The following is a 47,955-nucleotide window of genomic DNA, read 5'->3' as shown; positions in this document are numbered from 1 at the left end:
GGCGCCTGAGCCCGGGCGCGCACTTCTCGCCCTGGGCGCCTGAGCCCGGGCGCGCACTTCTCGCCCTGGGCGCCTGAGCCCGGGCGCGCGAGGTCCACCTCGGGGGCAGGGCCGGTAGAGTCGGGGCATGACCCAGTCCCCCAGCGTGACCCTGGCCGGCGGCGTCGACATGCCCCGGCTCGGCTTCGGACTGTACAAGGTGCCGCCAGAAGACGCCGCCCGGCTAGCCGGGGAGGCCCTTGCCGCAGGCTACCGCAGCCTCGATACCGCGGCGATGTACGGCAACGAGGCGGGGGTTGGACGGGCCGTCGCCGAGGCGGCCGACGGCGGTCTTCCGCGCGAAGACGTCTTTGTCACCACCAAGGTGTGGAACAGTGACCACGGCTACGATGCGACCCTGCGCGCTTTCGAGCGCTCGCTCTCCGCCCTCAGGCTCGACTACGTGGACCTCTACCTCATCCACTGGCCGTGCCCTGCGCGGGGACTCTTCGTCGAGACCTACCGCGCACTCGAGCGTCTTCTGGAGGAGGGGCGCGTCCGCGCCATCGGAGTCAGCAACTTCCAGCCCGAGCACCTCCGCCGCATCGCCGCGGAGTGCACCGTGATGCCGGCCGTGAATCAAGTGGAGCTCCACCCATGGCTCCAGCAGGACCTCCTCAAGACCGTCCACGCCGAGCTCGGGATCCGCACGGAGGCGTGGTCTCCGCTCGGCCGCGGCCGCGTCCTCGAGGATCCGGTGATCGGCGAGATCGCCGCAGCCCACGGGGTCACGCCCGCCCAAGCAGTGATCCGCTGGCATCTGGAGTGCGGACACATCGTCATCCCGAAGGCCAGCAGCGCCGAGCGCATCCGTGAGAACGCAGACGTCTTCGGCTTCGACCTGACTGCCGACGATGTCGACCGCATCACCGGGCTAGATCGCGGCCAGCGAACGGGCTCCAACCCGGATGAGGTGAACTGATGGCGGCTACGGCCGAGGCCGGCTTCCTCTCCCCGGCCATCGAAGCGCGTGAGCAGCAGACCACCCTCGAGGTGCTCGGCTCGAAGACGGCCGTCTTCACCTACGAGCCGGCCGGCAGCGGACGATCCGACGGCTCCCGAGGGGTCGAGATCCTCCCGACGATCCTGGCTATCCACGGCTTCCGGGGGACGCATCACGGCCTCCTCCGCATCGTCGACCTGCTGCCGGACGTTCGCGTCGTCATGCCCGACCTCCCCGGGTTCGGGGCGTCGTCGCCGCTTCGCGGCCGCCCACACGACATCGAAGGCTACGCAGGCTGGGTGACTGCCCTCGCCGACGAACTCGGGCTGGGGCCGGACACGGTGCTCCTCGGGCACTCGTTCGGTTCGATCGTCGCCGCACGGGTCTGTGCCGAGCACCCCGGCCGGTTCTCCCGCCTCGTGCTCGTGAATCCCATCTCGTCCCCCGCGCTTGACGGACCGCAGGGCGTCCTCAGCCGCCTCGCCGTCGGCTACTACCGCGCTGGGGCTGGCCTGCCTGAGTCGATGGGATCTGCCCTCCTGAGGCACCCGGGTATCGTCCGGGTCATGAGCGAAGCGATGGCCAAGACGCGCGACCCGGACCTCAGGCGATTCGTCCACGGCCAGCACGCACAGCATTTCTCGAGCTTCGCGAGCCGCGACGTGCTCCTCGAATCATTCCGCGCCTCGGTCTCCCATACCGCGGCGGAGGTTGCCGGCGAGCTCTCGCTGCCGGTGCTCCTCATCGCCGGCGATCGGGACGAGGTGGCACCGCTCGCAGCTGTACGGGACTTCCACTCACGGCTCGGGGACTCCCGCCTCACGGTGATTCCCGGCGTCGGGCACCTCATCCATTACGAAACGCCTCAGCCGGCCGCTGACGCGATTCACGCCTTCTTGGGCGAGCTCGAACCGAGGGCCGGCGAATGAGGCTCCTGATTGACGCCCGCTTCACCCGGACGGACCACCACGACGGGATCAGCCGGTACGGCGCGAGCCTCATCGAGGCCGTGGCGTCCCGCACCGAGACGGCAATGCTGATCAGCGACGAGCGCCAGCTTGCCCTCCTGCCCGACGTGCCCCATGTCAGAGTATCGAGCCCGCTCTCCCCCGCCGAGCTCTTCATCGCAGCCCGAGTCAACGGACTCGAGCCCGACGTCGTGTTCTGCCCCATGCAGACCATGGGGTCGTGGGGGCGCCGCTACCCGCTCATCCTCACCCTCCACGACCTCATCTACTACGAGCACCCGGACCCGCCAGGCTTCCTCCCCGCGCCCGTCCGCGTGCTGTGGCGTCTCTACCACAAGGCCTACTGGCCGCAGCGGATGCTCCTCAACCGGGCCGACGTCGTCGCGACCGTCAGCCGCACGACCAAGTGGCTCATGGCCGAGAAACAGCTCACCAAACGTCCGGTGCGCATCGTCGGCAACGCGCCCCAGGGGGGCCTGGTGCCTCGGGACCCTGAGGCCCAGCCGAGCCGAAGCCTGCTCTACATGGGTTCGTTCATGCCGTACAAGAACGTCGAGACGGTACTTGCCGCGATGGCCGCGCTGCCCGACTACACCCTGCACCTCCTCAGCCGCGTGAGCCCGGCCCGCAGAGCAGAACTCGAGGCGGCCATTCCGCCGGGCGCCTCGGTCGAGTTCCACGGTGGCGTGAGCGAAGCCCAGTACGAGGACCTCCTGCGGAGCGCGACGGCACTCGTGAGCCTGTCCCGGTCAGAGGGCTACGGGCTGCCGCTCGTCGAGGCGATGTCGGTCGGGACACCCGTCATTGCGAGCGAGATTCCCATCTTCCGGGAAGTCGGCGGCGAGGCTGCCCGGTTCGTCGATCCCGACTCCCCCGAAGCCTTCGCCGCTGCCGTGCGCGAACTCGAGGTGCCGCATACCTGGAGCGAGGCGTCCCGCGCCTCCGCGCGGCAAGCCGAGAAGTTCAGCTGGGACCATTCGGCGCAGGCTCTGCTCGAGGCTGCCGAGGAGGCCATCGAACGGTTCCGGCTCCGGCGTGACGGCGCTGCCTCGAGGTGACGGCGCTGCCTTGACGCTGCCCTAGATGAGGTCCGCGGCGTCGAGCCTGAGCTGCACCGGTTCTGAGCCGCGACGGGCAGCCTGAGCGATGCGCGTGGCTCTCAGCCCGCGCGAGACCTCCGGGCCATCCGCGATCGGGAAGAACGCGAGCAGTCGCCACGAGGCGTCTTCGGCTGCACCCTGCGAAGGGGGCGAAACGGGGACGGGACCCGCAGTGCGTACTCCCGGCAGGGCAAGCAGGGTCGCCGCGGCGCCCGCGAACGCGTCGACCGCCGCCCGCGTCCCGGTAACCGCCGCAATGCGCACCGCGGGGGGCAGTCCCAGGCTCCTTCGCAACGCGAGCTCGCGCTCCGCGAAGCCAGCGGGGTCCCACCGAACGAGGGCCGCTACGGCCTCGTGCTCGGCCGCCGTCACGACCACCCGACCGCCGCCGTCCGCCGGCCGAACGAGCGCCGCGGCGTTGAGCCAACGCCGCAGCGCCTCTTCGCCGGCCTTCAGGGTCTCCCGTGCGAGGAGGGAGTCGCCGTCGAGGAGGAGCGCAGCGGCGTATCCCGACGGCGCGACGGGTTCGGCGCCCACGGTGGCGACGACGAGGGCCGGGCTGTCGGGTACCTCGGATTTCACCTGATCGCCGGACGAGGTGATGACGACGGCGCCGGGAAAGGCGCGCCCGAGCTCCTCGGCAGTACGCAGCGCGCCGACCGCAGCCCGGCGGAACGAGCGCGCACCGCAGTGCGGGCAGGCCCACGCTCCGGCCGGCGTCCCGCACCAGCGGCACGCGACCGTGCGGCTCCCCCGGCTGACGGACTCGGCGAGCGGCCCCGAGCAGTGCTCACAGCGGGCGGGCTCCCGGCAGCGCTCGCAGGCGAGGGATGGTGCGTACCCAGCCCGCGCCACCTGGACCAGGACTGGCCCCTCGGCAAGCGCCTCGCGCGCTAGCTGCCACGCCGCGTGCGGAAGGCGCGCGATGCGCGCATACGGATCGCGAGCGGTCTCGAAGCTGTCCGCGGTGCTGACGACGCGCGGAAGCCGGCGGCGCACGAGAGACCGCGCCGGAGCAACGCTCTGGAGCCAGCCCGAATCGACGAGCCGCTGCGCCTCGACCGAAACCGTGTGGCCCGCGAGGAGGAGTGCGCACCCCTCGATCTCGGCGCGCAGGAGGCAGACCTCGCGCGCATGGAAGTAGGGCGCGCGCGGTTCGGCGTGGAGGTCGTCGCCGTCGTCCCAGCACACGACGAGACCCAGGTCCCGCACCGGAGCGAGGACGGCACCCCTCGTCCCCACCGCGACGCGGGCGCGGCCGCTCAGGAGGTCGAGGAAGCCGCGGTACCGCTGGCTCGGGCCGTCCTCGGCGGCGAGGCGGACGACGGGCTCATCGGGGAGCGCCGCCTCGAGCGCGGCCCGTACCCGCTCGAGGTCGCGGCGATCGGGCACGACGACGAGGGCTCCCCGCCCCGAAAGGCGTGCCGTGCGGACGGCCTCGGCGACGAGCTGGGGCCATCCCTGCGGGCCGTAGCCCTCGAGAGCCTGCACTGAGGCACGGGGACTGCCGCCCGCGCCGAGATGTCGAAGAAACGCGGGTCCCCGTTGAAGCTCGGCCCACACACCCGGTCCCGTGGCGAGATCTGGGATGCCGTCCGCTTGCGCGACGTCGGCCCCGCGGACCTCAGCAGCGGCGGTGGGTTCCGGGGCGGCGACGTCGGGAAGGTACTCCGCCTCGACGCGCGCCGCGCGGGGCGGAACGGCGAACCGCAGGACGTCCCCGAGGGCTCCGGCCCAGCGCTCCGCGACGGCCAGAGACACCCTCAGGACCTCGGGGGTCAGGACGACGGCGGGAGAGACCACCTTCGCGAGCGGCTGGAGGGCCACACCCGCGTCCGAGGACTCGACGCGGTCGAGGATGAAGCCGCTGTGCTCCTGTCCTGCGACTCGGACCCGCACCCGGACTCCGGGCTGGGCCGCCTCAGAGAGATCCTCGCTCACGAGGTAGTCGAACGTGCGGTCCAGCTGCGGGAGCGGCGACTCGACGCACACGCGGGCGACGGGAAGCTCGCGGGCCGCCGGGGGCGTCGCCGGAGCGAGTGTCGGCTCCGGAAAACCCAGCAGGAGCGAAGGCTGCGCAACCCGCGGAGCCGCTGAGCCCGATCCTTGCCCACTACTGGGCGTCGGTGCCGCCATCAGCCGTTGAAGTAGTCCTTGAGGGCCTGGACGCGATCGAGGCGCTCCCACGTGAAGTCCGGCTCGTCGCGGCCGAAGTGCCCGTGGGCAGCGGTCTTGGCGTAGATCGGCCGCTTGAGGTCGAGGGCATCGATGACTGCCTTCGGGCGCAGGTCGAAGATCTCGTTGATCGCTGCGCTGATCCGCAGCGGGTCGACGCTCTCGGTGCCGAACGTCTCGACATAGATCCCTACGGGACGCGCCTGACCGATCGCGTAGGCGATCTGGATCTCGGCACGGCGCGCGAGGCCCGCCGCGACGACGTTCTTCGCGACCCAGCGCATGGCGTAGGCCCCGGAGCGATCGACCTTCGACGGGTCCTTGCCCGAGAACGCGCCGCCCCCGTGGCGCGCGAACCCGCCGTAGGTGTCGACGATGATCTTGCGGCCCGTGAGGCCCGCGTCGCCGACGGGCCCGCCGATGATGAACGGGCCGGCAGGATTGAGAATGCTGCGGACGTGGGTGCTCTCGAGCTGGCTCGCGGCGAGCACAGGCGCGATCACGTGATCCGCCAGATCCGCCCGGAGCTGGGAGAGCTGAGTGCCCTCGGCATGCTGGCTCGAGATGACCACCGTCTCCACGGTCACGGGCTCGTCGCCGTCGTAGCCGACGGTCACCTGGGTCTTCCCGTCCGGCCGAAGATACGCGAGCTCGCCGCTCTTCCGCACCTCGGTGAGCCGCTCGGAGAGGCGGTGGGCGAGCCAGATCGGCGTCGGCATGAACGACGGCGTCTCGTCGCTCGCGTAGCCGAACATGATGCCCTGGTCGCCGGCCCCCTGGCGGTCGTACTCGTCCTCGAGCATGCCTTCGCGCGACTCGAGCGAGTTGAAGACGCCGTCGAAGATGTCCGAGGACTGCTGGCCGATCGACACGGACACGCCACAACGCGCGCCGTCGAAGCCATTCGCGGACGAGTCATAGCCGATGCTGAGGATCGTGTTGCGGACGATCTGGGGGATCTCGACGTACGCGTCGGTGGTGACCTCGCCGGCGACGTGGACGAGTCCCGTCGTCGCCATCGTTTCCACGGCAACCTTCGACTCGGGGTCGGCGGCCAAGAGGGCGTCCAGGATCGCGTCGCTGATCTGGTCGCAGATCTTGTCGGGATGACCCTCGGTGACGGATTCGGAGGTGAAGAGCCGGAGGGCGGTCGTGTCGGCCGGGAATCCGGCGCCATGGGGAGCGTGGGTCACTGCTCTACTCTACTTCCTGCCCCGCGACGAACCGGGGCGTGTGTTGCGCTGGGAGAAGCCGGCTCGAGCCCGTCTGTCAGCGGGCGTCGAGCTCACGGGCGAGGCGGACGACGACGGCGCGCGCCACCTCGTCCTTGCTGCCTGCCACATGCTCGGGGGCCGCTCCGTCCTTCGAGAGAATCGTCACACTGTTCTCGTCGAGGCCGAACACACGGTCGGTCCCCACCTCGTTGACGACGAGCAGGTCGCAGCCCTTTCGCTCCAGCTTGGCGCGGCCGTAGGAGAGCACGTCACCGGCCTCGTCGCCCGTTTCTGCCGCGAATCCGACGACCACTTGAGGCGATCCTGCCGCGTCCCGCTGCCGGACGAGTTCGACGAGCACGTCGGGGTTGCGGAGGAGCTCGATCGGCTCGTCCGGGGCGTCGTCACGCTTCTTGATCTTCGCGTTGCTGCGGCGTGCCGGGCGGAAGTCCGCCACGGCTGCCGCCATGACGATCGCATCTGCCGCCGCGGCGCGCTCCACCATCGCATCGCGCAGCTGGAGGGCTGACTCGACCCTGACGAGTTCGACGCCGTCGGGCGGCGCGACCTCGAGGTGCGCCGCAACCAGCGTCACCGCTGCTCCCGCCGCAAGCGCCGCGCGTGCGACGGCGACGCCCTGCTTCCCTGACGAGCGGTTGCCGAGGAATCGGACGGGGTCGATCGCCTCGCGGGTTCCCCCCGCGGAGACGACGACCCTGCGCCCGGCGAGCAGGCCGTCTTCAGGGGCGCGGGCGGCGTCGTGCGTTGCGTTCCGGCTCCGTTCCCCGGCGAAGCCGAGGGCGGCAGCGAAGATCTCCTCGGGGTCGGGCAGCCGCCCCGGGCCACTGTCCTTGCCGGTGAGCCGGCCCTCTGCCGGGTCCAGCACGTGAATGCCCCGCTCCCGAAGCACTGCCACGTTCGCCTGGGTGGCCGGATGCCGCCACATCTCGGTGTGCATGGCTGGCGCCATGACGACCGGGCACCGGGCCATGAGCAGGGTGTTGGTCAGAAGGTCGTCAGCGTGGCCGCCCGCCGCCCGCGCGAGCAGATCGGCCGTGGCCGGTGCCACGACGACGAGGTCCGCCTCGTGCCCGAGGCGGACATGGTTGACCGTCTCGACGGCCTCGAACACCCCCGTATGGACAGGCTTTCCGGAGAGGGCCTCCCACGTGGCCTTGCCGACGAAGCGCAGCGCCGCTTCCGTGGGGACGGCGGTCACGTCGTGCCCGGCCTCCGTGAAGAGGCGCAGGAGCGAAGCCACCTTGTAGGCGGCGATCCCGCCCCCGACACCCAGGACGACGCGCACGCGGCCCCGGCCTCAGTCCTGGGACTCGGCGTCGCCCTCGGCGCGCTTGGCCACGAGCAGGCCATCGTTGATCTCACGCAGCGCGATCGACAGCGGCTTCTCGTTGAGCTTCGTGTCGACGAGCGGGCCGACGTACTCGAAGAGGCCCTCGTGGAGCTGAGCGTAGTAGGCGTTGATCTGACGGGCGCGCTTGGCCCCGAAGATCACGAGCCCGTACTTGGAGTCCGACTTCGTCAGCAGATCGTCGATCGGCGGGTTGATGATTCCTTCGGGATTCGAAGTCACGACTTTCTCCAATGCACTGTGCGGTTGGCCTGAACAGCCCTCTAGCGCGCCGACTGGCGCGCGTGGGGGGTCAGGCCCATGAGTGAAACAAGCTCGTCTGCCGCGCGCCGCACGTCGTCATTGACGACAGTGAAATCGAACTCCGGCTCGGCAGCGAGTTCTATTTTAGCCGTTTCCAGCCTCGCCTGCTGTTCCTCGGGCGATTCCGTGCCGCGGCCCACGAGCCGGCGCACCATCTCGTCCCAGCTCGGCGGGGCCAGGAACACGAATCGTGCCTCGGGCATGGCGGCCTTGACCTGCCGTGCGCCCTGAAGGTCGATCTCCAGGAGCACGGCCTTTCCTTTGGCGATGGCGTCCTCGACCGAGGCCCGCAGAGTGCCGTAGCGGTTCCTCCCGTGGACGACCGCCCACTCGAGGAACGCCCCCTCCTCGACGAGCCGATCGAATTCCTCGGGGGTCTTGAAGAAGTAGTGGACGCCCTCGTGCTCCCCTGGGCGGGCAGGCCGCGTTGTCGCGGACACCGAGAGCCAGACCTCGGGGTAGTTGTCGCGGATGTACGTCGAGACTGTTCCCTTGCCGACGGCAGTGGGACCCGCGAGCACCGTGAGCCCGGTGTGCTTCGCGGCGCCCGACGAACGGCCTCCGCCGGTGGGTGCGCTCGTTGTACTGTCCACGCCTTTTCCCTAGCTCCCTCCGCCGGCCTGCGGCAATTCGTTCGGTTTGCGGCGTCAGTCCGCTCCTAGAAAATCTATCAGCGCGCGGCGCTGGTGGATGCCGAGTCCGCGCAGACGCCGGCTCGCGGCGATGCCGAGCTGGTCGAGGATTGCGAGCGAGCGCACGGGCCCGATGCCGTGGAACGACTCGAGCAGCTCTGTGACCTTGAGGCGCGCAAGGGCCTCGTCCTCGTCAGCCTGCCGAAAGAGCTCCTCGAGGCTCAGGTCTCCCGCCCTGATCGCAGACTTCGCTTCGGCCCGGCGTGCACGCGCCGCCGTCGCCTTCGACACTGCCCGGTTCCGTTCTTCAGCGGTCAAGGGGTTGAGTCCCAATGCTCGCCTCCCACGTAGATTGTCACGCGCACCCCCGCACGGATGACTCCGAACCTAGTCCGCGAGCTCTAGCGTGGCAATGCCGTGCGCCGCCCCACCGGGCTCACACCAGGTCCGCGAGCGTGCGCTCTGCCCTCTCCCGAAGACCCGAGCGCCCCGGTCCTCCCGCGAGGATCTCCCTGCTCGAGGTGCCGAGAACGCGGGATGCGGCTCGCCCGAACGTCGCCCGGAGAGCGGCGCCGTTCGCCCCCTGAGCGCCGATCCCCGGTGCGAGGATGGGGCCGCCCATCGCTGCTAGGTCCAGACCAAGACGCACGACGGCGTCCCCCACCGTCGCGCCGACGACGAGCCCGACGCTGCCGAGCGGTTCTCCGGCATAGCGCGCGTTCTCCGCACTCGCCGCCTCGCACACGGTCCTGGCGACCGAGTGGGCGCCCCCCACGTGCTGGACGGACGGCCCTTCTGGATTGGACGTGAGGGCGAGGACGAACACTCCACGCCCGGTCTCCGCCGCCGTCTCGAGGGCCGGGCGCAGCGACCCGAAGCCGAGGTAGGGGCTCAGCGTGACGGCGTCCGCAGCGAGCGGGGAACCGTCCCCGAGCCACGCGTCGGCGTACGCAGCCATGGTCGAGCCGATGTCGCCGCGTTTCGCGTCGGCGATCGAGAGCACGCCGGCGGCGCCGCAGGCGGCGAGCACCTCCTCGAGTACGGCCAGCCCGGCCGACCCGTGACGCTCGTACAGTGCGACCTGGGGCTTGAGGGCTGCCGCCAGGTCGGCGACCGCGTCGACGGTGGCGAGGGAGAAGCGGCGCAGACCGTCGACGTCGTCCGTGAGGCCCCATGAGGCGAGGAGCGACGGGTGGGGATCGATGCCCACGCACAGGGGTCCCCGCTCCCGCATCGCGGCGGCGAGCCGCGCGCCGAACGGCGCGCGGCTCGGCCCCCGGCTCGCCGCCTGGCGCGCTCGGGGACTCTGCTCAGACACTCGCCGGCTCCGCCGCCGTCGCGTCCGTTCCGGTGGTCTCCGCATCCCGGAGCTGTGCGGCGTGCTCCTGGAGGCTCGTGACCGTCCACTCGAACTGCCGCATCGCCTCGATCGCGAGGACTGCGAAGTTGAACTCGGCAACCGTGGTGATGCACGGCTTCCCGTTGGAGGTCGCCGCCGCCCGGATCTCGTAGCCGTCACCGCGCGCCTCGCCCCCGGACGGCGTGTTGAACACCATGTCGATCTGGCCGTCGTTGATGAGGTCGACGATCGTGCCCTGCCCGCCATCGACACCGGCGGGGCCGGGACCCTCGCCCACCTTGCGCACCACCGTCGCCTGGATCCCATTGCGCCGGAGCACCGCGGCGGTCCCGCCGGTCGAGTAGATCTCGAAGCCGAGGTCGGCGAGCTTCTTGACGCCGAGGATCACCGAACGCTTGTCACGGTTCGCGACCGAGACGAAGGCGCGCCCGGACGTAGGAAGGGCGTTGTTGGCCGCGGCCTGGCTCTTCGCGAACGCGGTGTCGAAGTGCCTGTCGATGCCCATGACCTCGCCGGTCGAGCGCATCTCGGGTCCGAGCAGGCTGTCGACGACCGTGCCCTCGGGAGTGCGGAAGCGGCTGAAGGGCAGCACGGCTTCCTTGACGGCGACGGCCGCGTTCGGGTTGATCCCGGCGCCGTCGCCCGTCTCCGGAAGCATGTGGTACGCAGACCGGAGCTGGTGGATGGACACGCCCGTTCCGATGAGCGCGGCGGCCTTCGCGAGCTGGACGCCCGTCGCCTTGGAGACGAACGGGACGGTCCTGGACGCCCTTGGATTGGCCTCGAGCACGTAGAGCACGTCGGCCGCGAGGGCGAACTGGATGTTGATGAGGCCGCGGACTCCCACGCCCTCGGCGATGGCGGCAGTCGCCTCCCGCACCCGCTCGAGGACATCCTCGCCGAGAGTGACCGGCGGCAGGACGCACGCAGAGTCGCCCGAGTGGATTCCGGCCTCCTCGATGTGTTCCATGATCCCGCCGAGGTACAGCTCCCGGCCGTCGTAGAGCGCGTCGACGTCAATCTCGATGGCGTCCTCGAGGAAGCGGTCGATCAGGACCGGGTGGTCGGGCGTGATTTCCGTGGCGTTCTCGATGTAGCGGTGGAGGTTGGGCTCGTCGTAGACGATCTCCATGCCGCGGCCGCCGAGCACGTAGGACGGACGAACGAGGACGGGGTAGCCGATCTCATCGGCGATCCGCTTGGCCTCGTCGAACGAGACTGCGGTCCCGTTCTTGGGCGAGACGAGGCCCGCGTCGTCGAGCACCTTGGCGAACGCGCCGCGGTGCTCGGCGAGGTCGATCGCCTCGGGCGACGTGCCGAGGATCGGCACGCCCGCATCGGCGAGCTGCTGGGCGAGCTTGAGCGGGGTCTGGCCGCCGAGCTGGACGAAGACGCCCATGACGCCGCCCGTGCGGTCCTCCGCCGCGATCACCTCGAGGACGTCCTCGAGCGTGAGCGGCTCGAAGTAGAGGCGCGTCGAGATGTCGTAGTCGGTCGAGACGGTCTCGGGGTTGCAGTTCACCATGACGGTCTCGTAGCCCGCCTTGCGCAGTGCCATCGAGGCGTGGACACACGAGTAGTCGAACTCGATGCCCTGTCCGATCCGGTTCGGGCCGGAACCGAGGATCACGATCGACGGCTTGGAGTGGAGCTCGACCTCGTCCTCCTCGTCATAGGACGAGTAGTGGTACGGAGTGTAGGCCGCGAATTCGGCGGCGCACGTGTCGACGGTCTTGTAGACCGGGCGTACGCCGAGCGCCTGGCGAACGCCGCGGACGACGTCCTCGGAGTGGTGCGTGAGGGCACCGATCTGCTCGTCGGAGAAGCCATGGCGCTTCGCGAGCCGCAGGATGTCCTCGGTGAGGGCGGGGGCGGCCTTGATCTCGGCGGCCACCTCGTTGAGGAGCTGCAGCTGGTCCAGGAACCACGGGTCGATGGCCGTCGCTGCGTGCAGTTCGTCGATCGTCGCGCCCCCCAGGAGGGCCCGCTGGACCTGCTTGAGCCGGTCCGTCGTCGGCCGTTTCGCCTGCTCGACGAGCTGGGGCACCTCGTATTCGGGCACGGGGGTGAAGTCGAGCTGCGCGCCGCGCTGCTCGAGCGAGCGCAGCGCCTTCTGGAGCGCTTCGGTGAAGTTGCGGCCCAGCGCCATGGCCTCCCCCACGCTCTTCATCGTGGTCGTGAGCGTCGGATCGGCGGCAGGGAACTTCTCGAACGCGAAGCGCGGCACCTTCACGACGACGTAGTCGAGCGTCGGCTCGAAGCTCGCCGGCGTCTTCTGGGTGATGTCGTTCGGGATCTCGTCGAGCGTGTAGCCGAGCGAGAGCTTGGTGGCGATCTTGGCGATCGCGAAGCCCGTCGCCTTCGAGGCGAGCGCCGACGAACGGGAGACGCGAGGGTTCATCTCGATGACGATGACGCGCCCTGTCTTCGGGTCCACGGCGAACTGGATGTTGCAGCCGCCCGTGTCCACACCGACCTCGCGGATGACGGCGATCGCGACGTCCCGGAGCTTCTGGTACTCGCGATCGGTCAGCGTGAGCGCCGGCGCGACGGTGATCGAGTCGCCCGTGTGCACGCCGACCGGATCGAAGTTCTCGATCGAGCACACCACCACGACGTTGTCGTTCTTGTCGCGCATCATCTCGAGCTCGTACTCCTTCCAGCCGAGGATGCTCTCCTCGAGGAGCACCTCGGTGGTCGGGCTGTACAGCAGGCCCTGGCCGACGATCCGGCGCAGGTCCTCCTCGGTGTAGGCGAAGCCCGAGCCGAGGCCGCCCATCGTGAAGGATGGGCGGACCACGAGCGGGTAGCCGAGCCACTCCGCGGCTGAGAGCGCCTCGTCGATGGTGTGCACGATCTGGCTCCGGGCAGACTCGGCACCGCAGCGCTCGACGACGCCCTTGAACTTCTCGCGGTCCTCGCCGAGCTCGATCGCGGCGATGTTGGCGCCGATGAGCTCGACGCCGTACTTCGTGAGCACGCCGTTCTTGTCGAGCGCGATCGCGGTGTTGAGGGCGGTCTGCCCGCCAAGCGTCGGGAGAATGGCGTCCGGACGTTCCTTGGCGATGATCTTCTCGACCACCTCGGGAGTGATCGGCTCGACGTAGGTCGCGTCGGCGAACTCGGGGTCCGTCATGATGGTCGCCGGGTTCGAGTTGACGAGGATCACGCGGAGGCCCTCGTCCTTGAGCACGCGAAGCGCCTGGGTGCCGGAGTAGTCGAACTCGGCTGCCTGCCCGATGACGATCGGACCGGAACCGATGACGAGGACGCTCTTGAGGTCTGTACGCTTCGGCATTACTTCGCTTCCTCGCTCTGGGTGGCTTCCAGCCCGGGCTGGCTTTCCAGTCGGCGTTGGTCTTCCATAAGGTCAATGAACCGGTCGAAGAGGTAGGCCGCGTCGTGGGGACCGGCCGCCGCTTCGGGGTGGTACTGGACCGAGAAGGCAGGGATGTCGAGGCACGCGAGGCCCTCCACGACCTGATCGTTGAGGCTCACGTGGCTCACCTCGACCCGCCCGTAGCGCTCCTCGGGGGCTGGCGTCGGGCCGTCCAGCGGGGCGTCGACGGCGAAGCCGTGATTCTGGGACGTGATCTCGACCTTGCCCGTGCGGCGGTCCATCACCGGCTGGTTGATCCCACGGTGACCGTACCGGAGCTTGTAGGTGCCGAAGCCGAGGGCCCGGCCGAGGATCTGGTTGCCGAAGCAGATGCCGAAGTATGGGATCTTCTCATCGAGCACCGAGCGGAGCAGTGCTACCTGACCGTCCGCTGTCGCCGGGTCGCCGGGGCCGTTCGACATGAAGAAGCCGTCGGGCTGGACCGCCTTGACGTCCTCAAGGGACGAGCTCGCCGGAAGAACGTGCACCCGCACCCCACGTTCGGCGAAGCGATGCGGAGTCATCGACTTGATGCCGAGGTCGACGGCGGCGATCGTGAAGCGCGGCTCGCCTTCCCAGCCGTGGTCAGCGGGCTCGACGGTGTACGTCTCGTCGACGCTCACCTCTTCGGCGAGACGCGCACCCTCCATCGGGGCGCTCGCGAGCACCTCGTCGAGGAGCTCCTTGTCGGTGCGCTGCGCGGCCTCGCCCGAGAAGATCCCGGCGCGCATCGTCCGGTGCTCCCGGAGGTGCCGGGTGATGGCGCGCGTGTCGACGCCTTGGATGCCGACGACGCCCTGCCGCGCGAGCTCGTCGTCGAGGCTTCCCTCCGAGCGCCAGTTCGAGGGGCGGCGCGCAGGGTCTCGGACGACATACCCCGCAACCCAGATGCGGCGGGATTCGGGATCTTCGCTGTTGACCCCGGTGTTTCCGATGTGGGGAGCCGTCTGGACGACGATCTGCCGGTCGTACGAGGGATCCGTGAGCGTCTCCTGGTATCCCGTCATGCCCGTTGCGAAGACCGCTTCCCCGAGCGTCGTGCCGACGGCGCCGTAGCTGCGCCCCCGGAAGACCCTCCCGTCTTCAAGCATCAGCACAGCGGGCGTGCTGTGGTTGGCCGCCCCGTTCGTCACATCAGTCACTGTTCACTCTTCTTCCTGGTCTGCTGGCGCGCTGCCGTCCTGGCGCCCCGCACTCATGAGGTCTTCTATCGCTGCCACGAGGGCAGTCTTGTCTTCTGGCCGTCGGGTCCGGAACCCGGTGTCAACGGCCCTCTCCCCGAGCCGCCACTCGAGCACCACCAGACCGTCCCGCTCGACGAACTTGCCCGCCATGCCGCTGCCGAGTCGGACCTCGACGAGATCCGGGGCCGGGACCCACAGGGGGCCCGAGCCCGCCCGGTCGAAGAGGACGCCGGCGTCGCACACCACTGCGTCTGCCCGTGTCCGGATCCCAAGCCCGTGCACGGCGATCCGGTCGAGCCAGTCGCCCGCCGACGTTGTCGTGACGTACTGGCCCTGCGCCCGGAACCGTTCGCTTCCGGGATCGTCCGGGAAGGTGCTCGGGGCGGGAACATCGGCCTGTCGTCGCTTGCGCGCCCGCCAGCCCGCCGCAGCGAGCAGGACGAGAAGCGCGGCGAAGATGAGCGACGTGACAAAGGTCAGGAGGTGATCGCTCACTGCGCCCCCACGGCCGCCGAATCGGGGTGTGGGGCATTGAGCGCGCCATCGAGGACCGTCGGATGCCCCCGGAAGAACGTCGCCACGACGCGGCCCGGGAGCTCGCGGCCCGCAAACGGCGAGTTCCGGCCTTTGGTCGCCTGTCTGGCGGGATCGACGGTCCACCGCGCGGCGGGATCGACGAGGACGAGGTTGGCGGGCTCGCCCTCCGCGATCGCCCTACCCTGGTCTGGGAGCCGGCCGATGGCCGAAGGAATGACGGACATTGCGTCGGCGACCCGCCGCCAGTCCATCAGTCCGCTCTCGACCATCGTCTGCTGCACGACCGAGAGGGCCGTCTCGAGCCCCGTCATGCCCATCGCGGCCTGGGCCCACTCGCATTCCTTGTGCTCGCTCGGATGCGGGGCATGGTCGGTCCCGACGACGTCGATCGTGCCGTCCGCGAGGGCCGCGCGGAGAGCGTCGACGTCCTCCTGGGTGCGGAGCGGCGGGTTCACCTTGTAGACCGGGTCATAGCTGCGCACTAGCTCGTCGGTGAGCCACAGGTGGTGCGGCGTGACCTCGGCCGTCACCGCGATGCCGCGGGACTTGGCCCAGCGGACGATCTCGACCGAGCCCGCGGTGGAGACGTGACAGACGTGCAGGCGCGAACCCACATGCTGCGCGAGCAGGACGTCGCGGGCGATGATGCTCTCCTCGGCGACGGCGGGCCACCCGGGCAGGCCGAGCACGGCCGAGACGATGCCCTCGTTCATCTGTGCCCCCGCGGTGAGCCGCGGCTCCTGCGCGTGCTGGGCCACCACGCCGTCGAACGCTTTGACGTACTCGAGCGCGCGCCGCATGAGCACCGGGTCGTGCACGCACATGCCATCATCAGAGAAGATGCGGACGTGCGCGGCCGAGTCGGCCATCGCACCGATCTCGGCCAGCCGCTCTCCTCCGAGCCCGACTGTGACCGCGCCGACGGGACGGACATCGACCCACCCGGCGCGGCGGCCGAGGCTGTGGACCTGTTCGACGACTCCGGCTGTGTCGGCCACCGGGCTGCTGTTGGCCATGGCATGGACCGCCGTATAGCCCCCGAGTGCGGCCGCCCGCGATCCGGTCTCGACCGTCTCGGCGTCCTCGCGCCCCGGCTCCCGCAGGTGGGTGTGCACGTCGACGAGGCCTGGAAGGGCGACGAGCCCGTCCGCGTCGACCACGGTGGCTCCTGCCGCGTCAGCAATGGAGCCGACGCGGGCGATCCGTCCGTCCTCGATCAGGAGGTCAGCCCGCTCGCCGCCGTAGAGCGATGCCCCCCGCACGAGGTAGGCGCCGGCCCGGGCGGCCGAGGCCTCTGGGGTGGACGCAGCCGGGGCAGACCCGTCTGGTACCGGGCTCGGAGTGGTCATCGGGTGGACTCCTTCGCAGACATGAGCAGGTAGAGGACGGCCATTCGCACCGACACGCCATTGGCGACCTGGCGGAGCACCTGGGAGCGGTCAGAGTCCGCGGCCGTCGAGGAGATCTCGAGCCCCCGCACCATGGGGCCGGGGTGGAGGATCACTGCATCCTTGAACGCCGGCGTGGCGAAGCGTTCGAACCTCTCGTCGCCAAGGCCCCACAGCCGCGAGTATTCGGCAGTAGACGGGAAATACGAGGCGTTCATGCGCTCCGCCTGGACGCGGAGCATCATGACGGCGTCGGGAGCCTCGTCCAGTGCGGCGTCGAGGTCGTAGCTCACCTCGCACGGCCAGTGCTCGACGCCGATGGGCAGGAGGGTGGGAGGTGCGACAAGCGTGACGCGAGCGCCGAGGGTCGTGAGCAGCCAGACGTTGGATCGGGCAACGCGCGAGTGGAGGATGTCCCCCACGATGACCACCCGCGCGCCCGCGAGGTCGGCGCCGGCGGACGGCGTCCCCGCAACGCGCGCAAGGTGCCGCCTCAGCGTGAAGGCGTCGAGCAGGGCCTGGGTCGGATGCTCGTGGGTGCCGTCTCCCGCGTTGACGACGGCGGCCTGGATCCAGTCGGTCATGGCGAGCCGGTGCGGAGCGCCGGCCGCGGAGTGGCGGATGACGACGGCGTCGGCCCCGATCGCTTCGAGCGTCTGGGCCGTGTCCTTGAGCGACTCCCCCTTCGAGACGGAGGAGCCCTTGGCCGCGAAATTGATGACGTCGGCCGAAAGCCGCTTGGCTGCAGCCTCGAACGAGATCCGGGTCCGCGTCGAGTCCTCGAAGAAGAGGTTGACGACGGTCCGTCCGCGCAGGGCGGGGAGCTTTCGCACCTCCCGGTCGTTGACGGCGGCCATCTCCTCAGCGGTGTCGAGGATGCCAATGGCGTCGCCGGGAGTGAGGTCTCGGGTCGAGAGGAGGTGCTTCATCGTGCTGTCTCCTCGGCGTCCGTACCTGCTGGCGACTCGATCGCGACATGGTCTTCAAGGAAGCCTGCGTCCCGGGGCCCGTCCGTTTCGGCGAGTCGCACCCGGACCTTCTCCACGGCCGACGTCGGAAGGTTCTTCCCCACGTGGTCGGCTCGGATCGGCAGCTCGCGGTGCCCGCGGTCCACGAGGACGGCGAGGCGGACGATCCTCGGCCGTCCGAGGTCCACGAGCGCGTCGAGTGCGGCGCGGATGGTGCGACCCGAGTAGAGCACGTCGTCGACGAGGACGACGACCTTGTCGTCGATCCCCTGCGCCGGGAGTTTCGTCGGCGACGGGGGCCGCGTGGGCTGTCGTGACAGGTCGTCGCGGAACATCGTGATGTCGAGCTGGCCGACAATCTGCTCTGCGATGATGCTCGGATCCGCGGCGGCAAGCTTGCGGGCCAGCCGGACGGCCAGCGGGTAGCCGCGGCGAGGAATGCCGAGCAGGACCAAGTCTTGAGGCCCCTTGTTGGCCTCGAGGATTTCGTGCGCAATGCGCGTCAGTGCGCGGTCGATATCCGCTGCGCTCAGGACGACGCGGCCCGAGGGCGCATGCTGCGCCGGGGCTGCGGTCCGTGACGCTCCGTTGTCTGCTGCAGCAGGTGCCAAGGCAGACCCCTTTCCCCGCCTCACAGGACGGAATTAAAAGGAAGTGAAGGCTGAACCGCCTTCAAAACTATCACAGGCTGTGGCTCCCTTCGGGTGGGTGTGGGCCACAGAACATTTCCGCGCTCACGCTGTCCGGCACGGCCCCAAGCTAGCCTTGGGGTCATGACGAGCAACGCGCCGTGGCCACCGCCAGCCGGGCGCCCCGGACTCCCGCCGCAGATCCTCTGGGACGTGCCCACGCCGCCGGCGCCCCGCCGCTCCCAGACGCCTGGTCTCACCGCGCTCCTGTTGGCGGGCGGAGTCCTCGTCCTCGCAGGTCTCGCCCTCGTGGTGCCGTTCCTGCTCGCGTCGACGGGAACGGGGGGCTTGGCTGTCGGCTTCGTGCTCTCGCTCGTGCCGCTCGCCATTGTTCTCGGAACGGTCGCGTTCGTTGACCGGTGGGAGCCCGAGCCGAAGCGTCTCCTCGCGTTCGCGCTCGCATGGGGGTCCGTGGTCGCCGTCGCAACGACGACCCTCGCCCAGCCGGTCTTCATGGCGACCTTCGCACCGCTCAACGCCGATCGCGACGCGACCCTGTCCTTCCTCGCGACGGTCGAGGCGCCGTTTGTCGAAGAGCTCTCGAAAGGATTAGGCCTCCTCGTGCTGTTCTTCGTGGCTCGCAAGTACTTCGACGGCCCAGTGGACGGCGTCGTCTACGGCATGACGATCGCAGCGGGATTCGCGTTCACCGAGAACATCCTGTACTTCGGGCGTGCCTTCGCCAGCGGAGAGGGCACGGCGACGGGCCTCGTCGTCGTCTTCATGCTCCGCGGGATTCTTTCTCCGTTCACGCATGCGATGTTCACCGGGACGCTGGGCGCCGTTCTGGGCTTCGCTGCTCGCCGGTGGAATGCGGGTCTTGGAATCGTGGCCTTCGTCGTCGGGTTGGTCCCCGCGATGCTCCTCCACCATTTGTGGAACAGCTCGGGCGAGAGCTTCTTCTTCCTGTACGTGGCCGTCCAGGTGCCGCTGTTCTGCGTGGCGATTGCGGGGATCTACCTCCTCCGCCGGGCCGACGCCCGACTGACCCACAAGCGGCTCACCGAATACGCCGTCGCCGGCTGGTTCACCCCGCTCGAGGTCGACATGCTGGCGACGCCGCGGGGCCGCCGTGCTGGTATCCGCTGGGCCGCCTCCCGGGGGCGTGCACCTGCCATGCGAGCGTTCATCCGCATCGCCACCGAGCTGGCCTACACGCGCCAGCGCGCGGTGAGCGGCAGGGACCTGGCGGGCTATGCCCTCGCCGAGAAGGGGTATCTCGACGAGGCGGGCCGGCTCAGGGAACTGATCGTCGCTCCCTGAACCGGCCCACCCGGCGTCGCCGAACCCTGGTGTCCCTGTTGCCTCAGGCGAGCAGCGTCGGCTTGAGCGACTGGAGCCGACCGAGGAGGCCGTTGACGAACGTCGGGGAGTCATCGGTCGACATCGTGCGCGCGAGGGCTACGGCCTCGCTCACCGCGACGCCGTCGGGCACCTCGTCGTTGAACAGCAGCTCCCAGGTGCCGATCCGCAGGATCACGCGGTCGACGGCGGGCATCCGCTCGAGCGTCCAGCCTTGCGCGTAAGTGCGCAGGATTTCGTCGATCTGGCCCTGCTTCGCGACCACGCCCGAGACGATCTCCTCGGTATAGGGGTTGATCTGCTGGTCGGTGCGCTCGAGGCGCCGCTGGATGACTTCAGACGGCGCGACCGAGCGCTGCTCAGCCTCGAAGAGGATGTCGAGGGCCCGGCTTCGGGCCTTGCCGCGGGCGCTCACTAGTCGTTGACACGTCCCAGGTAGCTGCCGTCGCGCGTGTCGACCTTGACCTTGGTGCCAGTCTCGAGGAACAGCGGAACCTGGATCTCGTAGCCGGTCTCCAGGGTCGCGGGCTTGGTGCCTGCCGACGAGCGGTCGCCCTGCAGGCCCGGCTCCGTGTAGGTGATCTCGAGGGTCACGCTCGGAGGGAGCTCGATGTAGAGGGGAGAACCCTCATTGAGCGCGATGAGCACCGACTGGTTCTCGAGCATGAAGTTCGCGGCGTCGCCGACTGCTTCGGCGGGGATGTGGATCTGGTCGTAGTCCTCCGTGTCCATGAACACGAAGTCCGTTCCGTCCTTGTAGAGGTACTGGTAGTCGCGGCGGTCGACCGTAGCGGTGTCGATCTTCGCGCCGGCGTTGAACGTGCGGTCGACGACCTTGCCCGAAGTGATGTTGCGCATCTTCGTGCGCACGAACGCGCCGCCCTTGCCCGGCTTGACGTGCTGGAACTCGATGACGTTCCAGAGCTGGCCGTCAATCTTCAGCACGGTGCCGTTCTTGATGTCGTTGGTCGTTGCCACGTATCCCTCTCATGTCTGCGTGCTGACGCCGCCGAGGCAGCGCCAGTCGCACGCGCGGAAATCCGGGGTCCATTCTACCCGCGGCCGAGCTGCGCCTTCCCGAGGGTCTCTTCCCCGCCCCTGGCCAGCTCTACGCGGTCGAACTGAACCGCTCTTCGCGGGCCCGGCCGAGCGCGACGGTGCTCGTGTAGATGAGGCTCGCGTCCGCCGCAGCTGCGACGCGCAGCTCAAGGGCCTTTGCAAAGGCGTCCTCGGCGGCTGCGAACTGGCCCCGCGTGAACTGGATCTTGCCGAGATACTGCTGAACGGTCGCCTCACGCGGCGTGCCCTTGACCTCGGCGAGGATCTGGCGCGCACGTTCGAGCGCCCGGTCGTTCCGGTTGCCAAGGCGCAGGACGTCGAGCTCGAGCACCTTGAGCTGGAAGGATTCGGGGTCGTGGTAGCGCGCCTCGACGATGAGCTCGGCGGCCCGGCTGACGTGGCCCCGGGCGAGCTCGACGACGGCGCGGTCCTGGACCGATCCACTTGCCTCGAGCGCGGCTTCGCAGCGTTCTTCGTCCACGACCACTGCATTGAGCGTGTCAGGGTCGACAGCGACGCCGGGGAAGCCCGCGTCGGGCCACTCGCGCCGGTCGATCATCATGCCGTGATTCCTTCGGAGATTTCCTGGTAGGCGGCAAACAGGAGCGAGGCATCGGGGACGTCGAGGATCCCGGGCCTTGCGACGTCGTCGAGCACGACGAAGCGCAGAAGGTCGCCGCGGGCCTTCTTGTCCCGGCGCATGCCGTCGAGGAGCGCCTGCCAGCGGTCCCCGCGATACGACGTCGGCAAGCCCAGCCCCTCGAGGATGCTGCGGTGCCGGTCCGCCACGCTGTCGTCCAGTCGGCCGACGCTCCGGGCGAGTTCGGCAGCGAAGATCATTCCCACGCTCACCGCCGCGCCGTGCCGCCATTGGTAGCGTTCTGCAAGCTCGATCGCGTGACCCAGGGTGTGGCCGTAGTTGAGGATCTCCCGCCGTCCGCTCTCCTTGAGGTCTGACGAGACGACGTCCGCCTTGACGGCGATGGCGCGCTCGACGAGCTCCCGGAGCGTAGCGGAACCGGGATCCGTGCTTCCCGAGGGATCGCCCTCGACGAGGTCGAGAATCGCGGGATCGGCGATGAAACCGCACTTCACGACCTCGGCGAGCCCCGAGACGAGTTCGTTCCGCGGCAACGTCGCCAAGGCGTCGAGGTCGGCGAGCACGGCGGCGGGCGGGTGGAACGCGCCCACGAGGTTCTTGCCTTCGGCGGTGTTGATGCCGGTCTTGCCGCCGACCGCCGCGTCGACCATGCCGAGGAGGCTCGTCGGGAGGTGGACCACGCGGACACCGCGCAGCCACGTCGCCGCGACGAACCCCCCGAGGTCGGTCACCGCCCCGCCGCCGACCGCGACAATCGCGTCGGAGCGGGTGAAGTCGTTCTGCCCCAGCACCTGCCAGCAGAACGCGGCGACCTGGATGTGCTTGCCCTCCTCTGCGTCGGGGATCTCCGCAGTGAGGGCCGTGAAGCCGTCGGACTCGAGCGACTCGCGGACCGCGTCGCCGGTTGCGCGGAGAGCGCGCGGGTGGATGACGAGGACTCGCTTGACGCGCTCGCCGAGAATCGGCGCGAGCCGGCCGAGGAGCCCGTGTCCGACGACGACGTCGTAGTTCTCGTGAGGCTGCGAGCCGGTGACTTTGATGACGGTGTGGTCGCTGCTGATATCAGTGTCGGCGCTCACGCGTCAGCTCCTTTTGGAGGGGAATCAACTGGTCCGCGACTGTCTGTGCCACCTCGTCGGCCGTTCCGCCGGCGGCGTGGACCCTGAGGGTCGCTACTGCTTCGTACAGGGGGCGCCGCTGTTCCATGAGTTCGCGCCAGCTCGCCTCCGCCTGCCCGTGGAGGAGCGGCCGGTCCTCGCTTCCCACGAGCCGCGGCGCGACGTCTTCCCACGCGACCTCGAGGTACACGACGTGGTGGCCCGCAACGCGCTTACGCGTCTCGGGACGCAGGATTGCTCCTCCCCCGAGCGCCACGACAATGCCGTTCGGGTGCTCCTCGGCGAGCACATCTGCGACAGCCTGGGCCTCGAGAGCGCGGAACTCTTCCTCACCGTGGGCGGCGAAGATCTCCGGGATCGGCCCGTGCTCCTTGACGATCCGCACGTCGGTATCCGCGAAGTCGGCACCGAGGATCCGGGCGAGCGCGAAGCCGACCGAGGACTTGCCGGAGGCCATGGGTCCCATGAGGAACACCGTGCGTCGGACCGCCGAGTGCGTTGCGGCAGGGGTCATCGCGTGATCGAGTCCATCTCGGTGGGAATGTGCTCGAGGAAGGACTCGAGATTGCGCTTCGTCTCCTCGACCGAGTCACCGCCGAACTTCTCGAGCACGGCCTGTGCGAGCACGAGCGCGACCATGGCCTCGGCGACGACGCCTGCCGCGGGCACGGCACACACGTCGGAGCGCTGATGATGGGCCTTGGCGGCCTCGCCCGTGGCGATGTCGATCGTGCCGAGCGCGCGCGGGACTGTCGCAATGGGCTTCATCGCCGCACGGACGCGCAGCACATCGCCGATGCTCATTCCACCCTCGATGCCGCCCGCGCGGTTCGAGGAACGCACGATCTTGCCGGACGCGTCGCGCACGATCTCATCGTGGGCCTGGGAACCCCGGCGGGCCGCGGTGCGGAAGCCATCGCCGACTTCGACGCCCTTGATGGCCTGAATGCCCATGAGCGCACCGGCGAGCCGCGCGTCGAGACGGCGGTCCCAATGGACGTAGCTCCCGAGCCCAGGCGGCAGGCCGTAGGCGAGCACCTCGACGACGCCGCCGAGCGTCTCCCCCTCCTTGTGCGCGGCGTCCACCTCGGCGACCATCGCCGTCGAGGTCTCGGCGTGGAAGCACCGCAGCGGGTCGGCGTCGAGGGTATCGACGTCGGAGGGAAGCGGAAGCGGTGCGTCCTCGGGGGCGGCAATGCCCGCGATCTGCGTCGTGTGGCTCACGAGCTCGATCCCGAGCTGACGGAGGAGGTTCGCCGCGACCGTGCCGAGGGCGACCCGGGCCGCAGTCTCGCGCGCGGAGGCCCGCTCCAGCACCGGACGCGCCTCGTCGAAGCCGTACTTCTGCATGCCGGTGAAGTCTGCGTGGCCAGGGCGCGGCCGTGTGAGGGGCGCGTTCCGCGCGACGCCCTCGAGGGCCTCCGGGGCGATGGGGTCGGCCGCCATGACCTGCTCCCACTTGGGCCACTCCGTGTTGCCCACCTGGATCGCCACCGGGCCGCCTTGGGTCAGGCCGTGCCGCACTCCGCCGACGAGCGTGACCTCGTCCTGCTCGAACTTCATCCGGGCGCCGCGACCGTAGCCGAGGCGGCGGCGCGCGAGGGCCCGGCGTACGTCCTCACTCGTCAGCTCGACGCCTGCCGGAATGCCCTCGACGATCCCCACGAGTGCCGGACCATGCGATTCCCCGGCGGTCAACCAACGCAACATGCCATCCATCCTGCCACGGGGCCCCGCTAGCGAGCTCGCTGCGGAAGGCCGACTGAGTTACACATCACATCTATGACGTCGAGCCGACGTGCATCTTCGCGTCCCGTGAAGAGGACGATCTGCTCGACCGCCTGGTACACGAGCATCTCGAGCCCGTGCAGGGTGCGGCCGCCGCGGGCCTCCCAAGCCTCCCCGAGCCTGCTCGGCCACGGATCGTAGGCGACGTCGAGCAGGACCCCGGTCTCGCCGTCGTCGGCGGGACGCGATGCCAACTCGGCCGCGAGCCCGTCCGCCGCCCGCGGGGGAAGGGTGCTCACGACGACGTCCGCGGAGGCCAGGGCGTCCGCTCCACCTTCGATCGCCTCTAGAGCGACGGCGAGCCCAAGCCGCTCGGCGAGGGCCGAGGCCTCCCCCGCGCGCCGCGGATCGCGGACGAGGAATCGCGCCGACGCCGCGCCCAGCTCGGCGATGGCCGCGACAGCGGCCAAGGCGGTATTGCCCGCACCGACGACGACGGGCGCAACGGCCCGCGCGACCCCCGCGTGCCGGAATGCCTCGACGATGCCGACCACGTCAGTGTTGTGGCCCACAAGGCGCAGCGCCCCCGAACCTCGTTCGAAGGTGACGGTGTTCAGGACTCCGAGGAGCGCCGCGTTGCCTTCGAGCCTGTCCATCGACGGGACGAGCGCAGCCTTGAGCGGCATGGTCACCGAGAGCCCGCACCAGCCGACCTCGCCGCGGATGCTGCGGACAAAGTCTCCGAGCTGCTCCGGGACGAGGTCGAACGCGCCGTACTCGATGTCCTCGCCGAGGGCCTCGTACGCCGAACGATGAAGGGCAGGCGAGCGCGAATGACCGATCGGATGGCCGAGCACGGCCGCCCGACGCCTGCCAGCCGTCACTGGCACTTCCCGGGGTTGGCGGTGCACCACTGCTGGTACTGGGCAACATTCGCTTGGTGTTCGGCATACGTCGACGCGAACTTGGTCTCACCGGTGTCGAGATTGACCGTGACCCAGTAGAGGTAGTTGTTGGCCGTCGGGTGGGCGGCCGCGGCGACCGCCTTCGAGCCCGGGGAGCCGATGGGTCCGGGCGGCAGGCCGGCGTGCACGTACGTGTTGTACGGGTTGCTCGCGTCTGCCTTCTGGGCGTCCGTGAGCTGGACGGTCTTGGTGCCGAGCCCGTAGGTGACCGTGGCGTCCGACTGGATGAGGCCGTTGGTCTGGTCGTTCGGCTTGAGACGGTTGTAGATGGCACCGGCGACGTTGCCGTAGTCGGCTTGGCCGCCCTCGGCTTGGACGATGCTCGCGACAGTGAGGACCTGGTACTGCTTGACCGGGTCGGTGATGCCGTCGGCCTTGAGCTCGTCCATCGTCGTCGACACCAGCTTGGTGATGATGTCCTTCGCGGACGTGCCGATGGGGAACTTGTACTCCCCCGGAGCCAGGTAGCCCTCGAGGCTCTTCGCCTGCGCCGGAAGGCCGAACTGCTGGGGCTGGCTGTTGAGTGTGTTGAGATCGTTCGGGTTCAGTCCGGTCGACTGCGCGATGGCGGCGAGCGAGTCGCTGACGCGCATGCCTGCGCTCAGTGCGAAGTAGACGATCTTGGAGTTGTCGCCTCCGAGGATTGCCGCCGCATCCGAGGACTTCATCTGCTTCTTGAACGTGAAGTCTCCCGGGTGCAGGCTTGCCCCGGTGCTCGCGAAGGCATTGAGGAACGTGTCGACATCCGCGATGACGCCGTCCTGCTGGAGTTCCTCGGCCACGGCGCGCGGCCCGGACCCAGGCTGCACCGTGATGCTCACCTGTCCTGTTCCGGGCCCCGGGTAGTCGGTGACCTTGTCCATTCCGAGGAGCGGGCGGAGGACGGCCGCACCCAGGAAGCACGCCCCGACGATCAGGGCCAGGGCGATCGTCATCGAGATGATCGCCTTGAACTGCCGCGAACGGCGGCGAGGGGCCTTGACCACTTCGGCCGAGGCGAAGACGGCCTCGTGCACTGTCGATTCCTCGGGGCCGACCGTCGCAGCCGAGCCCGAGAGGACGGCGTCAGCGGCCGCGACGACATCGGGCTCGGCCGTTGCGACGGTTGAATCGGGGACGGCGGGACGGTGATCCGCGACGTCGACGCTCGAGCCCGCCTGATGACGCGATGCAGCGTTCCGATGGCGCCCGTCAGGCCCCTCGGCAGGCTGGGCGTCCCATCCCGCCGCGGCCGCTCCGCCCGCGGGAGCAGATTCTGTCCCCTGTGGGGCAGCGGCCGCTCGGACGGCCTCTGCGCGCTTGATGACGGAGCTTCCGGCAAGGGCGGTCGCCGAACCGGTGGCCGCGAGCCGGGGCGCCGGTGCGTCGGAAGAGGAAGCCGGGCGGGGATCGGTCTGCAGCCCGGCCGACTTCGGCGCTTCGGCGCGAGCGCTCGGGGCGCTCGGGTTCACGGCTGGCAGGAAGCGCGTGGTCTGGGCGTCGACGGGATTGGCGGGGCGCCGGAGGCCCCGGGCCACGCGTTCCTCGGTCTCGTACACCGGCTCGCCCTTCACGGCGAGGTGACTGGCTGAGGCGGGAACCGGAGCGGGCCAGTCCGCCAGAGTGCGGCCAGTGCGCGGGCGGGACCGTGGCGCTGAGGCCGGGTCCGGGGGCGCCGATGCGGGCCGCGCATCGCCCTCGCCGCGCTCGGTCTCGGACGCCGGCTGGACGATGGGGGTCTGAGCGGTCGGCACGGTCGACGGCGGCCGGTGGGGTGAGGCTGTGGGCCCAGCGGAGGAGGCCGGCGCCGGATTCGACGCGGACTGGTCTCGCTGCTGTGTCTCGGTCACTGCACGCTCCCGAGCCCTGAGCTCGCGGCGGGTCAGGGGCCGGTCAGACGTCGGCCGGATCTCATGCTCCTGAGAGTCCATCCTGGCTACGCACTCCTGTTCGGGTCGTCTCGGCGGATCCCCCCACCGTGCTCCGCCGAGGGCGGCACAAGTTCTCCGGGTTCGCCATGGCTCCTCTTGAGCAGGTTCAGGGCATGCTCGAGGATGCCGACGGCGGCCACCTGATCCACCACTCTACGGTGGTCCCGTGTGGACAGGCCAGCCGAGCGCAGGTTGCGGTGCGCCTCGACGGTGGTGAATCTCTCGTCGATGAGCCGGACCTCGCACTCTGAGCCCTCCGCGGCGAGGCGGTCCGCGAGGAGCCGGGCGAAGCCGCGGGCCATCGCGGCCGAGGCAGATTCCTTCCCGCTCAGCCCCCGCGGAAGGCCGACGAACACTTGGATCGCGGTGCGCTCGCCTGCTTCACGGGCCAGAGCGTCGATGTCCTGGTTCCTCTTCGGGTCCCTGACGAAGGTTTGGACGGGGCTCGCCAGGATGCCGTCCGGGTCGCAGGCTGCGAGGCCCACGCGGACGGTACCGACATCGACACCGAGCCGCACCCCTCGGCGGAACGCCGGGGGCTGCTGTTCAGGTGCTCCGAGGGACATCGGCCTGCCTTCAGCGGGTGGCCACGGCCGCGGCGACCGCGCTCAGGGCCTCGACGACCTTCGAGGCGTCCGTGCCGCCGCCCTGTGCGACGTCGTCCTTGCCTCCTCCGCCGCCGCCCAGGACACCGGCGGCGGTGCGCACGAGGGCGCCCGCCTTGATCCCCACCTCGCGGGCGGCCTCGTTGGTGACCACGAGCACGACAGGGCGCCCATTCGCGACGCCTGCCACGGCGACAGCGGACGCGCTGGCGCCGAGGCGTCCGCGGAGGTCCAGCGCGAGGCCTCGCAGCTCGTCCGCGGAACTCACCTCGCCCGCGTCATGGGTGATGAGGCGAACCCCCGCTACGTCCTTCGCCGACCCGACGAGCGCCGCGGCGGAGGCCGCGAGCTTCTCCTTCCGGAGCCGCTCGAGTTCCTTCTCGGCGTTCTTGAGCTTCGCAAGCGTCGCGCCGATACGCTCCGTGAGCTGGCCGGAGGGAACCTTGAACATCTCCGTGAGCTCGGACACGAGGGCGCGCTCGGCGGCCTGATGGCGGAACGCGTCCAGGCCCACGAAGGCTTCGACGCGGCGGTTGCCCGACCCGACGGACTGCTCGCCGAGGAGCGTGAGCGAACCGATGAGCGCGGTCGAGTCGACATGCGTGCCACCGCAGAGTTCCATCGACCACGGGCCGTTGATCTCGACGACGCGGACCCGGGAGCCGTAGTTTTCGCCGAAGAGTGCCATCGCACCCGCCGCCTTGGCCTCGGCGAGCGGCATCTCGGAGGTGTTCACGGTGAAGTTGTCGCGGATGGCGAGGTTTGCGACCTCCTCGATCTCGCTCCGGGAGGCACCGCTGAGCTGCTCGCCCCACGCGAAGTCGAACCGAAGGTAGCCGGCCTTGTTGAAGGAGCCGCGCTGGACGGCCTCCGGACCGAGGATCTGCCGGAGTGCCGCGTGAACGAGGTGGGTCGCGGTGTGCGCCTGTTCGGCGGCGTGACGGCGTTCGCGGTCGACGGCGGTGCGCACGAGGGCGGCCGACGGAAGCTCGCCTTCGCGGACGATGCCCTTGTGCACACTCAGGCCCTTCACGGGGCGCTGGACATCGAGCACCTCGACAACGAAGCCGTCGCCGGTGATCAGCCCGGTATCGGCAGCCTGACCACCCGCTTCGGCGTAGAACGGTGTCTCTTCGAGGACGATCTCGACTTCCGAGCCGGTCTGGGCGCGGCTGATCTGGGACCCACGAGCGAGGAGGCCGCGAATCCGCGACTCGCCCTCGAGCTCCGTGTAGCCCGTGAAGACCGTGGGCCCTTCGGCGAGGAGCTCCTGGAACGCGGTGAGGTCCGCGTGGCCGCTCTTCTTCTCCTTCGCGTCCGCCCTCGCCCGCTTGCGCTGGTCCTCCATGAGGGAGCGGAAGCCGGTCTCGTCCACCTGGACCCCGGCCTCCTCGGCCATCTCGAGGGTCAGGTCGATGGGGAAGCCGTACGTGTCGTGCAGCGTGAAGGCCTCCTCGCCCGAGAGGGCGGTTCCGGACGCCTTCGAGAGCTTCACTGCTTCGTCCAGTCGAGCCGTGCCGGCGGCGATCGTGCGGAGGAATGCCTTCTCCTCGGCGTACGCGATCCGGCTGATGCGATCGAAGTCCTTCTCGACGTGCGGGTAGACGCCCTTCATGGCGTCCCGAGAGGCCGGGAGCAGCTCTGGCAGGACGGGCTTCTCGACGCCGAGCAGGCGCATCGCCCGCACTGCCCGGCGGATCAGGCGACGCAGCACGTAGCCCCGGCCTTCGTTCGAGGGGGTCACGCCGTCGGCGATGAGCATGAGCGCCGACCGGACGTGGTCCGCGACCACACGCATACGGACGTCGTCGCCGTGGTGGGGGTCCTGGTCGGTCTCGGCGGACGTGTACTCCTTGCCCGAGAGCTCCGATGCCTTGTCGATGACCGGGCGGACCTGGTCGGTCTCGTACATGTTCTCGACGCCTTGAAGGATCATGGCGAGGCGCTCCATGCCGAGGCCCGTGTCGATGTTCTTCTTGGGCAGTTCCCCGACGATGTCGAACTCGACCTTCGAGCGCACGTTCTCGATCTGGTACTGCATGAACACGAGGTTCCAGATCTCGATGTACCGGTTGTCGTCGGCCGCGGGGCCGCCCTCGATGCCGTAGGCGGGGCCCCGGTCGTAGTAGATCTCCGAGCAGGGCCCGGCGGGGCCGGGCTGGCCGGTGGACCAGTAGTTGTCGCTCTTGCCCATGCGCTGGATGCGCTCTGCCGGAATGGCGGTGTGGGTGAGCCAGAGGCGTTCGGCCTCGTCGTCCTCCTCGTAGACCGTGACCCACAGCCGCTCGGCTGGGAGGCCGTAGCCGCCGTCGTCCACGCTCTTGGTCAGGAGCTCGTACGCGAACTTGATCGCGTCTTCCTTGAAGTAGTCGCCGAACGAGAAGTTGCCGCACATCTGGAAGAACGTGCCGTGCCGGGCGGTCTTGCCGACCTCTTCGATGTCGCCCGTGCGGATGCACTTCTGGACGCTCGTGGCGCGCGGGAACGGCGGCTCTTCCCTTGCGGTCAGGTACGGGATGAACGGAACCATCCCCGCAACCGTGAAGAGCAGCGAGGGATCGCTGGAGACGAGCGACGCCGAGGGCACCGCCGTGTGCCCCTTGCTGACGAAGTAGTCGACCCAGCGTCGAGTGATCTCGTGCGACTTCATGGCCAGTTGTTCAACCCTTCCGAAGTTGTCCACCGCGTGGCTCTGACACGCGGTGTGGACGCAGCGGGCGTCCCGCCGCAACATTCCATTGTGCCCTGAACGGCGCCTCGGCCGCGAACGGCCCGCTCAGGCCTCGATGCCGAGCGCGGCGCGCAGCTCGGCTTCGCGAGCTGCCATCGCGCGTCGGACGTCCTCCGCGAAGTGCGCCGCTCCGTCGGCGAGGCTATTCACCGCTCGATTGAGGCCGCGCGGCGACGGATTGTCGCGAAGCTGCTGCGCGGTGCGGTATGCCACTACACCGACGGCTGCCCCGAGGGAGAGCCAGATCAGACTCCTCATGCCATGCCCCGTTCGTTTCTCCGGTGGGTTCTGTCCTGCTAACGGCTTCGTCGTCCCGAGGGCCTCGCGGTGCTGCCGCGCTGCGCCCACGCCGTCCTGACCCCGTAGGTAAAGGACGCGACCTTGACGAGGGGCGAGCCGACCGTGGCCGCGACGAGTGACGACAGGGCCGAGACATTGGCCGTCGCGTCGGAGACGTTGGCCGCGATCCCATCGACCTTCTTGAGCTGCTCGTGGGTCGTCGTTACGGTGGAGGTCACCTCGTCCATGAGTGGGGTGGCGCCGTCCGCGAGCGTCCGGATCGATGCCCTCAGCTCGTCGAACACGCGGCCGAGTTTGATGATCGGCACTGCGAGCAACGCGACGAGCACTGCGAACACGCCAGCGGCGATGAGGCCGGCAATGTCGGCTCCGGACACAGGGTTCCTCCTCACGGGATCGCCGCCACGGCGTCCCTTGGCTACCTTACAGGGGTTGTCTCCAGCGCCCCGTTGCACACAAAGGAGCCCGCGGACCTCGGGCCGCGGGCTCCTTGCTGTTCGAGTGGGATCAGCGCGCGTAGTACTCGACGACGAGCTGCTCTTCGCAGGTCACCGGAATCTCGGTGCGCTTGGGGCGGCGCACGAGCCGGGCCTGGAGGGCCTCGAGCTTGACGTCAAGGTAGCCCGGGACGGCCGGGAGAACGTCGCGGTGGGCGCCGGCGGCGGCAACCTGGAAGGGCGCCATGCTCTCGGAGCGCTCGTGCACGCCGATGAGCTGGCCCTCGGCGACGCGGAACGACGGGCGGTCAACACGCTTGCCGTCGACCGTGATGTGGCGGTGCACGACCAGCTGGCGGGCCTGCGCGATGGTCCGGGCGAAGCCTGAGCGGAGCACGAGCGCGTCAAGACGCATCTCGAGGAGCTCGATGAGGTTCTCACCGGTCAGGCCCTTGGTGCGCTTGGCCTCCTCGAAGGCGCGGGCCATCTGCGCCTCGCGGATGCCGTACTGCGCACGGAGGCGCTGCTTCTCGCGGAGGCGGACTGCGTAGTCCGAGTCCTGCTTCTTGCGTGCGCGGCCGTGCTCACCGGGGCCGTACGGGCGGCGCTCCATGTACTTGGCGGCCTTGGGGGTCAGAGCGAGGCCGAGAGAGCGCGAGAGGCGCGTCTGACGGCGGGCACGAGTGCTCGACACGTGGTTCCTTTCGTTGCGCAACGGCTTGCGTAATTCCTGGCCTCCAGGCGGGAGAGCTTCGGCCCGTTGCTGCCATCAGCTGCCATCCGCGCTGCCCTCAGGACACAGCTCTGGGCAGGCGACCTGCACAGAGAACGGGGCACAGAAGGAGCAGACACGCGACGTGCCAGACGGTGAACTAGCCTATCACGTGCCGCGGATGATCGATCGCAGCCGCTCGAGCCGTGCGGCGATCTCCCGTTCGGCTCCGTTGCCCGTGGGCACGTAGTAGTCCTTGCCCACGAGGTCGTCGGGCGCATACTGCTGCGCGGCAACCGAATGCGGGGCGTCATGGGAGTAGACGTAGCCGGCTCCGTGGCCGAGGCGCTGCGCTCCCGCATAGTGGGCGTCCCGAAGATGGGCCGGGACCCCCGTCCCCCGTCCGGCGCGGACGTCGGCGATCGCGGAGTTGATGCCCATGTACGCCGCGTTCGACTTCGGGGCCGTCGCGAGATGGACCACGGCCTCGGCCAGCACGATCCTCCCTTCGGGCATTCCGATGAGCTGCACCGCCTGCGCTGCTGCCACAGCGGTCTGGAGGGCCGTCGGATCTGCCATCCCGATGTCCTCGGCCGCGGAGATGATGATCCGCCGGGCAATGAAGCGAGGATCCTCTCCTGCTTCGACCATCTTTGCCAGATAGTGCAGCGCGGCGTCGACGTCGGAGCCCCTGATGGATTTGATGAAGGCGCTGATGACGTCGTAGTGCATGTCGCCCTGGCGGTCGTAGCGCACAGCGTGCACGTCGAGGGCCTTCTCGGTGTGGCGCACCTCGAGGGTCGCGGGCGCGCTCGGGCGCGCTACGCCGTCGTCGTCCCCTTGCCGCCCGCCGTCCTCCCGTGCCGCCTCGTCGAGGGCGACCGCCGCCGCGGCTTCGAGCGCGGTCAGCGCGCGACGCGCGTCTCCCCCCGACAGCCGCACGAGGTGCTCCGCCGCGTCGTCGGAGAGGACGACGGCGCCGCCCAGTCCGCGGGGATCTTCCACTGCGCGCTCGAGCAGTCCCCGGATGTCTTCCTCCGTGAGCGGCTGGAGGGTCAGAAGCAAGGACCGCGAGAGGAGTGGGGAGACGACGGAGAACGACGGATTCTCCGTCGTCGCCGCCACGAGCACGACCCACCGGTTCTCGACCCCCGGGAGCAGGGCGTCCTGCTGGGCCTTCGTGAAGCGGTGGATCTCGTCGAGGAACAGGACGGTCGTGATGCGGTGCAGGTCCCTCGCGGTGAGGGCCTCGTCCATGACCCGGCGTACGTCCTTGACCCCGGCCGTGATCGCCGAAAGCTCCACGAACTTTCGGCCCCGGCCGCGCGCAATGACGTGGGCGAGGGTCGTCTTCCCGGTGCCGGGCGGACCCCACAGGATGACCGAGCTCGGCCCCGTGGGGCCGCCCGACGCCTCGGCGCCCGCCGCGAGCTGCCGGAGCGGCGAGCCCGGACCCAGCAGATGCTGCTGCCCCACGACCTCGTCGAGACTGCGCGGGCGCATCCGGACAGCGAGCGGGCTGCGCTGGGCTTCCCGCCGGGCGCGCTCGACCCGGTCCGCCCCTTCCGTTGGCCCGGCTCCGCCTTCGCGCACGGGGTCGACTCCGCCGTCGTCTACGGGCTCGAGTCCGAACAAGTCTTCCATCAGCAGTACGCTACGCCGCTCGGGCGACGGTCAGGCGCGCGCCTTCTCCCCCACCACGGGCTTCTGGGGCGGGTTCCCCGATGGAGCCTTGGCGGGGTCGGGCTTCGCGTCGACGCCCGCCTCCTTGCGCTGCTCGGGGGTGATCGGCGCGGGCGCCGCCGTGAGCGGATCGTAGCCGTTGCCCGTCTTCGGGAACGCGATGACCTCCCGGATGGATTCGACTCCCGCCAGGAGCGCGACCACACGGTCCCAGCCGAAGGCGATTCCGCCGTGCGGAGGGGCGCCGTACTTGAAGCCCTCGAGGAGGAACCCGAACTTCTCCTGAGCAGCGTCATGGTCGATGCCCATGACGTTGAACACCCGCTCTTGGACATCGCGCCGGTGAATACGGATCGAGCCGCCGCCGATCTCGTTGCCGTTGCACACGATGTCGTAGGCATAGGCGAGGGCGTTGCCGGGGTCCTGGTCGAACGTGTCGAGGAACTCAGGCTTCGGCGACGTGAACGCGTGGTGCACGGCGGTCCACGCGGAGTAGCCCAGAGCGACGTCGCCCGAGGCCACGGCCGCTTCGGACGGCTCGAAGAGCGGTGCGTCGACAACCCAGACGAACGCCCAGTCGGCGGGGTCGATGAGCCCCGTGCGGTGGCCGATCTCGACGCGTGCCGCGCCGAGCAGCGCCCGTGACGCCGACTGGTCCCCGGCGGCAAAGAAGATGCAGTCGCCCGGCTTCGCGCCGACTGCCCGGGCCAGGCCTTCGCGCTCGGTCTCGGTGAGGTTCTTGGCGACGGGCCCGGCCAGCTCGCCGTCCTCCTTGAAGAGGACGTACGCGAGGCCCTTCGCGCCGCGCTGCTTCGCCCACTCCTGCCAGGCGTCGAGCGTGCGGCGGGGCTGTGAGGCTCCCCCGGGCATGACGACGGCGCCCACGTACGGTGCCTTGAACACGCCGAACGTCGTGTCCTTGAAGTAGTCGGTGAGGTCTGTGAGCTCGAGCCCGAAGCGCAGGTCCGGCTTGTCCGAGCCGTACTTGGCCATCGCCTCGGCATACGTCATGCGGCGGATCGGGGTCTGGACCTCGACGCCGATGAGCTTCCAGATCGCGGCGACGATCCGTTCGCCCAAGGCAATGATGTCGTCCTGCTCGACGAAGCTCGCCTCGATGTCGAGCTGCGTGAACTCGGGCTGGCGGTCGGCCCGGAAGTCCTCGTCCCGATAGCACCGCGCGATCTGGTAGTACTTCTCGATCCCGCCGACCTGGAGCAGCTGCTTGAAGAGCTGCGGCGACTGCGGGAGCGCGTACCACGAGCCCGGCGCCAGGCGGGCGGGGACGAGGAAGTCGCGGGCGCCCTCGGGAGTCGAGCGCGTGAGCGTGGGCGTTTCAACCTCGACGAAGCCCTCGTCGTGCAGGAGTTCGCGCGCCACGCGGTTGGCGTCCGAGCGCAGGCGCATCGTGCGGGCGGGGCCGGGCCGCCGGAGGTCAAGGTACCTGTGCCGAAGGCGGGCCTCCTCGCCGACCTCGACGTGTTCGTCCACCTGGAACGGCAGCGGCTCGGCGGTGTTGAGGACGGTCACGCGCTCAGCGATGACCTCGATCTCGCCGGTCGCGAGCTGCGGGTTCTCGTTGCCCTCGGGACGCCTCTCGACCGTGCCGACGACCTGGAGGACGTACTCGTTGCGCAGTCCGTGGAAGACCTCCTCCTCGCGCACAACGATCTGTGCGACGCCTGACGCGTCCCGCAGGTCGACGAACGCCACGCCGCCGTGGTCCCGGCGGCGGGCCACCCAACCGGCAAGCGTGACGGTCTGTCCAATGTGCTCGGCACGGAGGGAACCGAGGTCATGTGTGCGCAGCACGGCGCTCCTCTTCAGAAGTTCTGGTCTTCGATGCGATCAGGGCCGGGACCTTCCGTCCGTCCCTGCCGTCGGCCCATGGGGCGCGCCGACGGCGGGCATGCTGGACCTGTCCGATATCCCTGAAAGTCTACCTGCCCTCATTCGGGCGGATCTGCGGCACGACGTCCTCGGCGGACGGGCTCCACGACGACGGATCGGCGGGGACCTGCTCCCCCGAGCGGATGTCCTTCACCTCGTGCGTGCCGTCGTGGTGGGCAAACCAGACGAACGGGATCCCGCGCCGGTCGGCGTATTTGATCTGCTTGCCGAACTTCTCCGCCGTCGCCGCCACCTCCGTGGGGATGCCCCGGGAACGCAGCTGCCGCGCCACCTGCTGGGCGCCCGACCACGAGTCGTCGTCTGCGAGGGCGACGAGCACCGCCGTGGGCACGGACCGCGACGCTGTTGCGAGCTCGGCCCCGATGATCCGGCTCACCAGCCGGGTCACGCCAACCGAGAGGCCGACGCCGGGAAACTTGCGGTTGCCCTTCGTCGCAAGGGCGTCATAGCGGCCGCCCGAGCAGATGGAGCCCAAGTGCTCGTGGCCCACCAGCACGGTCTCGTAGACGGTTCCCGTGTAGTAGTCGAGGCCGCGCGCGATGCTGAGGTCGGCGATGACCGTCCCCGGAGCTGCGGCTGCGGCCGCGCCGATCACCTGCTCGAGCTCGGCGAGTCCCTCCTCAAGCAGTTCGTCCTCCACCCCGAGATCGCGCACGCGCGCAACGAACGAGGTGTCCTCGGTCCGGATCGAGGCGAGCTCGAGAGCTGCCTTGGCCTGCTCCGGGGTTGCGCCGAGCTCCTCGTGCAGGAGTTCGGCGACGCGCTCGGGCCCGACCTTCTCGAGCTTGTCGATGCTGCGCAGCACCCCGGCCGTGTCGGTGAGCCCGATGCCCCGGTAGAAGCCCTCTGCAAGCTTCCGGTTGTTGACCCTCAGACGGAACGGCGGGATCGGCAGGGCGGAAAGCGCCTCGACGATGACGCGGGCCAGTTCCACGTCATAACGGAACGGGCGAGCGCCGTCGCCTACGACGTCGATGTCTGCCTGCGTGAATTCGCGGGCCCGCCCCTCCTGCGGGCGCTCGCCACGCCAGACCTTCTGGATCTGGTAGCGGCGGAAGGGGAACGCGAGGTAGCCCGCATTCTCGACGACGTAGCGCGCAAAGGGGACAGTCAGGTCGAAGTGGAGGGCAAGAGCGTTCGCGTCCGCCTTGTTCGCCGCATCCTCATCGTCCTGGAGACGGCTCAGCCCGTAGACCTCCTTGTCGATCTCGCCCTTGCGCAGGAGCTGACCGACTGTCTCCACTGCCCGGGTCTCGATGGACGAGAAGCCGTGCAGTTCGAACGTCCTCCGGAGCGTGTCGAGCACGTGGAGCTCCACCAATCGCTCCTGCGGAAGCCACTCGGGGAATCCGGACAGCGAGGCGGTACGTGCCATGGGGTCAATGCTCCTTGAGTGCGAACGGCGTGCGTAGACTGACTGATGCCCAAGTTTATGCGGTAGCCAGGGAGGTCGGTCCGCGTGCCAAAACGCAGCGCACAGGAGGCGCGCCGCCGCGTGCAGCTCATGGAGGCCAAGCAGGCCCTCCGGAGCAGCCACGAGGCTCGTCGTCGCCGCGACAACATCATCGCGGGGAGCGCGTTGGTCGTAGCGCTCGCGCTAGCGGGCGTTCTGCAGGGGACCGTGTTCGCGTCGAATCCGACCGCCGAGGAGTACGCCGCCGTGCAAGCAGGCCTCGCCTCGCCGTCGGCCTCGGCCAGCGCCTCCCCCTCGGCCTCTACCACTCCGTCGGCGGCAGCAACCAACGCGCCGGGCATCCCGGCGGCAAGCACTGCGGCAGGAAAGACGTTCACGGGCAGCCTCGTGCTCAACGCCGGGACGCTCGGCGTCGAGATCGACGGCACGAAGGCCCCCCAGGCGGCGGCCGTCTTCAAGTCCCTCGCGGACAAGGGCACGCTCAAGGGGCGCGTGTGCCACCGGCTCACGACGAGCGCGACGGCGTCGATCCTGCAGTGCGGTGCCGAGGACGCAACGGGCAAGTCGGATCCGACCTACACCTGGGGCCCCCTCGAGAACACGCCGGCGGATCAGAAGTACCCCGCCGGGACGATCGCCGTCGCCCGCACCTCGGACAACGCGTACGGCAATGGGCAGCAGTTCTTCATCGCGTACAAGGACTCGACGTTCCCGAACGACGCGGCGGGCGGCTACACCGTCGTGGGCCACGTGACCTCCGGCCTGGATGTCATCACCAAGATTGCCGCGGCAGGAGTCGCCCCCGGCGGTGCCTCGGCTGACGACGGATCCCCGGTGACCCCAGTCACGATAGACTCGTTCACACTGAACTAAGCCGCGGGCCAGGCCCGTAACTCCAGTCCATCACAAGCGAAAGACTTCTAGCGGTGACCGAAAGTCAGCAACCCGACGACGCCGCAGCTCCCCAGGCTGCTCCCGTTCCCTCCGTCCCCTCCCCCGCGGCCTTTGCGAAGGCAAAGCCCGGGCCGGTGCCCGCACCAACACCAGCGCCCGCAGCCGCCGCTCCGGCGGCCCCTGCTGCGGTCAATCTCACTGAAGCCCGCAAATGGGGACGGGTCGAGGGAGACGGCCACGTCTTTCTGACGGTCGACGGCGAGGAACATTCGGTCGGCCAGTATCCCGGAGTCTCCGAGGATGAAGCGCTCTCCTACTTCGCGCGCAAGTTCGAGGACGTGATCGCTCAGATCGTCCTCCTCGAGCAGCGTGTCTCCTCTCATGCCGCCGCGGGTGACGTTCGCAAGGCCTCGGGGCATCTCCGTGCGCAGCTGAGCGAGCGCGCGATGGTCGGCGACATCCGCGCCGCCGAAGCCCGCCTCGACGCCCTCGACGCCGCCGTGACGGAGGCAGAGGCCGAGCAGAAGGCGGCTCACGAGAAGGCTCGGGCGGAGGAGCTGGCCAACCGCGAGGCCATCGTGGCGGAGGCAGAGACGATCGCCGGGCAGGATCCGCAGCGGACGCAGTGGAAGACGAGCGGCGCGCGCATGAACGAGTTGTTCGACGCGTGGAAGACGTCGCAGAAGTCTGGGCTCCGGCTCGGCCGTGCCGCGGAGGACGCGCTCTGGAAGCGGTTCCGGGCCGCCCGCACGCAGTTCGACCGGCACCGCAGGGCCTACTTCTCCCAGCTGGACAGCGCGAACGCTGCGGCGAAGGCCGCCAAGGAGCAGCTCATCGCCGAGGCCGAGGCGCTTCAGACGTCCACGGACTGGGGCTTCGCAGCAGGCGAGTACCGCCGTCTCATGGACGAGTGGAAGGCTGCACCGCGGGCCAACCGCAAGGAGGACGACGCGCTGTGGACCCGCTTCCGCGCCGCACAGAACGTCTTCTTCGAAGCGCGGCAGGCGGCCAACGAGGCCATCGACCGCGAGTTCGCGGCCAATCTGAGCGTCAAGGAGGCGCTCCTGGCCGAGGCCCAGCAGTTGCTCCCGATCACCGACGTGAGCGCTGCCAGGCGCGCCCTCCAGTCGATCCGAGACCGCTGGGAGGACGCAGGGAAGGTGCCGCGCGCCGACATGGGGCGTATGGAGGCCGGCCTCCGGAAGGTTGAAGAGGCCATCCAGCACGCTGAGAACGAGAACTGGCGTCGGACTGACCCGGAGATCCAGGCCCGCACGGATTCGGCCCTGTCGCAGCTTGAAGCGTCGATTGCGAGTCTCCGTGAGGAGCTCGTGAAGGCTGAGAGCTCGGGCGACGCGCGGGAGGCAGCGAAGGCTCGCGAGGCGCTTGAGGCCCGCGAGTCGTGGCTGGAGACGCTTCGACGTTCGGCGAGCGAACTCGGCTGATCGGCTCCCGAAAGCCCCGGGCCCTCTCACAGACGTCGTGAGGACCCGGGGCTTTTTGCATGTTATCCACATGGGGTCTCTGGCGGCACGTGTGAGAGGCCGCCAACGGGCATGATGGCTTGCATGCGCCATGCTCCTGCTCCATCGCCGCACAAGGCTTCAGCGACCTCGGCCGCTCGCCGCTTGCCTGAGGTGCTCGTCCCCGGCCGTCCTTTCACGAGTTCGGAGCTTCAGGCGATGGTCAACGATGGGATGCTTCAGCGCCTTGTCGACGACGCGTACGCTCCCGCCACGAGCACCCCGACCCCCGAGCTGCGAGCGGCCAGCCTCGCCGCGATCCTCAATGCTCGCCTCCGGCGGCGCACGGTGGTGGGTCGGATGTCGGCAGCCTGGATCTACGGGTGTGCGCCGGCGCCGCCTGCGCCCGTGCTGCTCGTCCCCGCGCCGCGCCGGCTCTCGTCGACAGGCCGCGGACACGGGGCCCTCCTGCACGAGGTCGTCCTGGGCGACTACGACGTCCTCGAGTTCGGTGCCCTTCTCGTCACGAGTCCGCTCCGCACTGCCGTCGATGTGGCGGTTCACTCCGAGGGCGCACTCGCAATGCAGACACTGCGGCGGCTCCTTGGCAGGCCTGGCCTCGGCCTCACTGCCCCGCTCGTCGGAAGGGCGATTGAGACCCTCCCGCGCCAGCCCCACAAGCGACGCGCGCGCGATCTCCTCGCTCGGCTCGCTACGACGGATTCGACGGGCCGGTGACGGTTTCAGGTACGACGGCGGTTGCCCGTTGTGCGGTAGACGTCGAACACTCCGTCGATGCGCCGTACCGCGCTCAGGACGTGGTTGAGGTACTTGGGATCGCCCATCTCGAACGCGAAGCGCGAGAGCGCGAGGCGGTCGGTCGACGTGTGGACGTGCGCGGAGAGGATGTTGACGTGGTTCTCCGCGAGCACGCGCGTGACGTCCGAGAGGAGGCTCTTCCGATCGAGCGCCTCGACTTGAATCTCGACCAGGAAGACGCTCGACTGGGTGGGCGCCCACGCGACTTCGACGATCCGATCAGACTGCGCGCGCAGCCCCGCCGCGTTCGTGCAGTCCGTCCGGTGAACCGACACGCCCGAGCCGCGCGTCACGAATCCCATGATCGGGTCGGGCGGCACAGGGGTGCAACATCGGGCGAGCTTCACCCAGACGTCGTCCACGCCCTTGACGATGATGCCGGAATCCGAATACTTGGGCGGCGCCGAAGTCGTAGGCGCTATCGTCTCTGCGATGTCCTCGGCTGTGCCAGCCGCCCCGCCGAGGCTGTCGACAAGCTTCTCGACGACGGACTGCGCGGAGGCGTGGCCATCGCCGATTCCCGCATACAGTCCCGCGATGTCCTGGTATCGGAACTCCTGCGCGACCGCCAAGAGTGTGTCATGGCTCAGGAGCCGCTGGAGCGGGAGGTTCTGCTTGCGCATAGCGCGCGTGAGCAGTTCCTTGCCCTTGTCGATGGCTTCCTCGCGACGTTCCTTGCTGAACCACTGGCGGATCTTGTTGCGGGCCCGGGCGCTCTTGACGAAGTTCTGCCAGTCCTGGCTCGGGCCGGCCCCCTCGGCCTTCGACGTGAAGATCTCCACGACGTCACCGTGATTGAGCTCGCTGTTGAGCGGCACGAGCTTGCCGTTGACGCGCGCCCCGATGGTCCGGTGGCCTACCTCGGTATGGATGGCATATGCGAAGTCCACCGGCGTCGAACCAGCGGGCAAGGCCATGACCTCGCCCTTGGGCGTGAACACGAAGACTTCTTTGGCGTTGATCTCGAACCGCAGGGAGTCGAGGAACTCCCCCGGGTCCGACGTCTCCTGCTGCCAGTCGACAAGGGAGCGAAGCCAGCCCATCTCGGCCGCCTTGCCGCTCGGCGTGTGCGAGTTGCGGTTCGGCTGGTCCTTGTACTTCCAGTGCGCAGCGACACCGTACTCAGCCCGCCGATGCATCTCGTGCGTCCGGATCTGGATCTCGACGGGGCGACCGTTGGGACCGATGACCGTCGTGTGCAGCGACTGGTACATGTTGAACTTCGGCATCGCGATGTAGTCCTTGAACCGCCCAGGAAGGGGGTTCCAGCGCGCATGCATCGCGCCGAGCACCGCATAGCAGTCCCGCACGGAGTCCACGAGGATGCGGACACCCATGAGGTCGTTGATGTCGTCGAATTCCTTTTGGCGGACGATCATCTTCTGGTAGATCGAGTAGTAGTGCTTGGGCCGGCCCGTGACCTCTGCACGGATCTTCGCCCCGCGAAGGTCCTCCGTGATCTGGTCTCGGATCACGGCGAGCTGCTTCTCGCGCTCGGGCGTGCGGGCGCCCACCATGCGCACGATCTCCTCGTACACCTTGGGGTAGAGCGCTGCGAACGAGAGGTCCTCGAGCTCCCACTTGATGGTGTTCATGCCGAGACGGTGGGCCAGCGGCGCGAAGATCTCGAGCGTCTCGCGCGCCTTCTTGGCCGAGGATTCGGGCGAGACGAAGCGCCATGTGCGCGCATTGTGGAGACGGTCCGCGAGCTTGATGACGAGGACCCTGATGTCCTTCGCCATCGCCACGACCATCTTGCGGACCGTTTCCGCCTGTGCAGCGTCTCCGAACTGCACCTTGTCGAGCTTGGTCACGCCGTCGACGAGCATCGCCACCTCAGGACCGAAGTCCTTGCGGAGCTGCTCGAGGGTGTAGGACGTGTCCTCCACCGTGTCGTGCAGGAGCGCGGCGGCAAGAGTGGTGCCTGTCATCCCGAGTTCGGCGAGGATGGTCGCGACAGCGACCGGGTGCGTGATGTAGGGGTCGCCGCTCTTGCGCTTCTGGCCCTGGTGACTGCGCTCCGCCACTTCGTAGGCCCGAGTGATCAGGTCGAAGTCCTCGCGCGGATTGTTGGCGCGCACGGTGCGCAGCAGGGGCTCGAGGATGGGCGAGTGGGCCGCGACGCTGCGGCCGGTAAGCCGGGCCAGCCGTGAGAAGGTGCGGTCCCGGCGTCCGAGGAGCGGTCGTTCGAGCAGGCTGTTCCCACCGACGGGAGGATCGGCGGGCGGGCGTGGCGGAGCGACAGCCGTGCGGAGCGCTGGACTGGTCAGCACGGAGTTGCCGGAGGAGGCAGGGGCGGACGGCGAAGGTTTGTCGGAAGGGGCTGGAGTGGACGGTACGGGGCCGGACGGCGCGACGTTGGAAGCGGGCGCTGATGCCGGAGACGTGGTGGTCGACGGTTCGGACGACGTCGCCGAGCCGGCAGCGGGCGCCGTCTGGCCTTGGGCGCGCGGGAGCTCCGGCTGGGCGCTGCCAGCCGACCCCGCAGACTGCGGGGCGCCGGACCGGGCCGGAACGGGCGTCGGGCGCTCCTCCACGCAAGCCTCCTGAACGGTAAGAGGATTAATTCAGTCTATGCCTGTCGCAACATCGGGCAGAATCTCGCCCATTCCCTAGTCGGGCGCCTGTTCGCCAATAGCTTTCGCGACCCATTCACAGCTTTGCGTCGACAGGGGTGGAACGCGACGACCCGAGCCGGCTCTCCGCGCAATGCGGGCCTTCTCGGGCCGTCGTCGTGCTGAATGGTGCCTAGACCGCGGGAGCCGCAGCAGCAGCCGCTCGCCGGGCGGCGACCTTCTCCGCCTGCTTCACGAGGTCGGTCTCGCGTTCGCGCAGTCCGGCATACATCGGGGCTGCAATGAAGAGCGTCGCAGCCGTTCCGACGAGGATGCCCACGAAGAGCGCGAGGGACAGGTCACGGAGTGTACCCGCACCGAGCAGGCCTGCGCCGATGAAGAGGATTGCGGCCACGGGCAGGACCGCCACCATCATGGTGTTGATGGAGCGCACGAGCGTCTGGTTGACAGCGAGGTTGACCTCCTCGGCGAACGTGCGCCGCGATGAGGTCTTGATGTCCGCGGTGTTCTCGCGGATCTTGTCGAAGACCACCACGGTGTCGTACAGCGAGTAGCTGAGGATGGTCAGGAAGCCGATGATGGCCGACGGCGTGATCTCGAAGTTGCTGATCGCGTAGACCCCCTCGGTGATGAAGATGGTGACCAGCATGCCGCTGAGAGCGGAGAGGGACATCTTCCACGTGCGGAAGTACAGCGCCATGAGGACTGCCGCGAGGACCACGAACACGATGAAGCCGATGAGCGCTTGGTTCGTCACGTCGGCGCCCCACGTAGGACCGATGAATGTTGACGTCACATTGTTCTGGCTCACGCCATAGGCCGCCGCGAGTTTGTCCCTGAGCTGCAGGGTCTGTGCCTCGGAGAGCTGATCGGTCTGAACCTGGATCGTGTTCCCGGCAACGTTCGTGACCTGCGGGGCGCTGCTCGGAACCACAGAGTGGACGGCGTTTTCACCCGGGAGCGTGTCGCTCGTCTTCGTCGCGGAGATCGTGAACTGGGACCCGCCGCGGAAGTCGATGCCGAGGTTGAACCCGCCGCGGAGGATCGGCACGACAATCGCGATGAGCACCGCGATTCCCGCGATGATGAACCAGAGCTTCTTCTTCCCGACGAAGTCGTATGACCGCTTCCCGGAGTAGAGGTCGTTCCCGAAGCGGGCGAGGACGGTCGTCGACATCAGTTCTCCTCCTGGGAGCGCTCGGTGCGCTGGCTGCTCTTGCCGGCCGCGGCGAGATCCGACTGCGTCTCGCCCTTGGCCTCCGCCTCGGCTGCCCGACGCTCGGCGATGGTCATGCGACGCCCGGCCTCGCGGGCAGCGGCCGCGTTCTTCGGCTTGAGCGAGGACTTGGCAGCCTCGGAGGCTTCCCTCAGACGACCCGCACCGCGGTACAGCGGAACGGCACCGAGCTGGACGGGATCGAGACCGGAGAACCGGTGGCCCTCGCCGAAGAACTTGGTGCGCGCGATGACCTGGAGCGTCGGGTGCGTGAACATGAACACCACGAGGAGGTCGGCGATCGCGGTCAGCCCGAGGGTGAAGGCGAAGCCCTGCACGTTGCCGACCGCGACGAAGTACAGCACGACGGCGGCGAGCAGGTTCACAGCCTTGGACGCCAGAACAGTGCGCTTCGCACGACGCCAGCCGTTCTCCACGGCCGAAACGAGGCCCCGTCCCTCGCGGAGTTCGTCGCGGATCCGTTCGAAGTAGACGATGAACGAGTCCGCTGTCTGGCCGATTGCGACGATCAGACCGGCGACGCCCGCCAGGGAAAGCCGGTAGTTCTCGGTCCAGCCGAGGATCGTAATGGCGAGGTACGTGAGGAGCCCGGCGACGACGAGCGAGGCGATCGTCACGAAGCCCAGCGCGCGGTACTGGAACAGGGAGTAGACCACCACGAGGAGCAGTCCGATGACGCCGGCCAAGAGACCCATTTCGAGCTGCTGGGTACCGAGCGTGGCCGAGATCTGCTGCTCGCTCTGGATGTCGAAGCTGATCGGCAGCGCTCCGAAGCGCAACTGGTCGGAAAGCGTCTGGGCCGTCTGCTGTGTGAAGTTGCCGGTGATCTGCGGGTTGCCGTCGGTGATGACCGCGAGGGCCTGCGGCGCCGAAAGGACCTTGTCATCCAGCACGATGGCGAACTGAGCCCGCGGATCGGCCCCGCTCGTGCTGCCCGCGGCGTTGTAGAACCCGTTGAGCCGTTGCGTGACGTCCTTGAACTTCTTCGTGCCGTCGGCGTTGAACTGGATGTTCACGGCCCATTGGTTCGTCACGGCGCCCTGCTGGCCCTGTACGAGGCCGTAGGTCGAACCGGAGATGTCGGAACCCGGAATTTCGACCGGGCCGAGGATGTACTTCACCGCCGGATTGCCGTTCGCAGCCGGCTGGCACGTGACGAGGGGCTTCGACGGATCGGACCGCTGCGTCGTCTCGGGCTGGGGCTTGGTGCAGTCGAGCGCCTCGTACTGCTTGTACAGGGCGGCTGTGATCCAATTCTGGTCACTTGCGTTCGTCGGCGCGGCAGTCGGGTTCGGCAGCTGGTTGTCCGGAACGAGCTGGTTCTGGGGCACTGCGCCAGGGTTGCCGTCCGTGAGGACCGGCCGGAAGTTCATGTCCGCCGAGGCCTGGATGAGCTGGCGCGTCTGGGCCGAGGGGATGCCGGGAAGGTTCACCACCACGTTGCGTCCGGATTCCGTGCTGATCTGGGCCTCGGACACACCGGAACCGTCGACACGCTGCCGGATGATCTGGACAGCTTGATTGAGCTGGTCCTGGTTGACCGTGCCGCCGCCGGTGACCTTCGGGGACAGGATCATCTGCGTGCCGCCCTCGAGGTCGAGCGCGAGCTTCGGCGCCCACGACGTCTTCCCGGCGATGGCGCCGCCGCCGAGCACGGAAACAAGGGCGACGAACAGGACGACGAGCCAGACGAGCGTCCTGAGTCCCGGCCGCTTGCTGCGGGAACGAGCCATGGGTTCCTAACTCCTGGTGGGAACGGAACCCGCGCGCGGTCGGCCCGCGCGCGGGTGTGGCGAACTGCCTACTTGCCTTCGCCCTCGAGGCGCCGGAGGGTCTGCTCAGGCGTCTCGTGAAGCTGGGCCTCGGGGCGCTGGGCCTCCGGCCGCTGGATCTCGGGCCGCGGGTCGAAGCGAGGATCCATGGCAGAGCCCTCAGCACCTGAGGCGCCAAGCCCCGCGTCCGTCGCGTTCTCCTCGGCGGGGACCGGCGGCTCGACAATCTTCGAGACGGCCTGACGGTGAACCGTCGCAGTCGTACCGGGCGAGAGCTCGAGGACGACCTTGTTCTCGGCCTCGTCGACCGAGAGGATGCGGCCGAAGAGACCGAAGTTCGTCATGACCTCTACGCCGGGGACGAACTTCGTGCGCATCTCGGCCTGCTGTGCCTGTGCCTTCTTGTTGCGCCGGAACATCGTGAAGATGAAGAACGCGAAGATGACAAGCAGGAGGATGGTCATCAAGTCCATGGCTGAGTCCAATCTGTTGCTGGGACGCGCTGCCTGGGAATGCGCGTCGGACCCGGCTGTTTCCGGGCACGGCATGACGTCCCGCCGTGCAGGATGTCTTACCTCAGTCTACGGGCAACCGCCATCAAGAGTTCCCGTCGGCACGCCTGCCGTCAGCTCCAGTCGGCGAGGGCTCCGCCGTCGTTCGCCTCGTCCCCCTCGCTGCCGCCGACGGCGCCGGGGCCGAAGAGCGTTGCGCTGTAGGCGAACGGCGCGTCGGGAGGCAGGGGCAACCCGAGATGCGCATAGGCGGCGGGAGTCGCTATTCGCCCGCGAGGAGTCCGCCCCATGAGGCCCTCGCGAACGAGATACGGCTCCGCCACGGTCTCAACGGTCTCGGGCTCTTCGCCGACTGCGATTGCGAGCGTCGAGAGGCCCACCGGCCCGCCCCCGAATTTGGTCACGAGCGCAGACAGCACGCCGCGGTCGAGCCGATCGAGGCCCTTCGCGTCCACTTCGTACATGTCGAGGGCCGCGGCGGCGGCCCGCGCGTCGATCTGTTCGATGCGGTGCACGAGCGCCCAGTCCCTGACTCGGCGCAGGAGGCGGTTGGCGATGCGGGGGGTCCCGCGCGACCGGCCCGCCACCTCGGTGAACCCCGCGGAAGTGACCCGCAGATCGAGCAGGCCCGCGGAGCGGCGCAGCACGAGTTCGAGCTCCTCGACCGAGTAGAACTCGAGGTGGCCCGTGAAGCCGAACCGGTCCCGGAGCGGGCCCGGAAGCAGGCCCGCGCGGGTCGTTGCGCCGACCAGGGTGAACGGCGGAAGGTCCAGCGGGATGGCCGTGGCCCCGGCGCCCTTCCCCACGACGATGTCGACCCGGAAGTCCTCCATCGCCATGTAGAGCATCTCCTCCGCCGGCCGGGACATGCGGTGGATCTCGTCGAGGAAGAGGACTTCGCCCTCGGACAGAGAGGACAGGATGGCCGCGAGATCCCCCGCGTGCTGGATGGCCGGACCCGACGAGATGCGCAGCGGCGCGTTCATCTCCGCGGCAATGATCATCGCGAGTGTCGTCTTGCCAAGACCCGGAGGTCCGGACAGCAGAACATGGTCGGCGCTCCGCCCCCGCAGCCGTGAGGCCTCGAGCACGAGCGAGAGCTGCCGCCTCACGCGCTGCTGCCCGACGAAGTCGTCGAGGTGCTTTGGCCGGAGAGCCGCCTCGATGGCGCGCTCCTCCGGCTCTTCGCCGCCCGAGACGAGGGACGGCTCAGCCACGGGAACCCGACTTCGCCGGCGTTCGCGCACCTTGGCCCAGCCAACGGAGGGTGGCCCGCAGGATCTCCGGCACGCTTCCTGCTTCAGCGAGGCCTGGCTCATCCTCGAGCGCCCGCTCGATGCTGGACGAGGCATCCTTCTCGGACCATCCAAGCGACGTCATTGCCTCGAGCACCTGGGGCTTCCACGCCCCCGCCCCGGACCCGCTGGACGACGGCGCGTGCTCGCCGGGCGTCCCGAGCGGCACCAGCTTGCCCTTGAGTTCGAGGACGAGGCGGGCGCCGACTTTGGGACCGATCCCCGGAACCTTCGTGAACGCCTTCGCATCCTCGGAGTGGGCCGCGACGCGCACCGCCTCCGGGCTGTGGACCGCGAGGACTGCAAGGGCGAGGCGTGGCCCGACGCCCGCAACGCCGAGGAGCACCTCGAACACCTCTCGCTCCTCGGGGGAAGCAAAGCCGTACAGCGTGAGCGAGTCCTCCCGCACGACCAACAGTGTGTGGACCGTCCCTGTCTCCCCCACCCGCAGGGAAGAAAGCGTCTGGGGCGTCGCTGCGAACGCCATGCCGACGCCTCCGACGTCGATCACTGCCGAAGAGAGCCCGACATGCGCCACCGTCCCGCGGAGGAAGCTGATCACGGGGGGACTCCTTCTGCCGTCCGAACATATCTACGAACAAGTTACAGGGGGTAAGGGACAGAAGGCGTCAAGGCCTGCGGCGCGCCTTCGACTCCGCCTCT

The 47,955-nt window shown here is 69.0% G+C and carries 43 protein-coding genes; 8 read left to right on the top strand and 35 right to left on the bottom strand.

The features are described 5' to 3' along the window. The first annotated feature begins 127 nt into the window (after positions 1-127). Genes V7053_RS00725 through V7053_RS00715 form a run of 3 tightly spaced genes read left to right on the top strand, consistent with a single transcriptional unit; the run spans position 128 to position 3,008 of the window. Positions 128-961, top strand: coding sequence for an aldo/keto reductase (locus tag V7053_RS00725; protein WP_334170336.1), 834 nt, complete (start codon positions 128-130; stop codon positions 959-961). Beyond that, complete coding sequence (locus V7053_RS00720) at positions 961-1,911, top strand: alpha/beta fold hydrolase (protein ID WP_334170335.1); 951 nt, start codon at positions 961-963, stop codon at positions 1,909-1,911. The genes V7053_RS00725 and V7053_RS00720 overlap by 1 nt, the downstream gene beginning before the upstream one ends. Continuing rightward, positions 1,908-3,008: a glycosyltransferase family 4 protein gene (locus V7053_RS00715; protein ID WP_334170334.1), complete on the top strand. Its 1,101-nt coding sequence runs from the start codon at positions 1,908-1,910 to the stop codon at positions 3,006-3,008. Before V7053_RS00720 ends, V7053_RS00715 begins: the two co-directional genes overlap by 4 nt. 21 nt (positions 3,009-3,029) lie before the next feature. Here the strand turns inward: V7053_RS00715 and V7053_RS00710 are convergent, their stop codons facing one another. From V7053_RS00710 to pyrR, 13 genes are all read right to left on the bottom strand, one after another. Beyond that, a complete protein-coding gene (locus V7053_RS00710) occupies positions 3,030-5,186 on the bottom strand; it encodes a primosomal protein N' (protein WP_334170333.1) in 2,157 nt (718 codons plus the stop codon). Further along, positions 5,186-6,418: a methionine adenosyltransferase gene (metK, locus tag V7053_RS00705; RefSeq protein WP_334170332.1), complete on the bottom strand. Its 1,233-nt coding sequence runs from the start codon at positions 6,416-6,418 to the stop codon at positions 5,186-5,188. The genes V7053_RS00710 and metK overlap by 1 nt, the downstream gene beginning before the upstream one ends. A gap of 76 nt (positions 6,419-6,494) precedes the next feature. Further along, positions 6,495-7,745, bottom strand: a complete 1,251-nt coding sequence (gene coaBC / locus V7053_RS00700) for a bifunctional phosphopantothenoylcysteine decarboxylase/phosphopantothenate--cysteine ligase CoaBC (RefSeq protein ID WP_334170331.1) — start codon at positions 7,743-7,745, stop codon at positions 6,495-6,497. Between the two features lie 12 nt (positions 7,746-7,757). After that, complete coding sequence (gene rpoZ, locus V7053_RS00695) at positions 7,758-8,030, bottom strand: DNA-directed RNA polymerase subunit omega (RefSeq protein ID WP_138444270.1); 273 nt, start codon at positions 8,028-8,030, stop codon at positions 7,758-7,760. A 41-nt stretch (positions 8,031-8,071) separates the two neighbouring features. Next, a complete protein-coding gene (gmk, locus tag V7053_RS00690; protein ID WP_334170348.1) occupies positions 8,072-8,632 on the bottom strand; it encodes a guanylate kinase in 561 nt (186 codons plus the stop codon). A 126-nt stretch (positions 8,633-8,758) separates the two neighbouring features. After that, complete coding sequence (mihF, locus tag V7053_RS00685; protein WP_334170330.1) at positions 8,759-9,076, bottom strand: integration host factor, actinobacterial type; 318 nt, start codon at positions 9,074-9,076, stop codon at positions 8,759-8,761. A 103-nt stretch (positions 9,077-9,179) separates the two neighbouring features. Beyond that, positions 9,180-10,061: an orotidine-5'-phosphate decarboxylase gene (gene pyrF / locus V7053_RS00680; protein ID WP_334170329.1), complete on the bottom strand. Its 882-nt coding sequence runs from the start codon at positions 10,059-10,061 to the stop codon at positions 9,180-9,182. Continuing rightward, positions 10,054-13,401: a carbamoyl-phosphate synthase large subunit gene (gene carB, locus V7053_RS00675; protein ID WP_334170328.1), complete on the bottom strand. Its 3,348-nt coding sequence runs from the start codon at positions 13,399-13,401 to the stop codon at positions 10,054-10,056. Before carB ends, pyrF begins: the two co-directional genes overlap by 8 nt. Beyond that, complete coding sequence (gene carA, locus V7053_RS00670) at positions 13,401-14,573, bottom strand: glutamine-hydrolyzing carbamoyl-phosphate synthase small subunit (RefSeq protein WP_334170347.1); 1,173 nt, start codon at positions 14,571-14,573, stop codon at positions 13,401-13,403. The genes carB and carA overlap by 1 nt, the downstream gene beginning before the upstream one ends. A 54-nt stretch (positions 14,574-14,627) precedes the next feature. Next, positions 14,628-15,161: a PH-like domain-containing protein gene (locus V7053_RS00665; RefSeq protein ID WP_334170327.1), complete on the bottom strand. Its 534-nt coding sequence runs from the start codon at positions 15,159-15,161 to the stop codon at positions 14,628-14,630. Then, positions 15,158-16,552 (bottom strand): dihydroorotase, encoded by a 1,395-nt coding sequence (locus tag V7053_RS00660; RefSeq protein WP_334170326.1) that lies wholly within the window; start codon positions 16,550-16,552, stop codon positions 15,158-15,160. The genes V7053_RS00665 and V7053_RS00660 overlap by 4 nt, the downstream gene beginning before the upstream one ends. Beyond that, positions 16,549-17,520, bottom strand: coding sequence for an aspartate carbamoyltransferase catalytic subunit (locus tag V7053_RS00655; RefSeq protein WP_334170325.1), 972 nt, complete (start codon positions 17,518-17,520; stop codon positions 16,549-16,551). Before V7053_RS00655 ends, V7053_RS00660 begins: the two co-directional genes overlap by 4 nt. Continuing rightward, positions 17,517-18,170, bottom strand: a complete 654-nt coding sequence (pyrR, locus tag V7053_RS00650; protein WP_334170324.1) for a bifunctional pyr operon transcriptional regulator/uracil phosphoribosyltransferase PyrR — start codon at positions 18,168-18,170, stop codon at positions 17,517-17,519. Before pyrR ends, V7053_RS00655 begins: the two co-directional genes overlap by 4 nt. Positions 18,171-18,332: 162 nt before the next feature. On the opposite strand from pyrR, the gene V7053_RS00645 reads away from it, so the two are divergent. Next, positions 18,333-19,511 carry a PrsW family intramembrane metalloprotease gene (locus V7053_RS00645; protein ID WP_334170323.1) on the top strand — a complete coding sequence of 393 codons (1,179 nt, stop codon included), beginning with the start codon at positions 18,333-18,335 and terminating at the stop codon, positions 19,509-19,511. Positions 19,512-19,554: 43 nt separating this feature from the next. On the opposite strand, the gene nusB is transcribed toward V7053_RS00645, so the two are convergent. From nusB to hisS, 16 genes are all read right to left on the bottom strand, one after another. Next, complete coding sequence (nusB, locus tag V7053_RS00640) at positions 19,555-19,965, bottom strand: transcription antitermination factor NusB (RefSeq protein WP_334170322.1); 411 nt, start codon at positions 19,963-19,965, stop codon at positions 19,555-19,557. After that, positions 19,965-20,528: an elongation factor P gene (gene efp, locus V7053_RS00635; protein ID WP_334170321.1), complete on the bottom strand. Its 564-nt coding sequence runs from the start codon at positions 20,526-20,528 to the stop codon at positions 19,965-19,967. Before efp ends, nusB begins: the two co-directional genes overlap by 1 nt. 130 nt (positions 20,529-20,658) lie before the next feature. Next, positions 20,659-21,171 carry a tetratricopeptide repeat protein gene (locus tag V7053_RS00630; RefSeq protein ID WP_334170320.1) on the bottom strand — a complete coding sequence of 171 codons (513 nt, stop codon included), beginning with the start codon at positions 21,169-21,171 and terminating at the stop codon, positions 20,659-20,661. Continuing rightward, complete coding sequence (aroB, locus tag V7053_RS00625; RefSeq protein WP_334170346.1) at positions 21,168-22,271, bottom strand: 3-dehydroquinate synthase; 1,104 nt, start codon at positions 22,269-22,271, stop codon at positions 21,168-21,170. The genes V7053_RS00630 and aroB overlap by 4 nt, the downstream gene beginning before the upstream one ends. A 1-nt stretch (position 22,272) precedes the next feature. After that, complete coding sequence (locus V7053_RS00620; RefSeq protein ID WP_334170319.1) at positions 22,273-22,842, bottom strand: shikimate kinase; 570 nt, start codon at positions 22,840-22,842, stop codon at positions 22,273-22,275. After that, the gene (aroC, locus tag V7053_RS00615; RefSeq protein ID WP_334170318.1) at positions 22,839-24,038 is read right to left on the bottom strand and encodes a chorismate synthase; all 1,200 of its coding nucleotides are present in this window, start codon (positions 24,036-24,038) and stop codon (positions 22,839-22,841) included. The genes V7053_RS00620 and aroC overlap by 4 nt, the downstream gene beginning before the upstream one ends. Positions 24,039-24,064: 26 nt before the next feature. Next, positions 24,065-24,940, bottom strand: coding sequence for a shikimate dehydrogenase family protein (locus V7053_RS00610; RefSeq protein WP_334170317.1), 876 nt, complete (start codon positions 24,938-24,940; stop codon positions 24,065-24,067). After that, positions 24,937-26,850 (bottom strand): endolytic transglycosylase MltG, encoded by a 1,914-nt coding sequence (gene mltG / locus V7053_RS00605; RefSeq protein ID WP_334170316.1) that lies wholly within the window; start codon positions 26,848-26,850, stop codon positions 24,937-24,939. The genes V7053_RS00610 and mltG overlap by 4 nt, the downstream gene beginning before the upstream one ends. Before the next feature lie 86 nt (positions 26,851-26,936). Then, positions 26,937-27,497, bottom strand: coding sequence for a Holliday junction resolvase RuvX (gene ruvX, locus V7053_RS00600; protein WP_334170315.1), 561 nt, complete (start codon positions 27,495-27,497; stop codon positions 26,937-26,939). A 10-nt stretch (positions 27,498-27,507) separates the two neighbouring features. Next, positions 27,508-30,186 (bottom strand): alanine--tRNA ligase, encoded by a 2,679-nt coding sequence (gene alaS / locus V7053_RS00595; RefSeq protein WP_334170314.1) that lies wholly within the window; start codon positions 30,184-30,186, stop codon positions 27,508-27,510. A 126-nt stretch (positions 30,187-30,312) separates the two neighbouring features. Next, a complete protein-coding gene (locus tag V7053_RS00590; protein WP_334170313.1) occupies positions 30,313-30,525 on the bottom strand; it encodes a hypothetical protein in 213 nt (70 codons plus the stop codon). A gap of 38 nt (positions 30,526-30,563) precedes the next feature. After that, positions 30,564-30,944, bottom strand: a complete 381-nt coding sequence (locus V7053_RS00585) for a DUF948 domain-containing protein (RefSeq protein ID WP_334170312.1) — start codon at positions 30,942-30,944, stop codon at positions 30,564-30,566. Positions 30,945-31,074: 130 nt separating this feature from the next. Beyond that, positions 31,075-31,698 carry a 30S ribosomal protein S4 gene (gene rpsD, locus V7053_RS00580; RefSeq protein WP_334170311.1) on the bottom strand — a complete coding sequence of 208 codons (624 nt, stop codon included), beginning with the start codon at positions 31,696-31,698 and terminating at the stop codon, positions 31,075-31,077. A gap of 186 nt (positions 31,699-31,884) precedes the next feature. Further along, positions 31,885-33,219 carry a replication-associated recombination protein A gene (locus tag V7053_RS00575; RefSeq protein WP_443022473.1) on the bottom strand — a complete coding sequence of 445 codons (1,335 nt, stop codon included), beginning with the start codon at positions 33,217-33,219 and terminating at the stop codon, positions 31,885-31,887. A 171-nt stretch (positions 33,220-33,390) separates the two neighbouring features. After that, positions 33,391-35,211 (bottom strand): aspartate--tRNA ligase, encoded by a 1,821-nt coding sequence (gene aspS, locus V7053_RS00570; RefSeq protein WP_334170309.1) that lies wholly within the window; start codon positions 35,209-35,211, stop codon positions 33,391-33,393. A gap of 127 nt (positions 35,212-35,338) precedes the next feature. After that, entirely contained in the window at positions 35,339-36,685 is a 1,347-nt protein-coding gene (hisS, locus tag V7053_RS00565) for a histidine--tRNA ligase (RefSeq protein ID WP_334170308.1), read from the bottom strand. 129 nt (positions 36,686-36,814) lie between these two features. On the opposite strand from hisS, the gene V7053_RS00560 reads away from it, so the two are divergent. The 3 genes from V7053_RS00560 (at position 36,815) to V7053_RS00550 (ending at position 39,819) form a co-directional block, all read left to right on the top strand. Continuing rightward, on the top strand, positions 36,815-37,597 hold the full coding sequence (locus V7053_RS00560) for a peptidylprolyl isomerase (protein ID WP_334170345.1): 783 nt from the start codon (positions 36,815-36,817) through the stop codon (positions 37,595-37,597). A 29-nt stretch (positions 37,598-37,626) separates the two neighbouring features. Further along, positions 37,627-39,063: a DUF349 domain-containing protein gene (locus V7053_RS00555; protein WP_443022472.1), complete on the top strand. Its 1,437-nt coding sequence runs from the start codon at positions 37,627-37,629 to the stop codon at positions 39,061-39,063. A gap of 183 nt (positions 39,064-39,246) precedes the next feature. Further along, positions 39,247-39,819, top strand: coding sequence for a hypothetical protein (locus tag V7053_RS00550; protein ID WP_334170306.1), 573 nt, complete (start codon positions 39,247-39,249; stop codon positions 39,817-39,819). 5 nt (positions 39,820-39,824) lie between these two features. Here the strand turns inward: V7053_RS00550 and V7053_RS00545 are convergent, their stop codons facing one another. Further along, positions 39,825-42,095 (bottom strand): RelA/SpoT family protein, encoded by a 2,271-nt coding sequence (locus V7053_RS00545; RefSeq protein ID WP_334170344.1) that lies wholly within the window; start codon positions 42,093-42,095, stop codon positions 39,825-39,827. Positions 42,096-42,228: 133 nt separating this feature from the next. On the opposite strand from V7053_RS00545, the gene V7053_RS00540 reads away from it, so the two are divergent. Next, complete coding sequence (locus V7053_RS00540) at positions 42,229-42,450, top strand: hypothetical protein (protein ID WP_334170305.1); 222 nt, start codon at positions 42,229-42,231, stop codon at positions 42,448-42,450. Positions 42,451-42,648: 198 nt separating this feature from the next. On the opposite strand, the gene secF is transcribed toward V7053_RS00540, so the two are convergent. The 5 genes from secF to ruvA form a co-directional block, all read right to left on the bottom strand. Continuing rightward, a complete protein-coding gene (secF, locus tag V7053_RS00535; RefSeq protein ID WP_334170304.1) occupies positions 42,649-43,653 on the bottom strand; it encodes a protein translocase subunit SecF in 1,005 nt (334 codons plus the stop codon). Next, positions 43,653-45,446: a protein translocase subunit SecD gene (gene secD / locus V7053_RS00530; RefSeq protein WP_334170303.1), complete on the bottom strand. Its 1,794-nt coding sequence runs from the start codon at positions 45,444-45,446 to the stop codon at positions 43,653-43,655. The genes secF and secD overlap by 1 nt, the downstream gene beginning before the upstream one ends. Before the next feature lie 68 nt (positions 45,447-45,514). After that, positions 45,515-45,949 carry a preprotein translocase subunit YajC gene (gene yajC, locus V7053_RS00525; protein ID WP_334170343.1) on the bottom strand — a complete coding sequence of 145 codons (435 nt, stop codon included), beginning with the start codon at positions 45,947-45,949 and terminating at the stop codon, positions 45,515-45,517. A gap of 161 nt (positions 45,950-46,110) precedes the next feature. Further along, positions 46,111-47,214 (bottom strand): Holliday junction branch migration DNA helicase RuvB, encoded by a 1,104-nt coding sequence (ruvB, locus tag V7053_RS00520; protein WP_334170302.1) that lies wholly within the window; start codon positions 47,212-47,214, stop codon positions 46,111-46,113. After that, on the bottom strand, positions 47,207-47,854 hold the full coding sequence (gene ruvA / locus V7053_RS00515; RefSeq protein WP_334170301.1) for a Holliday junction branch migration protein RuvA: 648 nt from the start codon (positions 47,852-47,854) through the stop codon (positions 47,207-47,209). Before ruvA ends, ruvB begins: the two co-directional genes overlap by 8 nt. Positions 47,855-47,955 lie beyond the last annotated feature (101 nt).

The sequence above is a fragment of the Sinomonas sp. genome (assembly GCF_036848755.1).
Lineage (GTDB): Bacteria > Actinomycetota > Actinomycetes > Actinomycetales > Micrococcaceae > Sinomonas.
The sequence above is the reverse complement of the archived record's forward strand: the minus strand, read 5'-3'. Positions and strand labels throughout refer to the sequence as shown.

Coding starts and splice junctions, on each gene's coding strand:
- V7053_RS00725 (WP_334170336.1), top strand. CDS start 128: ATGACCCAGTCCCCCAGCGTGACCCTGGCCGGCGGCGTCGACATGCCC.
- V7053_RS00720 (WP_334170335.1), top strand. CDS start 961: ATGGCGGCTACGGCCGAGGCCGGCTTCCTCTCCCCGGCCATCGAAGCG.
- V7053_RS00715 (WP_334170334.1), top strand. CDS start 1,908: ATGAGGCTCCTGATTGACGCCCGCTTCACCCGGACGGACCACCACGAC.
- V7053_RS00710 (WP_334170333.1), bottom strand. CDS start 5,186: ATGGCGGCACCGACGCCCAGTAGTGGGCAAGGATCGGGCTCAGCGGCT.
- carB (WP_334170328.1), bottom strand. CDS start 13,401: ATGCCGAAGCGTACAGACCTCAAGAGCGTCCTCGTCATCGGTTCCGGT.
- carA (WP_334170347.1), bottom strand. CDS start 14,573: ATGCTTGAAGACGGGAGGGTCTTCCGGGGGCGCAGCTACGGCGCCGTC.
- V7053_RS00660 (WP_334170326.1), bottom strand. CDS start 16,552: ATGACCACTCCGAGCCCGGTACCAGACGGGTCTGCCCCGGCTGCGTCC.
- V7053_RS00655 (WP_334170325.1), bottom strand. CDS start 17,520: ATGAAGCACCTCCTCTCGACCCGAGACCTCACTCCCGGCGACGCCATT.
- V7053_RS00645 (WP_334170323.1), top strand. CDS start 18,333: ATGACGAGCAACGCGCCGTGGCCACCGCCAGCCGGGCGCCCCGGACTC.
- V7053_RS00630 (WP_334170320.1), bottom strand. CDS start 21,171: ATGATGATCGACCGGCGCGAGTGGCCCGACGCGGGCTTCCCCGGCGTC.
- V7053_RS00620 (WP_334170319.1), bottom strand. CDS start 22,842: ATGACCCCTGCCGCAACGCACTCGGCGGTCCGACGCACGGTGTTCCTC.
- aroC (WP_334170318.1), bottom strand. CDS start 24,038: ATGTTGCGTTGGTTGACCGCCGGGGAATCGCATGGTCCGGCACTCGTG.
- ruvX (WP_334170315.1), bottom strand. CDS start 27,497: ATGTCCCTCGGAGCACCTGAACAGCAGCCCCCGGCGTTCCGCCGAGGG.
- alaS (WP_334170314.1), bottom strand. CDS start 30,186: ATGAAGTCGCACGAGATCACTCGACGCTGGGTCGACTACTTCGTCAGC.
- V7053_RS00590 (WP_334170313.1), bottom strand. CDS start 30,525: ATGAGGAGTCTGATCTGGCTCTCCCTCGGGGCAGCCGTCGGTGTAGTG.
- V7053_RS00575 (WP_443022473.1), bottom strand. CDS start 33,219: ATGCGCCCGCGCAGTCTCGACGAGGTCGTGGGGCAGCAGCATCTGCTG.
- hisS (WP_334170308.1), bottom strand. CDS start 36,685: ATGGCACGTACCGCCTCGCTGTCCGGATTCCCCGAGTGGCTTCCGCAG.
- V7053_RS00560 (WP_334170345.1), top strand. CDS start 36,815: ATGGAGGCCAAGCAGGCCCTCCGGAGCAGCCACGAGGCTCGTCGTCGC.
- secF (WP_334170304.1), bottom strand. CDS start 43,653: ATGTCGACGACCGTCCTCGCCCGCTTCGGGAACGACCTCTACTCCGGG.
- secD (WP_334170303.1), bottom strand. CDS start 45,446: ATGGCTCGTTCCCGCAGCAAGCGGCCGGGACTCAGGACGCTCGTCTGG.
- yajC (WP_334170343.1), bottom strand. CDS start 45,949: ATGACCATCCTCCTGCTTGTCATCTTCGCGTTCTTCATCTTCACGATG.